56 protein-coding genes and 2 pseudogenes (1 of these 58 cut by a window edge) are annotated in these 56,577 nt (G+C 72.5%); 30 read left to right on the forward strand and 28 right to left on the reverse strand.

From position 1 onward, the window contains the following. Positions 1-159: 159 nt before the first annotated feature. Positions 160-519: a MerR family transcriptional regulator gene (locus FYW99_RS09360; RefSeq protein ID WP_150251615.1), complete on the reverse strand. Its 360-nt coding sequence runs from the start codon at positions 517-519 to the stop codon at positions 160-162. 129 nt (positions 520-648) lie between these two features. Between FYW99_RS09360 and FYW99_RS09365 the strand changes: the two genes are divergently transcribed. Beyond that, positions 649-1,359 carry a nitroreductase gene (locus FYW99_RS09365; RefSeq protein WP_150251616.1) on the forward strand — a complete coding sequence of 237 codons (711 nt, stop codon included), beginning with the start codon at positions 649-651 and terminating at the stop codon, positions 1,357-1,359. A 298-nt stretch (positions 1,360-1,657) separates the two neighbouring features. On the opposite strand, the gene FYW99_RS09370 is transcribed toward FYW99_RS09365, so the two are convergent. Together FYW99_RS09370 and FYW99_RS09375 are read right to left on the reverse strand one after the other, a co-directional pair. Next, the gene (locus FYW99_RS09370; protein ID WP_150251617.1) at positions 1,658-2,374 is read right to left on the reverse strand and encodes an NADPH-dependent F420 reductase; all 717 of its coding nucleotides are present in this window, start codon (positions 2,372-2,374) and stop codon (positions 1,658-1,660) included. A gap of 358 nt (positions 2,375-2,732) precedes the next feature. After that, entirely contained in the window at positions 2,733-3,638 is a 906-nt protein-coding gene (locus FYW99_RS09375) for an aminoglycoside phosphotransferase family protein (RefSeq protein WP_150251618.1), read from the reverse strand. A 414-nt stretch (positions 3,639-4,052) separates the two neighbouring features. Here FYW99_RS09375 and FYW99_RS33065 point away from each other — a divergent pair. Continuing rightward, a pseudogene (locus tag FYW99_RS33065) lies at positions 4,053-4,288 on the forward strand (alpha/beta hydrolase family protein); the annotation flags it as partial. A 139-nt stretch (positions 4,289-4,427) separates the two neighbouring features. On the opposite strand, the gene FYW99_RS09385 reads toward FYW99_RS33065, so the two are convergent. Beyond that, the gene (locus tag FYW99_RS09385) at positions 4,428-5,174 is read right to left on the reverse strand and encodes a helix-turn-helix domain-containing protein (protein ID WP_150251619.1); all 747 of its coding nucleotides are present in this window, start codon (positions 5,172-5,174) and stop codon (positions 4,428-4,430) included. Positions 5,175-5,371: 197 nt separating this feature from the next. Between FYW99_RS09385 and FYW99_RS09390 the strand changes: the two genes are divergently transcribed. Further along, the gene (locus tag FYW99_RS09390) at positions 5,372-6,301 is read left to right on the forward strand and encodes a ribonuclease Z (RefSeq protein ID WP_150251620.1); all 930 of its coding nucleotides are present in this window, start codon (positions 5,372-5,374) and stop codon (positions 6,299-6,301) included. Between the two features lie 151 nt (positions 6,302-6,452). Next, positions 6,453-7,229: a putative protein N(5)-glutamine methyltransferase gene (locus tag FYW99_RS09395; protein WP_150251621.1), complete on the forward strand. Its 777-nt coding sequence runs from the start codon at positions 6,453-6,455 to the stop codon at positions 7,227-7,229. 63 nt (positions 7,230-7,292) lie between these two features. Here FYW99_RS09395 and FYW99_RS09400 read toward each other — a convergent pair whose 3' ends face one another. After that, on the reverse strand, positions 7,293-7,541 hold the full coding sequence (locus tag FYW99_RS09400) for a hypothetical protein (protein ID WP_150251622.1): 249 nt from the start codon (positions 7,539-7,541) through the stop codon (positions 7,293-7,295). Between the two features lie 408 nt (positions 7,542-7,949). Between FYW99_RS09400 and FYW99_RS09405 the strand changes: the two genes are divergently transcribed. Next, positions 7,950-8,660 carry an ArsR/SmtB family transcription factor gene (locus FYW99_RS09405; RefSeq protein WP_150251623.1) on the forward strand — a complete coding sequence of 237 codons (711 nt, stop codon included), beginning with the start codon at positions 7,950-7,952 and terminating at the stop codon, positions 8,658-8,660. A 192-nt stretch (positions 8,661-8,852) separates the two neighbouring features. On the opposite strand, the gene FYW99_RS09410 is transcribed toward FYW99_RS09405, so the two are convergent. Next, positions 8,853-10,304, reverse strand: a complete 1,452-nt coding sequence (locus tag FYW99_RS09410) for an FUSC family protein (RefSeq protein WP_317846986.1) — start codon at positions 10,302-10,304, stop codon at positions 8,853-8,855. Positions 10,305-10,625: 321 nt separating this feature from the next. On the opposite strand from FYW99_RS09410, the gene FYW99_RS09415 reads away from it, so the two are divergent. After that, complete coding sequence (locus tag FYW99_RS09415; RefSeq protein ID WP_150251624.1) at positions 10,626-11,111, forward strand: MarR family winged helix-turn-helix transcriptional regulator; 486 nt, start codon at positions 10,626-10,628, stop codon at positions 11,109-11,111. Positions 11,112-11,437: 326 nt separating this feature from the next. Further along, the gene (locus FYW99_RS09420) at positions 11,438-12,475 is read left to right on the forward strand and encodes an aminotransferase class V-fold PLP-dependent enzyme (protein WP_150251625.1); all 1,038 of its coding nucleotides are present in this window, start codon (positions 11,438-11,440) and stop codon (positions 12,473-12,475) included. 475 nt (positions 12,476-12,950) lie between these two features. Here the strand turns inward: FYW99_RS09420 and FYW99_RS09425 are convergent, their stop codons facing one another. Next, positions 12,951-13,580 carry a TetR/AcrR family transcriptional regulator gene (locus FYW99_RS09425; RefSeq protein ID WP_150251626.1) on the reverse strand — a complete coding sequence of 210 codons (630 nt, stop codon included), beginning with the start codon at positions 13,578-13,580 and terminating at the stop codon, positions 12,951-12,953. Positions 13,581-13,650: 70 nt separating this feature from the next. Here FYW99_RS09425 and FYW99_RS09430 point away from each other — a divergent pair, with 70 nt between their 5' ends. From FYW99_RS09430 to FYW99_RS09460, 7 genes are all read left to right on the forward strand, one after another. After that, on the forward strand, positions 13,651-14,523 hold the full coding sequence (locus FYW99_RS09430) for a ketopantoate reductase family protein (RefSeq protein WP_150251627.1): 873 nt from the start codon (positions 13,651-13,653) through the stop codon (positions 14,521-14,523). A gap of 315 nt (positions 14,524-14,838) precedes the next feature. Continuing rightward, the gene (locus FYW99_RS09435; protein WP_150251628.1) at positions 14,839-15,528 is read left to right on the forward strand and encodes a hypothetical protein; all 690 of its coding nucleotides are present in this window, start codon (positions 14,839-14,841) and stop codon (positions 15,526-15,528) included. Positions 15,529-15,740: 212 nt separating this feature from the next. Then, on the forward strand, positions 15,741-15,890 hold the full coding sequence (locus FYW99_RS09440) for a hypothetical protein (RefSeq protein WP_190394598.1): 150 nt from the start codon (positions 15,741-15,743) through the stop codon (positions 15,888-15,890). A gap of 145 nt (positions 15,891-16,035) precedes the next feature. Then, positions 16,036-16,425: an Hsp20/alpha crystallin family protein gene (locus tag FYW99_RS09445; protein ID WP_150251629.1), complete on the forward strand. Its 390-nt coding sequence runs from the start codon at positions 16,036-16,038 to the stop codon at positions 16,423-16,425. Between the two features lie 182 nt (positions 16,426-16,607). Next, a complete protein-coding gene (locus FYW99_RS09450) occupies positions 16,608-17,180 on the forward strand; it encodes a TetR/AcrR family transcriptional regulator (RefSeq protein WP_150251630.1) in 573 nt (190 codons plus the stop codon). Then, complete coding sequence (locus tag FYW99_RS09455) at positions 17,177-18,358, forward strand: FAD-dependent oxidoreductase (protein WP_150251631.1); 1,182 nt, start codon at positions 17,177-17,179, stop codon at positions 18,356-18,358. Before FYW99_RS09450 ends, FYW99_RS09455 begins: the two co-directional genes overlap by 4 nt. A 308-nt stretch (positions 18,359-18,666) precedes the next feature. Continuing rightward, positions 18,667-18,906 carry a hypothetical protein gene (locus FYW99_RS09460; RefSeq protein WP_150251632.1) on the forward strand — a complete coding sequence of 80 codons (240 nt, stop codon included), beginning with the start codon at positions 18,667-18,669 and terminating at the stop codon, positions 18,904-18,906. A 43-nt stretch (positions 18,907-18,949) separates the two neighbouring features. Here FYW99_RS09460 and FYW99_RS32810 read toward each other — a convergent pair whose 3' ends face one another. The 6 genes from FYW99_RS32810 to FYW99_RS09490 all read right to left on the reverse strand — a co-directional run bounded on the left by FYW99_RS32810 (position 18,950) and on the right by FYW99_RS09490 (position 24,837). Beyond that, positions 18,950-19,852, reverse strand: a complete 903-nt coding sequence (locus tag FYW99_RS32810; RefSeq protein WP_150251633.1) for a transglutaminase-like domain-containing protein — start codon at positions 19,850-19,852, stop codon at positions 18,950-18,952. Further along, positions 19,849-20,700 carry a MerR family transcriptional regulator gene (locus tag FYW99_RS09470; protein ID WP_150251634.1) on the reverse strand — a complete coding sequence of 284 codons (852 nt, stop codon included), beginning with the start codon at positions 20,698-20,700 and terminating at the stop codon, positions 19,849-19,851. The genes FYW99_RS32810 and FYW99_RS09470 overlap by 4 nt, the downstream gene beginning before the upstream one ends. A gap of 64 nt (positions 20,701-20,764) precedes the next feature. Beyond that, positions 20,765-21,487 (reverse strand): CPBP family intramembrane glutamic endopeptidase, encoded by a 723-nt coding sequence (locus FYW99_RS09475; protein ID WP_150251635.1) that lies wholly within the window; start codon positions 21,485-21,487, stop codon positions 20,765-20,767. A gap of 268 nt (positions 21,488-21,755) precedes the next feature. After that, entirely contained in the window at positions 21,756-22,922 is a 1,167-nt protein-coding gene (locus FYW99_RS09480) for an aminotransferase class V-fold PLP-dependent enzyme (protein ID WP_150251636.1), read from the reverse strand. A gap of 59 nt (positions 22,923-22,981) precedes the next feature. Beyond that, entirely contained in the window at positions 22,982-23,635 is a 654-nt protein-coding gene (locus FYW99_RS09485) for a response regulator (RefSeq protein ID WP_150251637.1), read from the reverse strand. Further along, the gene (locus FYW99_RS09490; protein WP_223838889.1) at positions 23,632-24,837 is read right to left on the reverse strand and encodes a sensor histidine kinase; all 1,206 of its coding nucleotides are present in this window, start codon (positions 24,835-24,837) and stop codon (positions 23,632-23,634) included. Before FYW99_RS09490 ends, FYW99_RS09485 begins: the two co-directional genes overlap by 4 nt. A gap of 132 nt (positions 24,838-24,969) precedes the next feature. On the opposite strand from FYW99_RS09490, the gene FYW99_RS09495 reads away from it, so the two are divergent. Continuing rightward, the gene (locus FYW99_RS09495; protein ID WP_150251638.1) at positions 24,970-25,284 is read left to right on the forward strand and encodes an SHOCT domain-containing protein; all 315 of its coding nucleotides are present in this window, start codon (positions 24,970-24,972) and stop codon (positions 25,282-25,284) included. A 151-nt stretch (positions 25,285-25,435) separates the two neighbouring features. Continuing rightward, positions 25,436-26,425 (forward strand): adenosine deaminase, encoded by a 990-nt coding sequence (locus FYW99_RS09500; protein WP_150251639.1) that lies wholly within the window; start codon positions 25,436-25,438, stop codon positions 26,423-26,425. Between the two features lie 50 nt (positions 26,426-26,475). Here FYW99_RS09500 and FYW99_RS09505 read toward each other — a convergent pair whose 3' ends face one another. The 3 genes and pseudogenes from FYW99_RS09505 to FYW99_RS33185 form a co-directional block, all read right to left on the reverse strand. Continuing rightward, the gene (locus FYW99_RS09505; protein WP_150251640.1) at positions 26,476-27,462 is read right to left on the reverse strand and encodes a DUF2332 domain-containing protein; all 987 of its coding nucleotides are present in this window, start codon (positions 27,460-27,462) and stop codon (positions 26,476-26,478) included. A 117-nt stretch (positions 27,463-27,579) separates the two neighbouring features. Continuing rightward, positions 27,580-28,224 carry a DJ-1/PfpI family protein gene (locus tag FYW99_RS09510; protein ID WP_223838897.1) on the reverse strand — a complete coding sequence of 215 codons (645 nt, stop codon included), beginning with the start codon at positions 28,222-28,224 and terminating at the stop codon, positions 27,580-27,582. Positions 28,225-28,272: 48 nt separating this feature from the next. Further along, positions 28,273-29,200, reverse strand: a pseudogene (locus FYW99_RS33185) (GlxA family transcriptional regulator). Between the two features lie 195 nt (positions 29,201-29,395). Here FYW99_RS33185 and FYW99_RS09520 point away from each other — a divergent pair. Beyond that, positions 29,396-30,100 carry an ABC transporter ATP-binding protein gene (locus FYW99_RS09520; RefSeq protein WP_150251641.1) on the forward strand — a complete coding sequence of 235 codons (705 nt, stop codon included), beginning with the start codon at positions 29,396-29,398 and terminating at the stop codon, positions 30,098-30,100. Positions 30,101-30,109: 9 nt separating this feature from the next. Next, positions 30,110-30,577: a redox-sensitive transcriptional activator SoxR gene (gene soxR / locus FYW99_RS09525; protein ID WP_017567403.1), complete on the forward strand. Its 468-nt coding sequence runs from the start codon at positions 30,110-30,112 to the stop codon at positions 30,575-30,577. A gap of 214 nt (positions 30,578-30,791) precedes the next feature. Here the strand turns inward: soxR and rnhA are convergent, their stop codons facing one another. The 3 genes from rnhA to FYW99_RS09540 form a co-directional block, all read right to left on the reverse strand. Then, positions 30,792-31,265 (reverse strand): ribonuclease HI, encoded by a 474-nt coding sequence (gene rnhA, locus FYW99_RS09530; RefSeq protein WP_150251642.1) that lies wholly within the window; start codon positions 31,263-31,265, stop codon positions 30,792-30,794. Between the two features lie 215 nt (positions 31,266-31,480). Then, complete coding sequence (def, locus tag FYW99_RS09535) at positions 31,481-32,140, reverse strand: peptide deformylase (RefSeq protein WP_150251643.1); 660 nt, start codon at positions 32,138-32,140, stop codon at positions 31,481-31,483. Positions 32,141-32,160: 20 nt separating this feature from the next. Further along, positions 32,161-32,604: an SMI1/KNR4 family protein gene (locus FYW99_RS09540; protein ID WP_013152997.1), complete on the reverse strand. Its 444-nt coding sequence runs from the start codon at positions 32,602-32,604 to the stop codon at positions 32,161-32,163. 147 nt (positions 32,605-32,751) lie between these two features. Here FYW99_RS09540 and FYW99_RS09545 point away from each other — a divergent pair, with 147 nt between their 5' ends. The 3 genes from FYW99_RS09545 (at position 32,752) to FYW99_RS09555 (ending at position 35,810) form a co-directional block, all read left to right on the forward strand. Further along, positions 32,752-33,699: a hypothetical protein gene (locus FYW99_RS09545; RefSeq protein ID WP_223838898.1), complete on the forward strand. Its 948-nt coding sequence runs from the start codon at positions 32,752-32,754 to the stop codon at positions 33,697-33,699. Positions 33,700-33,876: 177 nt separating this feature from the next. Continuing rightward, entirely contained in the window at positions 33,877-35,211 is a 1,335-nt protein-coding gene (locus FYW99_RS09550) for a sensor histidine kinase (RefSeq protein WP_150251644.1), read from the forward strand. Next, positions 35,163-35,810: a LuxR C-terminal-related transcriptional regulator gene (locus FYW99_RS09555; protein ID WP_150251645.1), complete on the forward strand. Its 648-nt coding sequence runs from the start codon at positions 35,163-35,165 to the stop codon at positions 35,808-35,810. Before FYW99_RS09550 ends, FYW99_RS09555 begins: the two co-directional genes overlap by 49 nt. 205 nt (positions 35,811-36,015) lie before the next feature. Here the strand turns inward: FYW99_RS09555 and FYW99_RS09560 are convergent, their stop codons facing one another. The 5 genes from FYW99_RS09560 to FYW99_RS09580 all read right to left on the reverse strand — a co-directional run bounded on the left by FYW99_RS09560 (position 36,016) and on the right by FYW99_RS09580 (position 42,165). Continuing rightward, on the reverse strand, positions 36,016-38,145 hold the full coding sequence (locus tag FYW99_RS09560) for an AMP-binding protein (RefSeq protein ID WP_150251706.1): 2,130 nt from the start codon (positions 38,143-38,145) through the stop codon (positions 36,016-36,018). A 278-nt stretch (positions 38,146-38,423) separates the two neighbouring features. Beyond that, positions 38,424-39,749, reverse strand: a complete 1,326-nt coding sequence (locus FYW99_RS09565; protein ID WP_150251646.1) for a multidrug effflux MFS transporter — start codon at positions 39,747-39,749, stop codon at positions 38,424-38,426. A 144-nt stretch (positions 39,750-39,893) separates the two neighbouring features. Beyond that, on the reverse strand, positions 39,894-40,331 hold the full coding sequence (locus FYW99_RS09570) for a DUF3037 domain-containing protein (RefSeq protein WP_013152991.1): 438 nt from the start codon (positions 40,329-40,331) through the stop codon (positions 39,894-39,896). Next, positions 40,328-41,095: a HipA family kinase gene (locus tag FYW99_RS09575; RefSeq protein ID WP_150251707.1), complete on the reverse strand. Its 768-nt coding sequence runs from the start codon at positions 41,093-41,095 to the stop codon at positions 40,328-40,330. The genes FYW99_RS09570 and FYW99_RS09575 overlap by 4 nt, the downstream gene beginning before the upstream one ends. 350 nt (positions 41,096-41,445) lie before the next feature. After that, positions 41,446-42,165, reverse strand: a complete 720-nt coding sequence (locus tag FYW99_RS09580; protein WP_150251647.1) for a protein kinase family protein — start codon at positions 42,163-42,165, stop codon at positions 41,446-41,448. 150 nt (positions 42,166-42,315) lie between these two features. Here FYW99_RS09580 and FYW99_RS09585 point away from each other — a divergent pair, with 150 nt between their 5' ends. From FYW99_RS09585 to FYW99_RS09605, 5 genes are all read left to right on the forward strand, one after another. Then, entirely contained in the window at positions 42,316-43,377 is a 1,062-nt protein-coding gene (locus FYW99_RS09585) for an AAA family ATPase (protein ID WP_061080975.1), read from the forward strand. A 4-nt stretch (positions 43,378-43,381) separates the two neighbouring features. Next, the gene (locus FYW99_RS09590) at positions 43,382-44,350 is read left to right on the forward strand and encodes a DUF58 domain-containing protein (RefSeq protein ID WP_150251648.1); all 969 of its coding nucleotides are present in this window, start codon (positions 43,382-43,384) and stop codon (positions 44,348-44,350) included. Positions 44,351-44,432: 82 nt separating this feature from the next. Beyond that, positions 44,433-45,380 carry a VWA domain-containing protein gene (locus tag FYW99_RS09595; RefSeq protein WP_150251649.1) on the forward strand — a complete coding sequence of 316 codons (948 nt, stop codon included), beginning with the start codon at positions 44,433-44,435 and terminating at the stop codon, positions 45,378-45,380. 141 nt (positions 45,381-45,521) lie between these two features. Then, positions 45,522-46,256, forward strand: a complete 735-nt coding sequence (locus FYW99_RS09600) for an HAD family hydrolase (RefSeq protein ID WP_150251650.1) — start codon at positions 45,522-45,524, stop codon at positions 46,254-46,256. Next, complete coding sequence (locus FYW99_RS09605; RefSeq protein WP_150251651.1) at positions 46,253-47,047, forward strand: NUDIX hydrolase; 795 nt, start codon at positions 46,253-46,255, stop codon at positions 47,045-47,047. Before FYW99_RS09600 ends, FYW99_RS09605 begins: the two co-directional genes overlap by 4 nt. 108 nt (positions 47,048-47,155) lie before the next feature. Here FYW99_RS09605 and FYW99_RS09610 read toward each other — a convergent pair whose 3' ends face one another. Together FYW99_RS09610 and FYW99_RS09615 are read right to left on the reverse strand one after the other, a co-directional pair. Then, entirely contained in the window at positions 47,156-49,183 is a 2,028-nt protein-coding gene (locus tag FYW99_RS09610) for a HelD family protein (RefSeq protein ID WP_190394600.1), read from the reverse strand. 379 nt (positions 49,184-49,562) lie between these two features. Continuing rightward, positions 49,563-50,816, reverse strand: coding sequence for an erythromycin esterase family protein (locus FYW99_RS09615; protein ID WP_150251652.1), 1,254 nt, complete (start codon positions 50,814-50,816; stop codon positions 49,563-49,565). 58 nt (positions 50,817-50,874) lie between these two features. On the opposite strand from FYW99_RS09615, the gene FYW99_RS09620 reads away from it, so the two are divergent. Further along, positions 50,875-51,702, forward strand: coding sequence for a TioE family transcriptional regulator (locus FYW99_RS09620; protein ID WP_150251653.1), 828 nt, complete (start codon positions 50,875-50,877; stop codon positions 51,700-51,702). Here the strand turns inward: FYW99_RS09620 and FYW99_RS09625 are convergent. After that, positions 51,699-52,970 (reverse strand): APC family permease, encoded by a 1,272-nt coding sequence (locus FYW99_RS09625; RefSeq protein WP_150251654.1) that lies wholly within the window; start codon positions 52,968-52,970, stop codon positions 51,699-51,701. The two genes, FYW99_RS09620 and FYW99_RS09625, sit on opposite strands and share 4 nt — an antisense overlap. A 419-nt stretch (positions 52,971-53,389) precedes the next feature. Beyond that, entirely contained in the window at positions 53,390-53,896 is a 507-nt protein-coding gene (locus FYW99_RS09630; RefSeq protein WP_150251655.1) for a dsRBD fold-containing protein, read from the reverse strand. Positions 53,897-54,036: 140 nt separating this feature from the next. On the opposite strand from FYW99_RS09630, the gene FYW99_RS09635 reads away from it, so the two are divergent. The 3 genes from FYW99_RS09635 to FYW99_RS09645 form a co-directional block, all read left to right on the forward strand. Continuing rightward, the gene (locus tag FYW99_RS09635; RefSeq protein ID WP_150251656.1) at positions 54,037-54,693 is read left to right on the forward strand and encodes a class I SAM-dependent methyltransferase; all 657 of its coding nucleotides are present in this window, start codon (positions 54,037-54,039) and stop codon (positions 54,691-54,693) included. 123 nt (positions 54,694-54,816) lie between these two features. Then, complete coding sequence (locus tag FYW99_RS09640) at positions 54,817-55,377, forward strand: TrmH family RNA methyltransferase (protein WP_150251657.1); 561 nt, start codon at positions 54,817-54,819, stop codon at positions 55,375-55,377. Between the two features lie 239 nt (positions 55,378-55,616). Further along, on the forward strand, positions 55,617-56,577 hold the 5' portion of the coding sequence (locus FYW99_RS09645) for a hemolysin family protein (RefSeq protein ID WP_150251658.1). Its footprint extends 422 nt past the window's final position; only the first 961 of its 1,383 coding nucleotides appear in the window; it begins with the start codon at positions 55,617-55,619; its stop codon lies beyond the right edge, outside the window.

Genomic DNA, 56,577 nt, shown 5'->3' on the forward strand with positions numbered 1-56,577 from the left:
CATGGAGGGGGTGTGCGCCGGGCCGGACACCCGCCCGGCGCACACCCCCTCCCCCCGTTCCCGTCCGGGCAAGAAGCTCGGCGCGGTCCGCCGAAGCGTCGACCAGCGCCTCCTTCTCCTTTGCCCCGGTCGACGGGGCAGACCTCGCTCAGATGGAGTTCAATCGCCGCGCATGGCTTCCTGGGTGTCCTTGACCATCCCGTCCAGGGTCTGGCGTGCGCGGGCCAGTTCCTCCGCCTGGGCGTCGATGCGCTCGAGTTCGGAGACGAGCTGGCGCAGGACCTGCGGCGGGCAGCGCTCCCCGTTGGTCTTGATGTACGGCAGGAGCGCGGCGATGGTCTTGCTGTTCATCCCCACAGCGAAGAACTGCCGGATCAACACCACACGACTCACGGCGTCCTCGCCGTAGTGGCGCTGCCCGCTGGCGCTGCGCTCACTGGAGAGCATGCCCTGCTTCTCGTAGTAGCGCAGGGAACGCACGCTGGCCCCGGTCTGCTCGGCCAGTTCCCCGATCCGCACGGGCGGCCTCCGTCCGATTTGCCCCTGACACCGATGTCAGGTCCTAGTGTAGCGGCGCGTCCACCACGAACCACCAGGGTGTGGTCGCGCGGTGTGCGCGCAAGTGGACTCTGCCCGGAAGGAACCGTTGTGCCCGACAGTCCCCGCTTCTTCACCGACATCGTGCGCTCCCGGCGCTCGGTCCGGGGCTTCCTCCCCGATCCGGTACCCGCGGCCGACATCCGTGCGGTGCTGGAGGACGCCCAGAGGGCACCCTCCAACTGCAACACCCAACCCTGGCAGGTACACGTCGTCTCGGGCGCGCACCGCGACGTCCTGAGTGCCGCACTGCTGCAAGCGGACAGGGACGGCCGGTTCTCCTCCGACTTCAGCTTCGACTACGCCGACTTCGGCGACGGCCTCTACCTCCAGCGCGCACAGGAGCAGGGCGCGGCCTACTACCAGTCGCTGGGCGTGGAGCGCTCCGACACACGGGGACGCCGCGAGGCCGCTCTGCGCAACCTGGAGTTCTTCGACGCCCCCCACGTGGCACTGCTGTTCATGCCCCGGTTCGGCGACGGCGTGCGCGTGGCCGGTGACGTGGGCATGTACGCGCAGACCTTCCTGCTCGCGCTGGAGGCACGCGGTCTGGCGGGCATCCCGCAGACCATGCTGGGCTCCTACGCCGACGTCGTGCGTGAGTCCTTGGGCGTCGAGCCGCAGATGAAGCTGCTGTTCGGCATCTCCTTCGGCCTGGCCGACCCCGAGGGGCCCGCGAGCGAGTACCGCATGGGGCGGGCACCGCTGGCCGAGAGCGTCGTGCTGCACGACACTCCCGGAGTCCTGGACGGGGCGCGTTAGAGACCAGCGAGAGCTTCCCACGGACACCCGTCACCGCCCGGGACACCGGCCTGACCGGCTACAGGAGGGCAACCCGCTCCATCGTGAACCCGAAGGGCGCGTGCGGGGGCAGGAAGGATGGTGCGAAACCACAGCCGTTCAGGAGCCGACGGCGATCTCCTTCATGAGACGACCGTAGCCCCGGCGGAGTCGGGCCTTCCTGCACGGCCGCCTCCGGCATCCTTGACAGAGTGCTCCTGGCAGACCCAGATCCGGGGCCTCCGCCGGTTCCGCGGCGAAGGCCCCGGGCCGTGAGCCGTCAGAAGGTGCGCTCGGCCACCTTCACCCGTCGGCTCCCCTCCAGGGCGGCGCGCAGCTCCTCAGCCGACACCGGAGCGGCGGGGGCCTGCATCATCTGCTCGGCCGGCACGTCGGGATCGGCGAGGTAGATCCGGGTGTAGGCATCCGATTCGGGTTCGAAACGCCAGCTCTGGGCCGGGGTTCCGGCGTCGACGGTGTCGAAGCCGAGCCGGTCGATCAGCTCGGCCGCCCGGGCCTTGGCGCCGGGGTCCTCACCGGCGATGGGCAGGGCACTGCGGTCACCGGCCCCTGCGGGGCGGGCGAGCTGGGGGATGTGGTGGGCCATGATGTTGTTGAAGGCCTTGACCAGCAGGGCGCCGGGCAGGAGCCGCTGGGCGAGTTCGGTCATGGTCACCTCCTCGGAGTCCAGTTCGGCGATGCGACCGTCGCGGAAGGGGTAGTAGTTGCCGGTGTCCAGCACCGTCCGCCCCCGCAGCACCCCCTCAGGCAGGGAGCCGTAGGCGGTCAGCGGGATGCTGAGCACCGTCGCCTCCCCGGCACGGGCGGCCTCCTCCACAGTGGCGGCGCTCGCACGGGGCCCCAGCTCCTCGACCAGACCGGCCAGGCTCCGCGGGCCGCGTGAGTTGGCGATCACCACGTCGATGTCCGCCGCGACCGCCAGCCGCGCGACCGCGGTCCCGATGTTCCCGCTTCCGATGACTCCCAGAGTAGGCATCGCCGTTCCCTCTTCCTTGTGGTGGTCGCCCGGCGTCCGTGCGCACGTGGGCGCACGGACTACCGCACGGATTACCCGGCCACGTTAGGACCTGACATCGGTGTCAGGGGCAAATCGCTGCGTGTGAGGCGTGTTCGAGGCCCGTCGGGAGGCCGTGCACGGCACCGCCCCGGTGTGCGGTGAGGCCGTGCGCGCGCAGGCGGCCGAACGCCTGCGCCGAGCGAACGCGTAGCGCTCGTGCGTCGCCACCGCGGCGGCCAGGCACATGGCCCGGGAACCGACCGGGGCGGTGCGGGTCAGGCGGGGGACCTGGACCGCCTTGAAGGCGCGGGGCCTCTCCTCGTCGGGGTTTTCCTGTTCAGGCCCTGGTGAGGCGCCGTAGTGCGGCGCGGGCGGGTGATCCCCAGGTGGCGTGGCCTCCCAGGCGCCCACGAACGCCGGCCTCGCCGACGAGGAGACCGCCCAGGGCGCACAGCACGGCCCATCCGCGGGCCCGGCGCAGGGTCGCGGCGTCCGGAGTCGGCTGGTAGGCGCGGTAGAAGTGCTTGACGGCGCCGTCCGGCAGCAGGATCCAGGCGGCGGCCAGGTCGCAGGCCGGGTCGCCCGCGGACAGGTCGCCGAAGTCGATCACGCCGCACAGGGTGCCGTCCGCGGTCAGGACGTTGGCCGGGTGCAGGTCGCCGTGCAGCCACAGCGCGGGTCCCTGCCATGCGGGTGCGGCGACGGCGTTCTTCCAGATCGCACGGACCGCGTCCGGATCCTCGACCAGCCCCTGTCCGGTGGCCGAGGCGAACTGCTCGCGGAACTGCTCGGCGCAGGCGGTGAGGGGGCCGCCCTTGCGGTTGTCGGGGGCGTTGTCGGGGGCGGGCTGGTGCAGGGCCGTCAGGAAGGCGGCCAGGTCCTCGGCCGCCCGCGTGGCGTTCGTGGCGGGGGCGCGGTCGGCGGGCGTGCCCGGCACCCAGGTGGTGACGATCCAGGGCCTCTCGAACCGTGGGCTGGGCATGCCCAGCCGCAACGGGACCGGGACCGGCAGGGGAAGGCGCGGGGCGAGGGTGGGCATCCAGGGGAGCTCGCCGCGCATCAGCGCGTTGGTGGAGCGCGATGACCAGGGCAGCCGGACGGCGAGGTCGTCGCCCAGCCGCCACATCTGGTTGCCCCAGCCCCGCGCCCCCGAGTGCAGGGGGCGGTCGGCGAGGTCGGGGTGCTGTTCGAGCAGCAGGCTTCGGACCAGCTCCGCGGTGAGGCCGATGGGGGGATGCGCCATGGGAGGCAACAGTAGTCCACAGGCCCGGCCGCTCCCGCTGACGGGGGCGAACGCGCCCTAAGGCGTGACCGGGACGCGCCCATGCGCCCCGGACCCCTGCGTTCGCCCCCGGGCGGACTGTGCTCGGCGCACCCGCCTCGCAGCCCTCCTAATAACGTTTCGTTGGTTACGTTAATAACAAACGTAAAGCAACATCGCACACGTAATGTGGACCCAAGGACCCCCGCATCCTCACCTCCGATAAGTGAACCTTATAAGGTGTTACTACATGTGTTGCTACAAAGAGGACGGGGGAGCCCGGAGTTTCGTTGGCGCTGGCGTCAGGGAGCCCTGATCAGAGCCCGAAAACACGATGGGTACAGCCAGAGCTGTACTGTCTTCGCGCGCTGTTCCGAAGACGCCTTCCCGCCCGGCCGGATCACCGCGCCCTTGATGGTCGTGCAGGGGGCCAACGACGCCCGTGTGGTCAAGGCCGAGTTCGACAACATCGTCGCGTCGCGTCGCTGCGCGAGCGCGGCGTGGACGTGGAGTACCTGCCCAAGGAGGACGAGGGACACGGGTTCGTCAACCCGGAGAACCCGCTCGACCTCCACCGCGCGGCCGAGCGCTTCCTCGCCCGCCACCTCGGCGGACGCCAGCGCCAGGGCTGAGACCGGCGGCCCGGGAGGGGCCGCGGCCGGGCGGGAACCGCGCCCGTGGCCCGCCTCCGGTCCCGAGTACGCGCCCACGTGACCCCTCGCGCGGGAGAGGCGGGAAGCGCGGGCCCGCCGCGCCCGTCCCGACGGACGATCAGGGCTGCTGGTCGGCCTCCAGGTCCGCCATCGCCGCGCGGGAGAGGCGGTTGAGGACGTCGAGCTGGGCGGGGTTGTACAACTCGTTCAGCGCTGTGGCGAACGCCTGCGCGGCCTTGTGCCGGTCGATGGCCGTCGTGGTCTGGGTGATGCGCAGCTCGGGGCGGTCGGACAGGAGGTCGCGGGAGGCGTGCCACAGCCGTTCGGTGAGTTCGCGCCGGGTCCGCTCGTCGGCGTCGGCGGGCAGGTCGTTGAACTCCTCGTCGGAGGCACCGGAGCCGTAGGCCCGCACCAGCTCTGTGAAGGCCCGCTGCGTCTGCGGCGTGAACAGGCGCGTCATGACCGCGGTCAGCGAACGGTCGGCCTCGGTCATGGCGATCCCGGCGGTGGCCAGGGCCACGTCGGGCGGCAGTTCGGTCGGCCCGGACCCGCGCAGGGCCAGGGCCAGCTCCTCGCGCATCCGCCGCAGGCGTTCGATGGCCTGGGCGAGTTCGTCGTCCAGGGCCCTCAGCTCCTGCTCGGGGTAGGCGTCGGCCTCGCCCATCTGGGCGATCTGCACCAGGGAGAACCCCAGGTCCGAGAGCCGTTTGACGCGCATGACCCGCACCAGGTGTTCGACCCTGTAGTGCTTGTAGCCGTTGGCGCCGCGCTCGGGTTCGGCCAGCAGACCGACGTCGTGGTAGTGCCGCACCGTGCGCAGGGTCGTTCCGGCCAACTCGGCCAGTTGACGGGTGCTCCACGCCATGACGGCCCCCTCCTCGACGCTCGTGCTCCGGTGACCGTTGCCCCACCAGGAACGCTAGTGCACGAAACCACGTCTGCGCGGCGCGTTCCGGCCCCGGCCCGAGGGCACGGGTAAGGACGCGCACCACCCCGACGCCTTCGGAGGACCCGCCCCCGCCTCGGAGGGGTCTTGCCCGGTGCTGTGGCAGGATCCCTCCCATGTCCGTACGCGAACTCGTGGTCCTGGGCACCTCCAGCGCGGTGCCCACCCGTCGCCGCAACCACAACGGCTACTTCCTGCGGTGGGACACCCACGGCGTCCTGTTCGACCCCGGCGAGGGAACCCAGCGCCAGATGCGCCTGGCGGGTCTGGCCGCCACCGACATCACCCGCATCTGCGTCACCCACTTCCACGGCGACCACTGCCTGGGCCTGCCCGGCACCATCCAGCGCATCGCCCGCGACCGGGTGCCCCACACCGTGCGCGTGTCCTACCCCGCCGACGGCCAGCACTACTGGCAGCGGTTGCGCCATGCCACCGCCTTCCACGACACCGACGTCGTACTGCCCCAACCGGTCGGCGGCACCGGTTCCTGCCCGCTGGGCGAGCCGGACCTGCGCGTCACCGCGCTGCCGCTGCGCCACTCGACCACCGCCTACGGCTACCGTCTGGCCGAACCGGACGGCTGGCGGATGCTGCCCGACCGGCTGGACGCCCACGGTGTGCGCGGCCCCATGGTCGGCGAACTCCAGCGCCGGGGGTCGGTCACCACCGCCGAGGGGCGCCGCGTGGAGCTGGCCGACTGCGCGCGGCCGCGCCGGGGCCAGGTCATGGCGTTCGTGATGGACACCGCCGAGTGCGAGGAGGCGGTCGAACTCGCGCGCGGAGCCGACATGCTGGTGATCGAGTCGACCTACCTGGACACCGAGGAGCACCTGGCCAGCGCCTACGGCCACCTGACCGCCCGCCAGGCCGGACGGGTCGCCGCGCGGGCCGGGGCGCGCACCCTGGTGCTCACCCACATCTCCGAACGCTACGAGGAGCACGACGACGCCCGCTTCCTCGCCGAGGCCGCCGCCGAGTTCGACGGGCCCCTCACACTGGCCCAGGACCTGCAACGCCTGCCGGTGCCGCCCCGCGACTCCTGAGCCGGGCGCGGTGGGATAGGGTTTCGGGGCACTGAACCGCACAACCGAGGGGGTGAGAACGATCACCGCTGTCGCAGGAGGGGCGTTCCCACCGCGAGGAGACACACTCGCGTCGTAGCCGGAGCGCCCGACAGTTCGTCGAAAGGCTCTCGTGGCATCCCCACTGTCCCCGGTTTCCCCTGCTCTGGTCGCGCGTCTGCGCGGAGCGGGCTGCGTCTTCGCCGAGCAGGAGGCGAGCCTGATCGCCTCCACCGCGCGCACCCCCCAGGAACAGGATCTGATGGTCCGGCGCCGCTGTGCCGGTCTGCCCCTCGAACACGTCCTGGGCTGGGCCCGGTTCTGCGGGCTGCGCGTGCGCGTGGACGAGGGCGTGTTCGTGCCCCGTCCCCGCACCGAGTTCCTGGCCCGCCAAGCCGCCGCCCTGCTCACCCCCGGCGCCCTGGTCGTCGACCTGTGCTGCGGTTCGGGGGCCCTGGGCGCGGCCTTGGTCCACACCCGCGCCGACATCACCCTGCACGCCGCCGACATCGACGCCGCCAGCGTGGCCTGCGCCCGGCGCAACCTGCCCGGGTGCGAGGTGCACCGGGGCGACCTGTACGCCGCCCTGCCCCCGGACCTGTGCGGCCGCGTCCAGGTGCTGGTCGCCAACGTGCCCTACGTCCCCACCGACCGGATCGCGCTGCTGCCCGCGGAGGCGCGCGTGCACGAGGACCGGCGCGCCCTGGACGGGGGCCCGGACGGGCTGGACCTGCTGCGCCGCGTCGCGGCCCGGGCCGGTCGGTGGCTGGCGCCGGGCGGTCGGGTACTGGTGGAGGTGGGTCAGGAGCAGGTTCCCGCGGCGCGGGAGGCCTTCGTCCGGGGCGGTCTGACCTGTGAGGTGGCCTCCTGCCCGGAGTGGGAGGCCACCGTGGTGACGGGCACCCGCTGACCGGGCGGTCGTCGGGCGGGGAGCGGGTCGGGTCGTTCGAGCGGTCCTGTCCGGGCGCGGACCTCAGGCGTCCTGGTCCGGGGGCTGCTCGGACATCCGGTCGCGCACCTGGGTCAGGGTCTCGATCAGCCTGTCCAGGTAGGGGCGGTCCCCGCTGTCGTCATGCAGGTGCAGGGTCACGCCGGGCGCCACGTCGACCAGGGCCAGGGCCAGGAGTTCGGGGTGGTCCCGGCGCCAGAACACCTTGACGTCGTCGGCGTTGGGCTGGCTTATGGAGAGCTGGACGGTGGTGGTGATCGAGGTGGTGCTCACGGAGTTCCTCCTGGAGGCGACGGGATGACTGCGTTCGGGTACGGCGGCGCGCGGCCTCACGGTGCCCGCTCGTGAGGCTTCTTCGGCGGAGCGCGCCCGCAGGCGTCGCGGCGGTGGTTTCTCGCCGCTGGTGCGGGCTGGACGCGCCGTTCCCTCGGACCCGGCGTCCACGGGCGCGGCCTCGTTTCCTACCTACCCGCGGGTGGGGGCGCCGGCCCCTTTTCCGGCGTACCGGTTCTCCTGATCCGACCCGGGGCCCTCGCACTGTGCGCGGAGGACCCCGGGGAGCGCCCGGGCGGCCGATACCTGCCGGGAGTCCTGGCGGCGCCGACCGGTGAGGGCGACACCGCACCGGCCGCGCGCCATGTTTCGGTCGCCACCGCACCGTGCGCGGCCCATCCTGGAGGTATGCACTCTCCCGACGCCGTCCGCCTGGCGGCCCTGGCCTCCCTGCTGGCCGACCCCACCCGCGCCGGGGTGTGCCTGGCGCTTCTGGACGGGCGCGCCTGGACCGCCGGGGAGCTGGCCCGCCACACCGGGGTGGGCGCCTCCACCGTCAGCGAGCACCTGACCCGGCTGGTCGAGGGTGGTCTGCTCGCCCAGGAACGCCAGGGCCGCCATCGCTACGTGCGCCTGGCCGACGAGGCGGTGGCGCACCTGGTGGAGGCCCTGGCCTCTCACGTGGTCCCGGATCCGGCTCTGGCCCAGCGCCCGCGCACCCTGCGCACCGTGCACGCCGACCGGGCCCTGGCCCGGGCGCGCACCTGCTACGACCACCTGGCCGGACGGCTGGGCTGCGCCGTCACCGAGGCCATGACGCAGCGGGGCCTCCTGACCCAGGACACCGGGTTCGCGCTCACCGAGGCAGGAGTGGCCTGGTTCGCCGAGCAGCGGATACCGCTGGCGCGCGGGGGCAGGCGCCCGCTGGTGCGTTCCTGCCTGGACTGGACCGAACGCCTCCCGCACCTGGCCGGAACGGCCGGGGCGGCGCTGTGCCGCCACGCGCTGGAGGCGGGTTGGTGCGCGCGCGTGGGCTCGGGCCGGGCACTGCGGATCACTGAGCTGGGTGAGCGGGCCTGGCGCGAACTCCTGGGTGTGGAGGCCGCGGCACTTTTCTGAGCGCCGCGGCGGCGGGCCCCGAAGGGCTCGGCGCCGGTTCCCGTACTCGACGGTGTTCCCGTCCCAGCCGCGGTCGGGGCCGTGCCCGCCGATGCGGGGCTCAGCGCGCCCCGGCGGGCGCGGCCCCCGCTCCGGTGCGCGACGGCCCCCTGTGGCGAAAGGCCGGACACCGCACCCGGCGGGGTGTCCCGCTCAGCCGGGGAGGGCGGCCCCGTCCAGCAGGGTGCGGGCGCGCCGTTCCACGTCCTGGACCTGCTGTGTGCACGCCCCCGCCGACCACGGCTCCCCCGAGGCCAGGGCGTGGGAGGCGCGCAGCGCCACCAGGCTGCGCGCCAGGCGCTGGCGCGCGGCCGCGTCGGCGCCCGCGCACTCCCGCACCCGGGCGAGCTCGTGCTCGCACGCGGCCAGGGCCTCGCGCAGGTGGTCCCCTGCGCGGTGGTTGGAAACGGCCGCGCACACCAGGAGCCCGACCGCGGCGCCCAGCACGGTGGCCCACAGCCTCTCGGCCGCCAGTCCGTCCGCGCCCGGGTCGGCGTGGGCCAGTCCCGACAGGGCCAGCGTGAGCGGGGTGACGAACACGATGGCGTAGGAGTAGTTGGTGGTCACCACCAGTTCGGCCGCCATCTGGCACGCCACCACCAGCGCGATGACGCCCAGCGGTGAGTAGTCCAGGGAGAAGAGGGCTGCGGCCAGCACCACGCCCACGACCGTGCCCGTGCCGCGTTGCAGGGTGCGGTGCCAGGTGGTGGTGACGTTGACCGCCTGGAGGACCGATCCGGCCGAGACGGCCGCCCAGTAGCCGTGTCCCATACCCAGCGCCCAGGCCAGGGCCCCGGCCAGCAGGCAGGCGAGCACGATGCGCACCACCGACACCGGGGTGGGCGAGGGGGCGCGCAGTGCGGCGCGCAGGAGCTCGCCCGTCCCGGGTGCGGGCGTGTGGTGACGGCGCAGGTGTGCGGCGGTCCGGGCCAGGGCGGCGTGTTCGTCGGCGCCGACCAGGGGTTCGACGGCGCGTTCGGTGCGCAGGCGGCGGGCCAGTTCGCTCATCTCGGCGGCGGCGCGTGCGTCGGTGACTCGCTCGCCGGTGCCGGTGAGCAGGGTTTCGGCGCGGGCGGTGAGGACCTCCAGTCCCTGGCGGGCCGGGGTGTGGCCGGGGCAGGACAGCAGGACGTGCCAGGCGTGTTGGAGGGCGGTCTCGGCCCCGGTCCGGGTCGCTGGCGCGGGGTGGCGCAGGTGGCGGGCGAGCGCGTGCAGGGCGCGGGCGACGGCCAGGCGTTCGGGGGCGGTGGGGTGGACCAGGGCGCCGACCACGGCCAGCGTCCAGCACAGGGCGGCTGCGGTCGCGGTGGTGGCCACCACCACCGGCAGTGAGGACAGGGTCTGGGGGGTGTAGGCGGCCACCCCCGCGGCGAAGACGAACATCAGCCCGGCCGGGGCGCCGAAGTCCAGGGCGTCGGAGAGGTACCTGGCCCCTCCGGCGACCAGGGCCACGACCGTGATGGCGGCCAGGGGGTGGGGGAGCACGGCCGAGGCCAGCGCGCCCAGGGCCACGGCCAGGGTCAGGGTCGCGCCGACCACGGCCAGGAGCCGGGCGCGGCGGGCGTAGGTGTCGTCGCGCGCGTACAGGGCGGTGAAGCAGCCCATGGCGGCGTAGGGGCCAGGTCGATGCGTCCGGTGGCGTGCAGCACCAGCAGGGGCAGGGCCACGCACACTCCGGCGCGCAGTGCGGTGACGGCGATGTTGCCGCGCACGGGCCTGGGCGCGAAGGCCCCGCGGGTGGTGAGGGTGCGGCGTAGCGCACCCCATAGACGATAAAAGTAATTCACAAGTAAACTATCTTAGGATGTTCTGCGGACCGCACGAACCCCGCAAGGGGAGAGACCGCCCACTTCCGCCCGGTACCCCGCCCACGGGCACACCCGCCCGAACCCGGTGACCGGCCCCGCCGCACACGCGAAGGACACCATGAGCGACGCCGTCTCCCGCTTCCTCCACAGCTGGTCGCGCCTGCGCCCCGACCTGGATCTGACCAGCATGGCCGCCATGGGCCGCGTCCTTCGCCTGGCCGCCCTGATGAACAACGTCACCGAGGACGGACTCGCCGACGCCGAGGTCACGCGCCCCGAGTTCGAGGTCCTGGCCGCCCTGCGCCGCTCCCCCCACGGACTGCGCCCCCGCCAGCTCACCCGCGAGACCATCTCCTCGGGCGCCGCCACCACCAAACGCCTCACCCGGCTGGAGGCCGCCGGGCTCATCACCCGCACCCCCCTCGAACGCGACCGCCGCGAGGTCCAGGTCCGCCTCACCGAACGCGGACAGGCCCTGGCCGACACCCTCTTCGCTGGGCAGCTCGACCGCGAGGCCGACCTCCTGCGGCCCCTGACCGGCGATGAACGCGCCCAGCTGGCCGACCTGCTCTCCCGCGTCCTGGCCCCCATCGACCGCGCCTGAGCCCCGCGCCGACAGGAGGCGGTCCCAGCCGGGAACCGCGGGCACACCCCGCCGGGGCCGTGCGGGGACGGCCGCCCACCGCGACCAGCGCACGCGCCAGGGCCGTGAACGCCCCACCGCCACCCCGCACGACCCCGGCCGCGCACGCGGAACCCCGCCGAAAACACCCGCTCGTCCACGGCGAACCCGGCCCCGGCCGCGTCCTGATCGGCATGGAGGGACCGGTGTTCTTCGACATGGAGCGGAAGGCACGTCCTCACGCCCGGCACCGCCGAGCACGGCCTCCACGTCGCCCCGGCCACCACCGCCTGACACACTCGGTGCCCATGGACGACACCATCACCGACCTGTGGAGCACCGACACCGTCTGGCTCAACACCGCCCAGTACGGCATCCCGCCCCGGCCAGCCCACCAGGCCCTGGCCGACGCCGTGCACTCCTGGCACACCGCCACCGGAGACCCCGCGGCCTGGGGGCGCGAACTCGAACAGGCCCGAGTCAACCTCGCCGCCCTGGTGGGCGCGCCCGCCGACGACCTCACCCTGGGCGCCAGCACCGCCCAGATCGCCGGGACCCTCGCCGCCAGCCTGCCCGACGGCGCCCGCGTCCTGGTCCCCGAAGGGGACTTCGCCTCGATCGTCTTCCCCTGGCACGCCCAGGCCGACCGCGGCGTCACCGTGGAGGCCGTCCCCCTGGACCGCCTGGCCCAGGCCGTGGACGCGCGCACGCACCTGGTCGCCTTCAGTCCGGTGCAGTCCGCGGACGGGCGTTTGGCCCCCACCGGCGACATCGTCGCGGCCGCCCGCGCCCACGGCGCCCTGGTCGTGGCCGACGCCACCCAGGCCGCCGGGTGGACGCCCCTGGACGCCACCGTCTTCGACGCCCTGATCGCCTCCGCCTACAAGTGGCTCATGGCCCCGCGCGGCCTGGCCCTGGCCTACCTGTCCCCCGCCCTGCGCGCACGGCTGCGCCCCAACAACGCCGGTCCGGCCGCCGCCCGCGACACGGCCTCGGCCATGTACGCCACCCGGATGGACCTGGCGCCGACCGCGCGCGCCTTCGACACCTCACCCAACTGGTTCGCCGCCGTGGCGGCCGCCGCCTCCAGCCGGGTCCTGCTGGAGGCGGGCCTGGAGAGGGTGCGCGCGCACAACACCGCCCTGACCGACCACTTCCGCGCCGTGCTGGGGCAGGAGCCCGCGCACTCGGCCATCACCAGCGTCGACCTGCCCGGCGCCTCCGAGCGCCTGTCCCGGGCCGGGGTGGTGACCACCGAGCGCGGGGGACGCACCCGCCTGTCCTTCCACCTGTACAACACCCTCGACGACGCCGAGCGCGCCGCCAAGGCCCTGCTCCAGCCCTAGCAGGGCAGGCGCGCCCCGGCGAGTGTGCCTTCGAGCACGCACCCCGCCGTCCCACCGTCGCGGTCCGCCGTTCTCTCTGGCATGGGAGGGCGGGCCGCGGCGCGCACGGCCCTCGCGGCGTCAGAAGCCCGCCACACGGGCGTCCTGGTCGCGGTTCAAGACCCAGGTCACCTACATGGCTGAGGTGGACGAACAGCTGATCGGCATCTATCGCGGTGCGAGGGCGGCGGAGCGGGCCTCGGCCCCGGCCTGCCTGGAGTTCCTGGACGCGCAGCCGCAGCACCTCCAGGGCCCGGGTCGCACCGCACCCGGATCCCAGCGAGATCACCGCGATGGCCGCGGGCGTGATCGTCGGGGGCATCCTGCAACTCATGGCAGTCGCCGACACTCCCTGACCAGCGGGGAGGGGGGCGCACCATACCCCGCCGACCACGACCTGCGCCACCGCCCGCCCGGCCGCGGCCGTCCCGGCCCGTCAGGCCCCCGTCGGCGGTGCGCTCATCGCCGCGGCCAGGAACGTGACCGCCCAGCGCCGGGCGGCCTCGCCCACTTCCGGGGACGGGCAGTCCGGGGTGGGCCGCTGGTGGACCTCGACACGGTCCACGGCCGTCACGGCGAGGACACCCCGCATCCGGAACCACAGCTCCTCCGGGGAGAGGCCGGGCAGTGCGCGCGCGAAGGCGGCCAGGTAGCGCTCGCGGACCGTGTCCTGACCCGCACCGGCCCAGCTGCGCACCTCCTCGGCCGGGTCGCTGAGGATCATCACGATCAGCCGGGAGCGGCGGGCGCCGCCCTCGTCGCCGGCCGGCATCCCGTCGAACAGCGGCCCCGCGAACGCCTCCACCAACTCGGTGACCCCGGGGTCCGCGGTCTCGGCGAGTAGCCGGTCGAGCCCGGCGCACTGCGCGGCGTTGATGGGCTCGACCACCCGGCGGGCGACCGCGGACATGAGTTCCGCCTTCGACCCGAAGTGGTACCCGACGGCGGCCAGGTTCGCTCTGGCGAGGTCGGTGATCGCGCGGACCGAGGTGCCGCGGTAGCCGCGCTCGGCGAAGAGGCGCTCGGCCGCGTCGAGGATCTGGGTGCGGGTGTCAGGTGGTGCCATGCCTGCGTACACTACAGACATCTGATTCAAACGAACGTATGATTTAAACGAACGTACGAAAAAGGTGGTCATGAGGATACTCGTGTACGGTGCCGGGGTCCTCGGCAGCGTGTTCGCAGCCCGCCTGCATGAGGCCGGGCACGACGTCGCCCTCCTCGCCCGGGGCGGGCGCCTGGCCGCCCTGCGCCAACACGGCGTGCAGCTCGCCGAGGAGGACGGCCGGGCCGTCCGGCGGGTGCCGGTTCCGGTGGTCGAACGGCCGGACGGCGGGTACGACCTGACCGCAGTCCTGGTCCGGGCCCACCAGGTGGACGCGGTGCTGGAGTCGCTCGCCGGCCTCGACGGCGACGTGCTGTTCCTGCACAACTGGGCGGGCGGCCCGGAGCCGCTGGGCGCGGTGATCGGGCACGAACGGGTGCTGCTCGGCTTCGGCACGGCCGGCGGCACGATGGACGGCGACGTGGTCCGCTACCGCGCGCCCAGTTTCCTCACCCGCCGGGTCGCGACGCCGATCGGCGAGCCCGACGGCCGTACCACCCCGCGGCTCGAACGCATCGTGCGGACGTTTCGCACCTCCGGGATCAACGCCAGGATCGAGCCGAGGATGGACGCCTGGCTCACGACGCACGCCGCGTTCGGGGTACCGCTCGGGCAGGCGGTGCACACGGCGGGCGGCCCGGTGGCGCTGTCCCAGGACCCGGGCGCGGTCCGCGCCATGCTGCGCCTCATGCGGCGGAGCCTGACCACCCTGCCCGCGTCACCGGTGCCCCGCGGGCTGGCCGCGCTGCACACCCTGCCGGAAGGCCTGCTCGTGGCCGCGCTGCGGCGCTTCCTGCGGAGCCCGACGGCCGTGCACAGCGGACTCAGCAACACCTCGCCCGCAGAGGCGGCCGAACTCGCGCGGCTGGCCGAGCAGCTCGGCGCCCGTACGCGGGCCCGGTAGGCGACAGACGGCCGCGCCCCCGCCGCGCGCCGGGCCGTGTGCGCCGCCCCGGCAACGCTGCCGGGGGCGGCCGGGGGCGGCCGCGGGAGGCCTCCCGACGAAGTCGATGCGGCCTTCCCGGAGGCCGGTCCGCACGTTGGCACCCCGTGCCGCGCTCCACGGGACACCCTGTGACCATGACCGCACGACCCCGACCTCCCGGGCGGACCGGGAGGGGGCGCGGACTGTCGGAGGGACCGGCCAAGGTGGCGGTGGACGCCTCCGCCGCACCCGGGCGGACGCCCCACCACCGACCCCGACACGAGGGAGACCCCCATGCCCGGGCGCCTCACCCCGGCCCGCTTCGTCGACCTCTACGACCTGGGCGCCAGACCGCACATCCTCGCCTACCGCACCTCCGTCGGCGACCGGCGGCGCCGGGAATGGCTGATCGGCGCCGGACTCCTCGCCCCGTGCGATCCCCCCAGCCGCGGCTACGCCTTCCGCGTCACGGAGGCGGGTCTGGCCGCGCTGCGCGAGCACCTGGACTACCTGGAGGAGCGCGAGTCCCAGGGGCTGCCGCACCGCTCCGGGAACGAGTACGGCATCCAGCGCGGGGTCCTGGCCTCCCGTGCCGGGTTGGACGCGGCCCTGGCGCGGCGCGCACGGGGCGAGGCCGCGCCCGCGGAGACGGAGGGCAGGCAGTGGTGGGGCGGGCAGGGGACACCGGCGTGGGAGGGCTCGCCCCCCGAGGTGCTCCGGGCGGTGGCCGTGTTGCAGGCGGCCGGGCACGCACCCATGGACTGGACGGCGGTGGGGGAGCCCAGGGGCTTCTACGTGGAGCCGCGCGGGCGGCTCCTGTACGTGTACCACGGCCGGGCCCGACGCTCACAGCGGGAGGACGGGGGGTGGTTCACCGCTCAGGTCGGCGCCTACGCGGACGCGCTGCGCGCCGCCGGGTGGCAGGTGGACGCGGACACGGGCCGGTGCGCGCACGTGCGGGTGCCCGGCTCCGGCCGAGGGTGAGCCCGGACCGGACCGGAAACGCCCTTCGACTCCCGGGCCTCCACCTGCCCGCTGGCCAGACCATTGCCGCTTTCCGGCGTACCTGGTCCGCCCCCAGGGCGGGCGACCCCGCCTGCTGGGGCTGCCTCCCGCGCGGGTCGGGGCGGGCGAGAAAGCGGTGGTCGCCTCCCAGCACCGCCACCCGCTCCGACTCCTCCGTCCCCTGGCGCACCGTGAGCACCCTGCGCTTCGTGGGGGTCGACCACCTGGACCTGCTGCTGGAGCGGTCCGGACTGCGGGCCGTCGAACGGTTCGGGAACTGGGACCGCTCGCCCCTGACCGCGTCCAGCCCCGAGATCATCACCCTGGCCCGAGCCCGCTGAGCGCGCGTCCCACGCCCCGGCCCCCGACGTACACGGGGTCCGGGGCGTCGGCGTGTGGGGTGCCCCACACCGCCTTGACGCGCCCAAGGCCGTCAATAAACTTGAGTCCATCAGCATCAAGCCGAGGTTTTTCGGGGGTTCTTCCATGCTTCTCACCCGTACCATCCCCTTCGACGTCACCGCCTCCGCCGCTTCCGCCCCGCGCAACGCCGCCATGGACGCGGTGCGCACCCAGGACGCGCTCCTGGTCCGGATCGACCTGCCGGGCGTGCCCGCCGACGGCATCGACCTGGAGGTGGAGGGGTCGGTGCTCACCGTCCGCGCCCAGCGCCCTGAGCGGCCCGAGGAGGGCCGCGTCCTGGTCGGCGAGCGGCCCACCGGGGCCCTCACCCGCCGCCTGCGCCTGGGCCAGGACCTGGACACCGAGCACATCGAGGCCGACCACACCGACGGCGTCCTGACCCTGCGCGTGCCGGTCGCGGCCAAGGCCCAGCCGCGCAAGATCCTCCTGGGCCAGGGCGGCGCCACCGCCTGACCCGGCAGGCCGAACGGGGGGTGTGAGGACCACGGGGGACCTCACACCCCCCGTTTTTCGTGCGCGCCCGCCCCGGGGCTTGTCCTGGGGCGGGCGCTGTGCCATCCTCAGAATTGGGCGAACGACCAATACGTTCGCCCAAGACAGACGCCCAAGGCAACCGACCAAGAAGCGGAACGCACATGGCACCACGCGGCGAGGACGTCAAAGGCCGCCTGATCCGGGCAGCGGCCGAACTCATCGGCGAACGCGGCTGGTCAGCGGTCAGCACCCGCACACTCGCCGAACGCGCGGGCGTGGGCCCCGGCCTGGTCCACTACCACTTCCCCTCCCTCCAGGCCCTGCTCACCCAGGCCGCCACCCAGGCCATCACCGCCATCGTCGAGGAGGCCGCCCACCTGCTGGGCCCCACCACCACACCCGAACAGGGACTCGCGCTGATCCTGCGCGACCTGGACCGCTACCCCGGCGACGACCCCGCCTCCCACCTGGTCACCGAGACCTACCTGGCCGCCACCCGCGACCCCGCTCTACGCGAGGCCATCACCTGCGTCCTGGACCTGATGCGCCGCCACCTGACCGCATGGCTCACCCACGCCGACGTCCCCCAACCCCGCCAGACCGCCACCGTCCTGGCCGCGACCCTGGACGGCATCCTGCTGCACCGCGCACTCGCCCCGGACCTGACCTCCACCGAGGTCGAACCCGTCCTGCGCCGCCTGCTCACCCACCCCACCCCAGGAGCACACCCATGAGAGCGATCGTCTGCGGAGCCGGAATCGCCGGACTGGCCGCGGCCCACCGCCTGCACACCCACGGCTGGCAGGTCACCATCCTCGAACAGGCACCCGGCCCCCGCACCCAGGGCTACATGATCGACTTCTTCGGCCCCGGCTACCAGGCCGCCGAACTCATGGGCCTGCTGCCCCGCCTGCGCGAACTCGGCTACGACATCGACCACGCCACCTTCGTCGACCGCGAGGGCACACCCCGCGCCAGGCTGGGCATCCAACAGTTCTCCCACCTGGGCGTGGTCTCCCTCATGCGCCCCGACCTCGAACGCGCCCTGCGCGAAACCCTGCCCCCCGACGTGCGGGTGCGCTACGACGCGGCCCTGAGCCGCGTCCAGGACCACGGCGACACCGTCGAGGTCACCCTCACCGACGGCCACACCCTGACCGGCGACCTGCTCGTGGGCGCCGACGGCATCCACTCCACCGTGCGCGCCCAGGTCTTCGGCTCCGCAACCGACCACCTGCGCTACCTGGGCTTCCACACCGCCGCCTTCGTCTTCACCGACCCCGACATCCACGCCCGGGTCGACGGCGGCTTCTACCTCACCGACACCATCGGCGCACAGATGGGCCTGTACGGGCTGCGCGACGGCCGCGTGGCCGCCTTCACCGTGCACCGCAGCCCCACCCCCGACCGGCCCGCCGACCCGCGCGCCGAACTGCGCCGCACCCACGCCGACCTGGGCTGGCTGGTCCCCCGCGCCCTCCAGCACTGCCCCGACCCCGAACACGTCTACTACGACCAGGTCTCCCAGAGCGTGGTGCCCCGCTGGAGCCGGGGGCGCACCGTCCTGCTCGGCGACGCCTGCGGCGCGGTCTCCCTGCTCGCGGGCCAGGGCGCCTCCCTGGCGGTGGGCGGCGCGTTCGTCCTGGCCGAACACCTGGCCTCGGCCCCCACCATCGAGGAGGGGCTGGGCCGCTACGAGCAGCAGTGGCGCCCCGAGGTCGAACAGCGCCAGCGCGCCGCCCGCCGCACCGCCCGCTGGTTCCTGCCCCCCACCCGCGCCCAACTGCTCCTGCGCCGCCTCGCCCTGCGCCTGACCGGCCTGCCGGGGGCGAGTCGCCTGCTGGCCGGGGCGCTCACCGGCAAGCCCACCCCCGCCGTCCGCGAACACACCTCCCTGACCACCCGCGGCTGAACCGCACCGGGGACCCGCGATCCCCCTGTCCCCACCGCGACCTCTGACGCGGCGACGGGTCCGCGCCCACCGGGGAGACCACTCCTCCCCCGGGCCGACCGCAGGGGCCCGCCCCCGCACAGGCGTTGATGCGGGACGCGAGCACACAGGCGGCCGGGACCCGTCCCGACACGGCCCCGGTCCTGTCCGAGAGGAGCGTTGGAGCCGTGCCCCACGGCCGACCGAACGCGGCCGCGACCCCGACGCGAGGCCGAGGGGCCGACAACGCGGCCACGCGGCACAGGCCGCCGACGAGAGGAACGAAGCCAGTGAAGCCCAACGATCCCCGCTGTTCCCTGTGCGGACGGCAGTACGACGCCGAGTTCATGACGGGACTGCCCTGCCGCGTGTTCAGCCACGAGGACGTCGTGACTCCGGGGTGCCCGGCCCAGCAGCACATGATCGCGGACATGGAGGCCACAGCGTCCCGAAGAGCCGCCCCGGCGGCGGGGGGATGCCTCATGCTCATCCTGGTGCTGCCGACGCTGCTGGCCACCCTGCTCGTGTGAACCGTGGCGTGCCCGCACTGGGGGGAGAGCGGCCTGCACCCGCTCACCCGGGCTCGACCACCCGCCGCTCCAGGTCCACCCACCCCACGAAACCCGACGGCGACGTGCACAGCACCCGCCCGCCCGGGTTCAACCGACCCTCGCGCGCGTACCAGGCGGCCAACTCCCGCTCGGCGGCCCCGTCCCCGCCGTCCGCCGCCACCAGCAACCGCGCCACCTCGTCGAACACACCGTCATCCTCCGCCTCCATGGCCTCCCAGGTGTCCCACAGCAACACCTCCTCGCCCTGGCGGTGCGCCAACTCCAGCAACACGTAGGCACGCACGAACCCCGCACCCCGCCACGGCAGGTCCGGGTGCACCCCGTAGCGGTCGACGTCCACCCGCCCCTGACGGTGGGCCAGCCACACCTGCGCCGCACTGGCGAAGACCGCGCCCCGCGCCTCAGGCGCACGCGCGATGTCCATGACGTCCACCGGCCACGGCTGCGCCGGATCCAACTGGGTGTCCGCCCACACCCACCGCCCGCCGTCCCAGTACTCGCTCACCACGTGGTCGGTCCAGAACCCGTCGTTCAGGTAGGAGGCGAACCCCACCCGGGTGCGCGCCGCCACCCCCCGCTCCCGCAGCGCCGCCACCGTCACCAGCGCGAAGTCACGACAGCACCCCACCAGCGGTTGCGCCCGGGCCCGCGTCCACGGGCCCGGGCAGCGGGCCTGGTCGGTGGCCAGCATCGCCTCCACCCACCGGTGGTCGATCTCCGCCAGCCGCGCCCCGGTGAAGTCGGGCCTCCCGCCGCTGCGGTAGTGGACCACCACCCCGCGCAGCACCCGCCCCAGCCCGGCCACGTCCCCCGGCAGGTCCGCCAGCGCCCGCGCATACCCGCCCGGATCGCTGTAAGGGGTGTGCGCCACCCACCGCTCCACGCCCGCGCCCGCCGTACTCATCCGCGTCCCGCCTCTCTCATCGGCCGCGCCACCAGCGCGAACACCGCGTCCTCGGCCACCTCGTCCCAGGAGGCCTCATACACCTCACGCAACGGCCCCACCGCGTGCGCACCGCACTGGAGCATCCACCGCTCCACCGCCCGGTAGGCGCCCATGATCCGCGGATAGAAGCAGTCCCCGCGCGCCACCTCGCACACCGCGCGCACGTGGGCGGCCTCCACACGGATCACCGTCTCCCCCTCGGGTTCGGCGTGTCCGGTGAAGGGCACCGCCACCTCGATCGGCGCGGGCCCGTCCGGGGTCACCGCACCGTGGTAGAGCACCCAGAACCCGGGGCCGGGGCGCGCCCCCTGCCCCACCAGGTGGCGGCGCAGCGCCTGCGCACGCGCGTGGAAGGTCGCCACCAGGTTCTGCTGGTCGGTGCGGGCCCTGACCGCCGCCACCTTGACCGCCGCCACGCGTTCGCGGCGCACCCGCCACACCGGCTCCGGCCCCCGCTCGACCACCCCGCCCCAGGACAGGCGCAGCTCGGCCAGGGCCGCGCGCCGCGAACGCAGCGCCTCCTCCTGGGCCCGCCACCACGCCTCGGCCCGCTCCAGGGCCTGCCCGCGCTCCTGCGCCATCACCTCGGCCACCACCGCCAGGGGCATGTCCATCTGGCACAGCAGACGAATGCGCCGGGCCCGCTCCACCTGCGCACCGAGGTAGAGGCGCTGCCCGCCCGCGCCCACCCGGTGGGGCACCAGCAGACCCGAACGCTCGTACAACCGCAGCGCCTTGGGGGAGAGCCCGCTCGCACGGGCGAACTCCCCCCGCGAAAGCCCCTCGGGGGGCTGTGGGGTGCTCATGGGACCCGAGTGTGGCCCCTGCCCCAAGGGCACCGTCAACACCCGGGCGCGGCCGGCCCCCGCCTCAGGCGGCCCCGCGGCGGGGCATGACCAGGACCACCAGCCCGAACAGCCCCATGGCCAGGATCTGCACAAGCAGCTGGACCCCGTAGACGATCCCCTCGGTGGGAAAGAAGCCGTGCGCGAAGTAGAAACCGCTGTGCACGCCCACAGCCATCCACAGGGTGCCCGTCCGGGCCCGGCTCACGGCGCAGACCAACCCCAGCGCCATCGCCCCCACCGCGTACAGGGCCATCTCCCACGCCCCCTGCGCCTGGCTCTGGGAGAAGACGTGCACCGCACCGAAGAGCACCGAGGTCACCGCCACCACCGCACCCGTCGACATCCGCTCCGCGAGCATGTCGTGAAGATTGCCCCGCCACAACAACTCCTCGGGCAAAGCCTGCACGAGGACGATGACCGCGATCGCCACGGGCAGGAAGGCCAGGTCGTCGGGCACCCAGGGCACCCACCGGGCCGCCCCCAGCACGACCGAGACGGCGTTGGCGCCCACCAGCACCGTGACCGTCACACCCACCCCCACAAGAAACAGGGGCAGCGCCGACCACGTCAGCCCCAACCCCAACCCGGCCCAGGGGCGGCGCGCCCAACGGCGCCACAGGTAGACCACGAGCACCACGAGCAGGGCGCCGAAAGGCTGGCCTACCAGGGGCACGGCGAACGTACAGGCGAGCGTGAGCACAAGGGGGAGAACCACCGCGGTCCAGCCGCGTTCGGGGGTCGTCATGCCCCTGATCCTTCAACGTCCCGGCCCCGCCGTCATCGGGGAAGGAACCCGCACCGCCCCGGGGCTTTCCCCGCGCCACACCCCGCCTCCACTAGGGGACGCCGGCCCCTGTCCCTTACAGGCACACCCCCATCGCACCCGGGCTCCAGCCCCGGGAACACCGGTTCCTCCCCCCGCCCCCCTCAGGGACGCGGTGAGGGTCCCCCGCCCCGAGAACACCCACCGCACACCCGGCCACGGCCGCCGCGCACCACACGCGAAAGCGCACCTACAACCCCTTGACCGCGCCCGCCAACGCCTCCACCTCGGCCTCGGTGTTGAAGTAGTGCACCGAGGCCCGCACCGCCTCGTCCACCCCCACACCGTCCTCCCACACCTGGTTCCACAACCGCGACACGCTCACCCGCACCCCGGCCTCCCCCAGCGCCGCACGCACCCCCTCGGCCGCCACACCCTCCACCGCGAAGGTCACGATCCCCGACCGCACCAGCCCCCGGTCCAGCACCCGCACCCCCGCCAGGCGCCCCAACCGGTCCCGGGCCTGCTCGGCCAACGCGCCCACCCGCTCCCGAACGGACTCCATCCCCACCGCCAACGCGTAGTCCACGGCCACACCCAACCCGATCTGACCGGCCACGTTGCGCTCAAAACTCTCAAAACGACGCGCGTCCGCGCGCACCCGGTACCCCTGCCCCTCCCAGTGCGCCGACGTCACGTCCACCACCGGCGGCTCCCCCAGATCCGCCCCCGACCGCGCGTACACGAACCCCGTCCCCCGCGGCCCGCGCAGGAACTTGCGCCCCGTCACCGCCAACACGTCACACCCCAGCCGCTCCACGTCCAGATCCCACTGGCCCGCCGACTGGCACGCGTCCAACACGAACAACACCCCGAACCTGCGGCACAGCGCCCCGATCCGCTCGGCCGGGTTGACCAACCCGTTGTGCGTGGGCATGTGGTTGAGCGCCACCACCCGCACCCCGCCCCGCTCCAACTCGCGCTCCAACGCCGCCACGTCCATCACCCCGTGGGCGTCATCGGGCACCACCTGCACCCGCACGCCCCGCTCACGGGCCGCCTTGACCATCCCCAACGCGTTACTGGGGTACTCGCTGGCCGTGGTCAGCACCCGCTCCCCCTCGGCGAAGACCACCGACCCGAACGCCAACTCCCACGCCCGCGTCGCACTCTCGGTGAACGCGATCTCCTCGGGGCGCGCACCCACCAACCGCGCCGCGGCGGTGTAGAACCCCTCCACCCCCGCCTGCGCCAGCTCGGCCGCCGCATAACCCCCCACCCGCGCCTCCAGACGCAGGTGCTCCACCACCGCCTCCACCACCACCTCCGGCGGCAACGACGACCCCGCGTTGTCCAGATGCGCCGCCTCCTCAGCCCCAGGAGTATCCGCCCTCACCGCAGCCACATCCACGCCCATCCGGCCCACCCCTTCGACGCACCCGACACGGTCGCCGCCGAACCTACCCGGCGCCCCCTTCAGCGCACCAGCCCGGCCCGGAAGGCGAACACCACCAACTGCGCCCGGTCCCGGGCCCCGAGCTTGACCATCGCCCGGCTCACATGCGTGCGCGCCGTCGCCGGGGAGACCACCAAACGGGCCGCGATCTCCTCGTTGCTCAACCCCTCACCCACCAACCCCACCACCTCACGCTCACGCTCGGTCAACACCTCCAGCCGCGGCACCCGACCCCCGCCCGGCTCACGCGAGACGAACGCCGCCACCACCCGCCGCGTCACCGACGGCGACAACAACGCCTCACCCCGCGCCGCCGCCCGCACCGCGGCCAACATCTCCTGCGGGTCGCTGTCCTTGATCAAGAACCCCGACGCCCCCGCGCGCAACGCCTCGAACACGTACTCATCCAGTTCGAACGTCGTCAACACCACCACCCGGGTGTGCGCCAGCGCCTCCTCCCCCGCGATCCGCCGCAGCGCCTCCAACCCGTCCACCACCGGCATCCGCACGTCCATCAACACCACGTCCGGACGCAGCCGGCGCACCAACTCCACCGCCTCCCCACCGTCACAGGCCTCACCCACCAACTCCAGGTCCGACTCCCCCTCCAACAACACCCGCAACCCCATCCGCACCAACGCCTGGTCATCGGCGACCACCACCCGCACGCTCACCGCTCACCCCCCAACGGCAGCGACGCCCCCACCACGAACCCGCCACCCTCACCAGCACCCACCGTCACCGACCCGCCCACCGCACCCGCGCGCTCACGCATCCCCGCGATCCCCGACCCCTCACGCACCGCTCCCACCACACCCACACCCTCATCGACCACCCACACCTGCACCTCCTGGGCCCCGTACACCACCCGCACCCGCGCCGAGGCCCCCTCACCGCCATGGCGCACCACGTTCGTCAACGCCTCCTGCACGATCCGAAACGCCGCGTGGTCCACCGCCGCGGGCACCCGCACCGCCTCCCCCTCCCACACCACCTCCACCTGGCGCCCCGCCCCGCGCAACTCCCCCACCAACGCCTCCACACGCCCCAGCCCCGGCAACGGGCCCCGACCGGCCACCTCGGCCCCGCCCCGAAACACCGCCAGCGTGCCCCGCAACTCCTCCAGAGCCGACCGGCTGCTGTCACGGATGGCCGCCAACGCCACCGACGCCTGCTCGGGCCGGCGGTCCACCACGTGCAGGGCCACCGACGCCTGCATGCTGATCACCGACAGGCTGTGCCCCACCAGATCGTGCACCTCACGGGCGATACGCAACCGCTCCTCGTAGCGGTGCCGCTCCACCTCCTCCTGGCGCTGGCGCCGGCGCGCCTCACGCCGCGCACGCACGAACATCCCGCCGCCCGCGGGAAAGGCCATCGCCCCCACCGCGAACACCACCCCCACCAGAGCACCGCCGTCCGCCAACCCCCACCAGGGCTCACGTACCCGTGAGGCCAGCCCCACCGCCACCACCAGCGGCGCCGTCCACGCCAAGAACACCCCCGCACCCAACCGGATCGCGGCCGAGAACACCACCAGCGCGGGCAGCACCAGCACCGGCCCCAACAGGTGGCCCGCCCCCACGAACACCGCCGCGCCCACCGCAGCCACCACCAACGCCGCCACCGGCCACACACGGCGCACCGCCACCGCGCACACCAACACCCCCACACCCACCCACACCGACCAGGGCACCACCACCGCACCCCAGTCCACGTCCCACCCCGCGGGCGGCCCGCCCCGCCACGGGCCGCGCCCACCCCCGTGCTGCTGCCACACCAACTGGCCGCGCACGAACCCCACCGACACCGCGCCCAGCACCACACCCAGCACCAAGTCCACGACCACCCGGCGCACCCGCCTGTCACCACTCACACCACGACCCTAGGCCGCCCGCCCCCGCCTGTCGTGGCACCACAGGCGTAGGCGCCCTACGCACCCGGGCGCAGCACAGGTGTCGCCTGCGGGGGGACGACCGCGACCCCCCGCCCCGCGGACAGTGAACCCATGAACACCATCACCGCAGCAACCGCCCTGGCCGCCCACCCCCACTGGGGGCAGGGACCGCCCGCCTTCGCCTTTCCTGGAGCCCTGATGTTCTGCCTGCTCACCATCGCCCTCATCGGCGCACTGGTCTTCGTCCTGACCCGCCGCGGCCACCGCCCGCCCTGGGCGCCGCGCCCCGCCTCACCCGAGGAGGAGGCCCGCCGCACCCTGGCCGACCGCTTCGCCCGCGGCGACCTGACCGTCGAGGAGTTCATGGAACGCGCCAGCGCCCTGAACTGGACCCCCGGCCGCGAGGACCGCCCCGGCCGCAAGTAACCTCGCGCGCCCACCCGGCCCGGCCCCGCACCCCGCGCGGCCGGGCCCCCGCCTGTGCTCCACGCCCCACCCCAACCCGGCCAGGGCACCCCCACCCATCAGCCACAATGGCCAACACACAACCCCGACCGCAAAGGCAACGACCACCGCCATGCCCATCCCCAAGGCCGAACTCCACGTCCACATCGAAGGCACCCTGGAACCCGAACTGGCCTTCGCCCTGGCCCGACGCAACGGCCTGACCCTGCCCCACCCCGACGTGGACTCCCTGCGCCGCGCCTACTCCTTCACCGACCTGCAGTCCTTCCTGGACCTGTACTACGCCCTCATGGACGTCCTGCGCACCGAAGCCGACTTCACCGACCTGGCCAGCGCCTACCTCGACCGCGCCGCCACCCAGGGCGTACGCCACGCCGAGATCTTCTTCGACCCCCAGGCCCACACCGGCCGCGGTATCGCCCTGGACACCGTCGTCAACGGCCTGATGGCCGCCCTCAAGAACAGCGAACACACCCACAACATCAGCACCAGCCTGATCCTGTGCTTCCTGCGCGACCGCCCCGCCGCCGAAGCCCTGGACACCCTCCACCAGGCCCGCCCCCACCTGGAACACATCAGCGCCGTCGGCCTGGACTCGGCCGAGGTCGGCCACCCGCCCGAGAAGTTCACCGAGGTCTTCGCCGCCGCCCGCGACCTGGGCCTGCGCCGCGTCGCCCACGCCGGAGAGGAGGGCCCCGCCTCCTACGTCTGGCAGGCCCTCAACCTCCTGGGCGCCGAACGCATCGACCACGGCATCCGCTGCCTGGAGGACACCGACCTGGTCTCCCACCTGGCCGCCACCCAGATCCCACTGACCGTGTGCCCGCTGTCCAACGTGCGCCTGCGCGCCGTACCCGCCCTGGACCAGCACCCGCTGCCCGCCCTGATGGACGCCGGACTGCTCGTGACCGTCAACTCCGACGACCCCTCCTACTTCGGCGGCTACGTCCACGACAACTACCAGGCCCTGCACACCCACCTGGGCCTGGAGGCCGACCAGCTGCGCCAACTGGCCCGCAACTCCTTCACCGCCTCCTTCCTGACCCCCGAACGCAAGGCCCAGCTCATCGCCGAGGTCGACGCCCACCCCCACCCCTGGTAGGCGTGTGGTCCCGCCCCCGGGCGCCCGGGGACGGGACCACACCGGCCGCCTCAGGTCGCCCAGGTCAACCGCTGCCCGTGCTCACCGGCGAAGGCCACCACACGCCCGTCCAACGCCAACGCGAAATCGGTGCCCACCCGAGGACGCGGACCCTCCAGCGCGGGCAGCACCCGCGCACCCTCGTTCGACACCCAGTGCCCGTCCAACCCCCGCACCGCCTCCACGAACGCATCCCGCGAGGCCTCGTCCAGGTAGGCCAGCACCGCGCTGTGCATCACGACCAACCGCGCCCCCGCGGGCACCCGCGCCGCCACCGCGCCCAACTCCTCCACCAGGTCACCGGCCACCAACACGGGCGGCTCGGCCGCCGCCACCCGCGCCGCAGCCCGCAGCCGCTCCCGCCGCTGCTCCTCATAGGGCCCCGGCCAGATCAGCGCCTCCAACCACCGCACGTCCTGCTCGCGGCGCACGTCCAACGGGTTCACATCGATCCCCGCCCGCCACACCACCCGCGGCACCCGCTCGGGCACCGGAACCGCACCCGAGGTCGCGCACTCAAGCAGCACCGGACTCCGCGCCGGGCCGATCGGCGCCCCGCCGTCGAAGGAGTAGCGGTACCGGTCCGGATACAGGCACAACCCCGCCGACGCCCCCACCTCCACCAGCGCCAACGGCCCCTCCAACAAGCACAGGACCGGCAGCAGGGTGGCGCACCGGCGCACCTCGTTGGTCTGGGTGTAGCGCTCCAGCACCACCGCGCGCACCTCCTCCCAGTGCTCCAGGAGCCAGGCGCGAAAGTCCGCCCACTCCCCCACCGGCCCGCCCAGGAACCGCACCGCACCCAGCAACAGGTTGGGCTGGCGCTTGTTGCCCGCGGGCAGGGAGGCCACCAGCTCCAGCACCCGCTCGTCCTCGGCCAGGGCCCGGGCGATACGCGCGTACGCCGGAGCCGCGTCCTGGGCGTAGCCGTCCGCGAAATCCCGGTACTGCCTCACGATGCTGTGCACGTTGGCGTCCACGGCGGCGACATGCTCCACGGCCGCACACTCCTTCATCTGGGGGGAACAGGTGCGGTGTTCCTACCCCGCCCCCGCGCCCGCCGCCCCGTGACCGTGCTCACCCACCACCGCCGCGCAAACACCCGGGGGGAGCGCTCACGCGCCTTCCAGCAGGAACCGCGAGTGCGCACGCGCACGCGCCACCAACCCCGCGGGAGCGGTCCGCAGCGACCCCGCGTCAAAGGGCGGCCGCGGGTCGTACTCAGTGGCCAACTGCACCAGCTGCGCCATCTCCCGACCCGCCATCCGCTCCGCCAGCACCAACCCCATGTCGATACCCGCCGACACCCCGGCGGCGGTGACATACCTGCCGTCCACCACCACCCGCTCCTTCACCGGAAGCGCACCCCAGCGCCCCAACTGCTCCACCGCCAACCAGTGCGAGGTCGCTCGCCTGCCCCGCAACAACCCCGCCGCAGCCAGGATCAGCGACCCGGTGCACACCGACGTCGTCCACCTGCTGGTGGCATCCACCCCCCGCACCCACTCCACCAGGGGACCGCCCCGCATGTGCCGCACCTGCCCCGGGCCACCCGGCACACACACCACATCAGCCTTCCCCACCTCCTCGAACGCGGCGTCGGCCACCAGGGCTCCCCGCCCGCCGCTGTCGCGCACCGGCCCTCGCTCAGCACCCACAAACACCACCTCCACCCCCGGCAACCCCACCCACATCTCGTAGGGACCCACCGCGTCCAACAGGGTCACACCCTCAAACAGCGCGATCGCCGCACGCACCACACACCACACCCTTTCTCCGCCCCACCGTCACCGGCGAGGACACCTCGCTCACACACCCCTAAAACGGGCCCGGTACTCCGCCGGAGAACACCCCAGATTGCGTACGAACGACCGCCGCATCGCCTCAGCCGTGCCGAACCCACACCGCCGCGCCACCGCCACCACCGGCGCCTCCCCCTCCTCCAACCACCGCCGCGCCGCCTCCAACCGCACCCGCTCCACGTACCGGCCCGGCGTGCACCCCACCTCCCGCGCGAACACCCGCGCGAACTGACGCGGAGACAACCCCACCCGCCGCGCCAACGCCTCCACCGACGCCTCACGCTCGGGATGCTCGGCGATCCAGTGCTGTACCTCCCGCACCGCCGGGCGCTGCGCCACCTGCGCCGACAACTGCGCGGAGAACTGCGCCTGACCCCCCGGACGGCGCAGGAACACCACCAGATGACGCGCCACCGCCAACGCCACCTGCCGCCCCAGATCCTCCTCCACCAACGCCAACGCCAGGTCCACCCCCGCCGACACCCCCGCCGACGTCACCACACGCCCCTGACGCACGAAGATCGGCTCGGACTCCACCCGCACCCGCGGAAACTCCCGCGCCAACCGCTCGCAGTGCGCCCAGTGCGTCGTGGCCCGCAACCCGTCCAACACCCCCGCACGCGCCAGCAGGAACGCCCCCGTACACACCGACGCTGTGCACCCGCAACCACTCCACCAAATCCCCGTCCGGGCGCCGGGCCCCCTCACCCCCCGGCACCACCAACGTGTCCACACGCCCCACCCGCTCCAACGCCACCGACGGCACCAACCCCAACCCGCTGGAGGAGGTCACCGCCCCACCGCCCAGCGACGCCGTACGCACCCGGTAACGCGCCCCCGGCGCCTGAGCGGCACCACAGAACACCTCCAACGGCCCCGTCACGTCCATACTCTGCACACCGTCGAAGACGACGATGACCACCTCATGCCCCATGCCACCCATCCCAGCGCCCCCACCCCCACGGCCGCAAGGTCGCCCACCCCACCCTTCCTGCCACCGCCCGGGAACCAACCAGCCGCACCAGCCGTTCCACCCAGCGAGACCAAGGACACGAACAGATCACGAGAACTCTCACCCGCGCAGGACAATCCCAGGCTGGTGACGACCACACCACACGAACGGACACCCGTGAGGATCTCCAACCGAGGCAAGCTCCGCCGCACCACCGACCACAGAACCGCCCCCCGGCCACCCCTGGTGGAGTTCCACGACGTGTCCCTCACCCACGACCGCACCCGCCACCTGGACCACCTCGACCTGACCCTGCACCCCGGCGAACACGTCGCCCTGGTCGGCCTGACCCAGGAGGCCACCACCGCACTGACCCGCCTGCTCACCGGCCAGGCCGCCCCCACCCACGGACGCCTGGCCACCCACACCCGCGCCCACATCCTCACACCCCGCCCCACCCTGGCCCACACCATCACCGGCCAGAGCGCACCCGACACCGACGACCCCCACCTGGCCCACGCCCTGGCCCACACCCGCCTGGACGCACACCTCCTGCCCACACCCCTGGACGCCCTACCCCCCGCCCTGCTCCCCCGCGTCCACCAGGCCCGCGCCCTCTACGCCCAGCACACCAACACCCGCCTGCTCGTGCTCACCGACCCGCCCGCCCACGACCACGCCTGCCCGCCCACCACACCCGACACCGGCCTGCTCACCCTCACCCGCCAACCCACCCTGGCCCGCACCGCCGACCGCATCCTGCTCCTGTACAAGGGACGCGTCACCGAAACCGGCACCCACCACCAACTCCTGGTCCGCGGCGGCGCCTACGCACGCCTGTACGCCCTCACCGGCATCCACCGCACCGCCGCCACGCCCTAGGATGAGGACGTGGCACCCATCGTCAAGGAACTCACCGTCGGCCAGGTCGCCGAACGCGCCGGAGTCGCCGTCTCAGCCCTGCACTTCTACGAACGCCAGGGCCTGATCCACAGCCGCCGCACCGCCGGCAACCAGCGCCGCTACCGCCGCGACACCCTGCGCCGGGTCTCCTTCATCCGCATCTCCCAACGCGTGGGCATGCCCCTGGCGCGCATCCGCCAGGCCCTGGACACCCTGCCCGACAACCGCACCCCCACCCGCGACGACTGGGCCCGCCTGTCCCAGCAGTGGCGCACCGAGCTCGACGCCCGCATAAGCCAACTCATCCGCCTGCGCGACGACCTCACCAACTGCATCGGCTGCGGCTGCCTGTCCCTGGACACCTGCACCCTGTCCAACCCCGACGACACCCTGGCCGCCGCGGGCCCCGGCCCGCGCCGCCTGATGGTCAACGCCCTGGCACGCGAGACGGGCTGAACACGACGAAGGCGGCGAACGCCCGCGTTCGCCGCCCCCGCAAGGCCCCCGGCGGCACAGGAAACCGTTCGAAGAACGGGCCCTAGCTCCGCGCCTGGCCGATCTGCTCCCTGAGCCAGTCAGAGATCGCGTCCTCTGTCCCGGGGGAACTTCCCCAGCTCGAAGACGTAGCTCTCCGGCCACGGGGGAATCGGGTGGACCCCCAACTCCCTCCCTACACCCCGGCGGCCTCGTCGCGTCCGCGCCGTGCCAGCGCGTCAGCGCGCTCGTTGCCCTCGTCCCCGCTGTGCCCGCGCACCCAGCGCCACTCCACCTCATAGCGTGAGGCGACCTCGTCCAGGCGCTGCCACAGGTCCACGTTCTTGACCGGTTTCTTGTCGGCCGTGCGCCATCCCCGCCGCTTCCAGTTGTGCAGCCACGAGGTGATCCCGTTGCGCACGTAGGAGGAGTCGGTGTGCACCAGCACCGGCAGCGGCTGGCGCAGGCTCTCCAGCGCCCGGATCGCCGCCATCAGCTCCATCCGGTTGTTGGTGGTCTGCTCCTCGCCCCCGTACAACTCCTTCTCGTGGCCGCCGTAGCGCAGCCACACCCCCCATCCGCCCGGACCGGGGTTGCCGCTGCACGCCCCGTCGGTGTAGATGACCACACGCTGTGTCGGCTCCTGGCCGACCTCGTCCCCGTTACGCATGCCGGGCAATCTACCGCCCTCCACGGTCACGAAAAGGCCACAACCCCCTCCGAGAGGGCCACAAAAGGAGCCATTTGCCCCCAATGGAGCCCCCACACCCGCCACTTCGGCCCGCCAACCCAGCCAAAGGACCTTCCACACCCACCCAAACCAACCACCCCCGTACAACAAAAAAAGGGGCGTCCCGCACCCGGAACACCCCCACACGACCCCGATCAGCCAGCCAGCTCCCGCGCCAACTCCTCGGCCCGCTCCTCACGACGCGCGAACACGTCCTTCGCCATCTCGTTCATCTTCTTGAGCACCCGCTTGCGCTCGCGCACACCCAACCGGTCCACGTACAACCGCCCCAGCGTGTGATCGGTCTCGTGCTGCAAACACCGGGCGAAGTAACCGCTCCCGCTGACGACCACGGGATTGCCGTCCCGGTCCAGCCCCCGCACCGTGGCGTGCTCAGCCCGCCCCAAATCCGCGTGCGGCCCCGGAACCGACAAACACCCCTCGGACTCCACCACCACCGCGTCGTCCGGATCACGCTCGTCCAACACCGGGTTGACCACGTGCCCCACATGGCGCACACCGTCATCGTCAGGGCAGTCGTAGACGAACACCCGCAGGTCCACACCCACCTGGCTGCCCGCCAACCCCACACCCTCGGCCGCGTACATCGTCACGAACATGTCGTCGATGAGCCCGGCCAGCTCCGCACCGCCCAGCATCTGCGGCGCCACATCCACACCCCGCCGGTGCAGCACCTCCTCACCCGTCACGGTGATCCGCCGCACCCGGCCGCGCGCCGCCTCCGGAGCCCACTCGGGAAAATCCGCGACCTCCCGGCCCTGAACGACGACGCCAACCCCGCCATGCTCCGACATGGTCCTACTCTCACCACACTTCAACGAAACCAGGAGTTGCCCTGGATCAGACACCGCGCCAGGTAGTCGCGCAACGACACCACCACCAGGCGTCGCCGGTCGCTCTCATGATCCCACACCACGATCCCCGGACCGTAGTCGGTGTGCACGTAGGCGAACTGCGGCCCCATGTCGGAGTCACCGAAGAAGATCATCTCGTCGAAGGGCGCGTACAACTCCAGGTAGTCCGGCTCCCGGCGCATCGCCAGGTTGTCCTCCACCAGACGCCGCGCACTCCACACCACCGCGTCCCCGTACTCGTTGGTCACCCCGTCGGTCTCGCGCAGCAACGAGGCCAACTCGAAGGGCAAAGGCAGCATCAGGTGCTTCTCCACCTCGGCCAGGGTCACCTCATCGGCCGGATCGCTCAGATCGGCCTCGGGATACATCTCCAGGATCAGTTCACGCCACACACTCCTGATCATCACAGGTCGTGGCAACCCACGGGAAATCGTCGACGGCGAGTTGCGCCAAAAACCCGAACCCGCGGCCGCCGCACCACCACAAACACCGAACACGCCACCCATATCACTATGCGTGCACAATCGGTCACTCTCCCACACAATGACCCCATGGCTTCCACCGCACGACTGCTCGCCACCACCGCACTCGCCGCCGCCCTGACCGCCCTGGGCACCCCGGCCCACGCCACCACCGCCACCTACCCCGGCCACACCACCAGCCGCTACGTCCCCCTCACCGACGCCACCTCCACCCACGCCCACCAAGCCGGATGCACCGAAGGACGCACCGGCGCCACCGGCCCGCGCATCCTCTTCTTCGGCACCCAGGAAAAGAACGACACCCTACGAGAACCCGGCAGAGCGGGAAACTCCACCACACCCCGCTCCGCCTACACCAAAGCCGCCGCCTACGCCCACCACTGGGCCCAGGGCTTCACCGAGTGCCGCACCGACCAGGCCACCGCCCACCTGGCCCTGGGCGTCAACAACAAGGACGACGGCGGCGTCACCGGCACCCACGCCGGACAGCGCTGGGCCGACCTGGTCACCACCGTCCAGGACGCCTCCACCACCGACGCCGTCACCATCACCGCCGCCCTGGACGCCGAACCCTCCTGGTCCACCCCCACCTGGGCCCGCGACTGGCTCGCCGCCTACACCAAGGCCACCACCACACCGCTCTACGCCGCCAACTCCGCCGACTCCTGCCCCACCACCGGCTCCGGCAACTGCGCCAACGGCTGGAGCCTGGCCGACGTCCACCACATGGCCGGCGGAGGCAACCCCCGCATCCACGTCATCCCCCAGATCTACCGAACCGACGGCATCCAGGCCACCCAATGGGCCAACATCAGCCGCTGGGGCCACACCAACGCCAACGACCCCCTGCGCTTCGCCGGAGCCATGTCCCAGCACACCGCCTGCCAACAGCGCAGCTGCACCAACACCGACAACACCCCCCAGCAGTCCTGGGACCAACTCAAGAAGGCCCTGGACGCCCACACCGCCACCCGCGTCAACGACCTGGGCCCCGCCACCGACATGCGCTGGCCCTGAAAGACCCCCACACACCCGACAGGAGGGCCCCCGCGCACCGCGGGAGCCCTCCTCACCGGTGCGTGCGACCCCGCGCCACCACCGCCCGACAGGGGAGCCCTCACCACCGCGCCCACACCCACGAACAGGACACAATAGACACCAGCACCCGCACACGCAGGAACGGAAGAACCACCCATGGCCACCGCACCCCACCACCGCGCAGGCCGCCTCACCACCCTGGCCTACCTCTTCCTCCTGCTCTCCCAAAACATCGCCGCCCTCCTCCTGCTCCCCCTCGTCCTGATCTCGGCCGTGCTCACCCTGACCTGGATCGGCCTACCCTTCGTCATCCTCACCGGCACCCTCCTGCGCACCCTCGCCGACAGCCAACGCCGCACCCTCAGCCACCTGCTCATCAAAAACAGCAAAACCCCCCGAGACCGCACCGCCACCCCCGGCCTACCCCACCCCGCCCCCCGCCCCCTCCACCGCCCCATCGCCTCCGCCTACCGCCCCATCCCCCCCACCGGCATCACCCGCCGCGGCACCGCCATCATCACCGACCCCGCCACCTGGAGAGACCTACTCTGGCTCATCTCCGGAGCCGCCAGCTTCCTCCTCGTCGCCATCCCCCTCACCCTCATCGCCCACGGCATCGAACAACTCCTCTTCGCCCTCAACCTCACCGGCCCCACCCTCTACGACGCCTACACCCCCACCACCACCCTCAACCAACTCATCATCCTCATCCCCGCCCTCTCCCTCATCACCCTGGGCTGGCTCCTCATCCCCCTGGCCGCCGACACCTACCTACGCTTCAACCGCCTCCTGCTCGCCCCTTCCGAAAAAGCCCGCCTCACCGCCCGCGTCGCCCACCTGGCCACCAGCCGCGCCCACACCATCGACACCCAGGCCTCCGAGATCCGCCGCATCGAACGCGACCTCCACGACGGCGCCCAAGCCCGCCTCGTCGCCCTGGGCATGAACCTCGGCATGGCCGAACAAATCGTCGACAAAGACCCCGAAACCGCCCGCGCCATGCTCACCGAAGCCCGCGAAACCACCCGCCACGCCCTCACCGAACTCCGCGACCTCGTCCGCGGCATCCACCCGCCCGTCCTCGTCGAACGCGGCCTCCACGGCGCCGTCCACGCCCTCGCCCTCACCCACCACCTGCCCATCACCGTCACCATCGGCCTCCACGGCCGCCCCGCCGACCCCGTGGAATCCGCCGCCTACTTCGCCATCGCCGAACTCCTCACCAACACCGCCAAACACGCCCACGCCACCCACGCCTGGATCCACATCAACCACGGCCGCAACCGCCTCGTCATCACCGTCACCGACAACGGCACCGGCGGAGCCAACCCCGCCCCCGGCAGCGGCCTGGCCGGTATCCGCAGGCGCCTGGACGCCTTCGATGGCACGATGAACATCACCAGCCCCCCGGGCGGCCCCACCATCGTGACCCTGGAGATCCCGTGCGCGTTGTCATCGCCGAAGACCTTGCCCTCCTCCGAGAGGGACTGATCCGACTCCTCCAAGCACACGACTTCACCGTCGTCGCCGCAGTCGACAACGGCCCCGACCTACACACCGCCCTCACCGACCACAAACCCGACGTCGCCGTCGTCGACGTGCGCCTACCCCCCACCTTCACCGACGAAGGCCTCCAAGCCGCCATCGCCGCCCGCACCCAGATCCCCGGCCTGCCCATCCTCGTGCTCTCCCAGCACGTCGAACAGCTCTACGCCCGCGAACTGCTCTCCGACGACACCGGCGGCGTCGGCTACCTGCTCAAGGACCGCGTCTTCGACATCGGCCAGTTCATCGAAGCCGTCCGCCGCGTCGCCGACGGCGGCACCGCCATGGACCCCGCCGTCATCTCCCAACTCCTCGCCCGCCAGGACCAGAGCGGCCCCCTCGCCCAACTCACCCCCCGAGAACGCGAGGTCCTCTCCGAAATGGCCGAAGGACGCTCCAACTCCGCCATCGCCGGACGCCTCTACATCACCGAAAAAGCCGTCAGCAAACACATCAACAACATCTTCACCAAACTCGACCTGCCGCCCTCCTCCGACGACAGCCGCCGCGTCCTGGCCGTCCTGGCCTTCCTCAACGGCCAGTAACCCCCGGCGGCCACCGGGCGCTCAGGACCCGCCAGACAGATACACCGTCACCGCCCCCAACCACGGACGGTGCACCACCCAGCGCGCGGGACCGGCCAAGGCGTGCACGGTACTGGTGCGGGCCGCGCGCACAACACACACCAAAGGCCGTGGCCCAGACCACCCGGTCCAGGCCACGGCCCCCGACACCGCCCGCTACTACCCCCTACTGCTGCTCACGACGCACCCGGTACAACCCGTCGATCTCCTCCGAGAACGCCCGCAGCACCGCCTCACGCCGCAACTCCCCCGACGCGTGCACCAACCCCGACTGCACCGTGAACTCCTCCGCCAACACATGGAACGACCGCACCGCCAGATGACGCGGCACACTCCGGTTGGCCTCATACACCAACCCCTGCACCTCACGCAGCAGCTCACGGTCCCCCGCGATCTCCTCCGGCGCCATCGCCAACGGCCGACCGTTCACCAACCGCCAGTACTCCAACTGGTCACGCACCAACGTCACCAACGCACTCGCGAACGGCCGCCCCTCCACGATCACCAACACCTGACTGATCAACGGATGAGCACGCAACCGCGCCTCGAACTCCGCCACCAGCTCCGCGTCCCCCCGCCCCACACGCTGCTCCTGCGGCTCCACCACAGGCGGTTCCCCGTCCCCCAGCGGATCCACCGCCGCGAACGCGGCCGTCGCCGCCAACATCTCCCCCGAACCCCCACCCGGGACCGCACCGGGCTCCTGCTCCACCGGAGCCTCCAACGCACGACCCTCCACAGCACGCGCATCCGCCCCACGCCGCGACACGCCCTCCGCAGCCCCGCGCCCCTCAGAGCCACGCTGCTCCTGCGCCGGCCGACCCTCCAGGGCACGCCCCCGCCCCTCAGGCCCCTCCAGCACACGGCCCTCCAACGCGCGCACATCATCCACCCCACGCGCCACGAACCGCCCAGCCAACTCCTCCCTCGCCGCCTGCACCCGCAACCGGCCCACCACACTCACGACCCCGTCCGCGTCCACCTCACCCGCGTACCCCGTCGCCAACCACCCCTCACGGAACGCACTCCGCGAGGCCTCACCCTCACCCCAGTACCCCGAGAACACCGCACCGCCGCGCACATGGATCTCGCCCTCACCCGACACCCACACCTCACGACCCTCCAGAGCACGCCCCACCGTCCCCGGAACCCGATCCCCCACAGCACCGGCCACGAACACACCCGCCGCCTCAGCCGTACCGAACGCCTGCACCACCGGAATCCCCACACCACCGAAGAAGGAATCCAACCGGTCCGACAACCCACCGCCCCAGCACACCGCCAGATGCACCCGGCCACCGAACAACTCCCGCACCCGCGAGAACTGCCAGTCATACATCGACCGCGACAACCGCTGCCACGCACTCCTACGCGGCGACCGGTCGAACTGCACCGCCGACTCCACCGCGGCGTTGAACGTGCCCAACGAGTCCCACCCCGTCGAACGCGCACTCCCCCGCTCAACAGCGAAGACCTCCTGCAACACCCCGGCCGAACACACCAGCACCGTCGGCTTGAACGCCTCCACCTGCCGCATCAACCCGGTCGCACCGGCCAACCCCACACGCACACGCCCCACCATGCACGCCACCAACGAAGCCAACCCCGAAATCTGCGACAACGGCAGATCCAACAACGTGCTCGCCCGACCCTCAGGCAACTCCGACAACCGCGGCCACATCCGGTCCACCACATCCGCCGCCGCCGACAACAACGCCCCGTGCGACAACACCACACCCCGCGTCGCCCGCGACACCGTACTCACCGGATACAGCACCACCGCCACGTCCTCGGCCACCGCCCCGTCCCGACGAAACCGCACCGACGACGCATCCATGTACGCACCCAGCGTCACCACATCCGCCAGACCCGCATCCATTCGCCACACCCGACCCAGGTCCGGCAACTCACGCTGCAAACCCGACACCGTGCGCAACAACCGATCACCCTGCACCACCGCAGCCACCGGACGCGTCTGCCGCACCACATGCACCAAACGCTCCGCCGACACCGACTCCGGCAACGGCACCAACACCGCACGCACCGACCACACGGCGAACGCCAACCGCACCCACTCCTGGTGCGACCCCGACACCACCAGAACCCGGTCGCCCTCACCCACACCAGCCGCCACCAAACCCTTGGCGACCGCCGTCACCTCCGTGGCGAACCCACCGGCCTTCACCCGCTCCCACCGGCCGCGCTCGCCACGCACGGAGAACACCTCGGCATGGGCCTCCTCCGTGGCCACCCCGTACACCAGGTCGCTCAACCCGGAAAGACCCCGGGCCCGCATACCAGGAGTGACACTCGGATCGCCCATACCCACTCATCCTCTTGCCGCATCGGAAGACAGGCCGGACCGGCCCACCTCAATCGGGGGATTGCGACCTACTGTGCCCATTTCCCCACCACACGGCAACCCGGAACGCAGACCCACAACGCCCCAGCACACCCACCGGCCACACCGACCTGGCCCAGCACCACCCGACCGCGACCACCCCGCCGCGCACCACACCCCCAGGGCCCCAGGCACCCCACCCACGGAACCCGGGCCCACACCACCGACAACGGTCACCGCACCTTCGTACGCACCGACCACACATACGCCATCAGCGACAGCACCGCCACCGACACCATCACCACCGCCATACTCACCAACGACGGCTCACCCGTCTCCGTCAGCCCCGCCAGCGACGCCACACCACCGCCCAGCGCGAACTGCAACGCACCCATCAACGCCGAGGCCGTACCCGCCACCGCCGCCGGCTGCCCGTCCAGAGCCGTCACCGTCGCGTTCGGCATGATGAACCCGACACTGAGCATCATCAGAGCGAGCAACGCCACGACCATCCACAACTGGGCCACACCCAGCACAGCCAGTACAGCCAGCACACCCACCGAGGCAAGAGCCAGCACCAGCCCCATCCCCAGCCGCCGCAGCGTCTCCACACGACCCACCAGGAAACCGTTCAGCTGCGTACCCGCCATCATCCCCAGCGCGTTCACCGCGAACAGCCCCGCGTACAACTGCGGCGAGACACCGAACTCCGTCTGCGACACGAACGAGAACGCCGACACGTACGTGAACAGCATCCCGAAACTGAGCCCCATCGTCAGCACCGGCCCCACGAAACGCGGCTGACGCAGCAGAGCACCCACCGTCGCCACCAACTGACGCGGCCCCTGCCGACGACGGTCCTCCACCGGCAGGCTCTCCGGCAACCACACCAACACCAACACGAAGCTCAGCGCCGACATCACCGCCAGCACCCAAAAACTCAACTGCCACGGACCCACCAGCAGCAACTGCGCACCCGCCAACGGAGCCAACAGCGGAGCCAGCATCATCACCAGCGCCAGACGCGAGAAGAACCGCACCGCGTCATCACCCGCGAACAGGTCACGCACCACCGCACGACCGATCACCGCACCCGCGGCACCGGCCACACCCTGCACGAACCGCAGAACGATGAACAACGTCACGTCCGGCACGAACACGCACAGCACCGACGTCACCGTGAACAGGGCCACGCCCACCAGCAGCGGACCGCGACGCCCCACAGCGTCACTCAGCGGCCCGATCACCAACTGACCCACCGCCAGGCCCAGCATCATCGCCGTCAGCGTCAGCTGGATCTGCGCCTCACTCGTCCCCAGGTCCCGGGTGATCTGGGGGAAGGCCGGAAGGTACATGTCGGTCGCCAACGGCCCGGTCGCCGTCAGCACACCCAGCACCAGCACCAGCAGCGCCACCGACTTGCGCGAGGGCGTCCAGCGCCCGCCAGCCTCCGGTGCCGGTGCGGAGGCCGAAGCCGGGGAGGAATCCGGGACGGAGGACGTGGACCGCCCCACCGCCCCCTGGTCAGGGGTCGCGGAAGGGGAGTTCGGGGACTGCACAGGCACTCCAGTTCAGGAATGGGAAAAGCGCCGGGAGGAAGAGCCCCGCCGACGACGGACACATCCATCCCAACATCCCGACCCCGCGGATCGCCTCCTCTTTATCCCCCAGAACGCCTGTGATGTCTGTTACGACCCGGACGGTTACCTTACGAGCCGGTCCAGCAACCGCACGACCTCACCCTCCGGATCCTCCGTCAGACCACCGTGGATCGGCCCCGGCTGCACGATCGTGCTCCGCGGAGCCGTCAACCACCGGAACCGCTGACCGGGGCGCTCACGACCGGCCGCACCCGCCCCAGCGCCACCGCGGCACATCACCTCCACCGCCTCCAGCGCACGCCGCACACCCGCCACGTCCGCCTCAGCGTCCACCGCCAGCAAACGCCGCTCGTCCAACGCCGAACGAGCCCCCAGGAACCCCCGCTCCTGGCAGTACACGATCACCCCGGCGTTCACGCACTCACCGCGCTCCAACCGCGGCACCACCCGCAACAGCGCGTACTCGAACACCGCACGTTCACGCCGCTCACCCACACGACCGGTCGTCACCGCGTCGCTGTAACGCCTCGGGGCGCTCATCCCGTCACCTCCGGCAGCCAGGAACGCTCGGCCACCCGGGCCAGCAGGTACCGCACGTACGCCGCACGCACATCCCCGGGCCCGTCGAACCCGGGCTCGTCCACCAGCCACTCGTCCGGCACCAGCTCCACCACACGGCGCAGCAGGCCCTCGTCCACCAAGGGCGCCAGGTCCGCGTCCGCGGCGGCCAGGTCCGGCGAGGCACCCGACAGCACGTGGTCGGAGGCGTCGTAGGCGCGGTGGACGAACCGCTCGGCGTTGGCCCAGTTGTGGTGGAAGATCAGCGTCGCACCGTGGTCGATCAGGTAGGGGCGCCCGTGCCACAGCAGCATGTTCGGGTTGCGCCAGGACCGGTCCACGTTGCCGGTCAGGGCGTCGAACCACAGCACCCGCCCGGCGAACCCCCGGTCCACCTCGAAGGTCAGCGGATCGAAGCCCAGCGAACCGGGGAGGAAGTCCATCCCCAGGTTGAGCCCGCCGCTGGCCTTGAGCAGCTCCTGCACCTCGGGGTCGGGCTCACTGCGGCCGATCACCGCGTCGAACTCCGCCGTGACCAGCTCCGGAACGGGCAGCCCCAGGGCACGGCCCAGCTCCCCCGCGACGACCTCGGCCACGAGCGTCTTGCGCCCCTGACCCGCCCCGAGGAACTTGACCACGTACATTCCCAGGTCGTCGGCCTCGACCAACCCCGGGAGCGAACCTCCTTCGCGCAGCGGCAGCACGTACCGCGTCGCGACCACCTTTCTCAGCACGCGGACCAGCATAGGCAGTGCACGGAGCGCGCGCACCGCCGCCGCGACGAGCCCGCCGCTGAGCCGGACGCAGAAGGTAGCGGCCCTCCGTCCCTTGGCCGCACCGCAACCACCTCCCGCAGTCGCCACTAAACGACGCTGAACACGTTCCAGGCAGCGTTCCCGTCCGCCGCGACACGCCGGAGCACTCCCGGGAGGGAGAGTTGGTAGGACTGTGCGGCGTAGCCGCACGATCTCTCTTTTTTCTCTTTTTAGAAAGAGAACCGCCACCTGTACGACGTAGATTTATAACGAGTACAAGGAAGGAGCCCGGTACCGAAACCGGACCCCTCGCGCGCTTCTCCCGGCCGCGCACTCCCCCGCTAGAGGTTGTCCTCGGGGTTGTCGCCCCACTCGCCGTCCCCCTCCCCCGGCGTGGGCATGACCGGCGTCGGCTCCGCTCCCCCGTCCCCGCCGTCCCCCTCACCCGGGACCGTCACCGGCCCCGACGGGCTCTCCGGACTCTCCTGCGCCTCGGGGGGCTGGGCCGGGCTGGGCATCTCCGGCGGCGGGAACTGGAGCATCCACCAGTACAGCAGCGACACCAGCAGCAGGATGAGCACCAGCACCAGGCCCAGCCCGCCGATCAGCCACCAGTTGTTCTCCCCCGCCGCCACGGCGCTGTCCCTGCGCCCCGCCCAGGGCGCCCACCGCACCGAGGCGGGTCCGCGCGAGCCCGCCCAGTGCGGCATCACCACCGGGCCGCGCGCGGCCGCCCGGCCCGAGCGCGCCGCCACCTTGAGGAAGTCCTCCGCCGCGGCGCCCGACCCGTCGTGGGCGAGGGCCACCCACAGCACCGAGCGCCCGTGCGTGCGGGCCGCGACCACGTCGGGGCTGCGGCGCACCGCCTGGGCGAACCGCTCGCGCGCGCCGCTGTCACCCGCGGCCCCGGGGTCGAGCACGGCGACGCTCACCTGGTTCCCGGAGCCGTCCCTGCCCAGGTAGACCACGCCGAGGGAGGAGTCGCGCACCCGCCCCAGCAGGCGGTAGCCGCCCAGTTGACGCGGATCACCCTCGTTCAGCCCCATCGTGGGAACCGCCATGTCATCCCCCTTGCCCTCCACACCGGCCGTCCGCTTCGCCGCGTTGTGTACCGGACTGGTGCCCGCGAAACGGGTAGTGTCACCACAGGTGAGTGATCCACAACCTATCCGGTGCCCCCGCGTCGGGGCTCCCTGCTAGGAAGGCGGCACATGGCAGAGAGCGGAAACGGCTCAGCGCCCTCCGCGGGCCCGGACAGCACTCCGGGTGAACCGACCCGGTTGCTGCGCGCCGCGCTGCACGAGGTGTCCCGGGTGATCGTGGGCCAGGAGCGCATGGTGGAGCGCTCCCTCATCGCCCTGGTCGCGGGAGGGCACTGCCTGATCGAGGGCGTGCCCGGCATCGCCAAGACCCTGGCGGTGTCCACGCTGGCCAAGGTCACGGGGGGCTCGTTCGCCCGCGTGCAGTTCACCCCGGACCTGGTGCCCTCCGACATCGTCGGCACGCGCATCTACCATCCCTCCACCGAGCAGTTCGATGTGGAGCTGGGGCCGGTCTTCGCCAACTTCGTGCTCGCCGACGAGATCAACCGGGCCCCGGCCAAGGTGCAGTCGGCCCTGCTGGAGGTCATGGCCGAGCGGCAGGTGTCCCTCGGGGGGACCACCCACCCCCTCCCCTCCCCGTTCATCGTCATCGCCACACAGAACCCGGTCGAGTCCGAGGGCGTGTACCCGCTGCCCGAGGCCCAGCGCGACCGGTTCCTGATGAAGGTCAACGTCCGCCACCCGCGCGCGCACGAGGAGATGGAGATCCTGCGCCGGATGTCGACCACCCCGCCCACCGCGCACCAGGTGCTCGACCCCGTCACGCTGAGCGAGTTGCAGTCCGACGCCCAGCGCGTCCACGTCCACCAGCTCATCGCCGACTACGTGGTGCGGCTGGTCATGGCCACGCGCGAGCCGGAGAACCACCAGATGCCGGACCTGCGCCAGGTGCTGGAGATGGGGGCCAGCCCCCGTGCCACCCTGGGCCTGGTCTCGGCCGCGCGGGCCCTGGCCCTGCTGCGCGGGCGCGACTACGTGCTCCCCGACGACGTGCGGGTGCTCGCCCACGACGTCATCGCCCACCGCCTGGTGCTGACCTTCGACGCCCTGGCCGACGGGATCACCGCCGAGCAGGTGGTGGACCGCATCCTGTCGACCGTGCTGGCGCCGCGGGTGATCTGGGACGAGCCGCCCAGCGGGGAGACCGCCTCCTTCGCCTCCGCGAGGTGAGCCGGTGAACGCACCCGCCATCGGTACCGACCCCAGGCTGCGCGCCGCGCTGCGCCGCCTGGACCTGCGCATCGTGCACCGCCTGGAGGGGCTGCTGCACGGTGAGCACCTCGGTCTGCGCCTGGGTCCCGGTTCGGAGGCGGCCGAGGCGCGCCTCTACCAGCCGGGCGAGGACGACGTGCGGCTCATGGACTGGTCGGTGACCGCGCGCACCGACACCCCGCACGTGCGCGACCTGGTGGCCGACCGCGAGCTGGAGAGCTGGACCCTGCTGGACCTGTCCCCGAGCATGGACTTCGGCACGGGCCTGCGCTCCAAGCGCGAGGTGGCGGTCGGGGCGATGGTCGCGGCCAACCTCCTCACCCAGCGGGTGGGGGACCGCTTCGGCGCCCACTTCCTGCACCAGGGCACGATCCGGCGCTGGCCCGCGCGTTCGGGCAAGGAGGCGCTGCTGGCGCTGCTGGCCACGGTGGCCGCGGCACCGACCGGTGACGAGCGCGAGCCCTCTCCGCACCGGGCTACCCTGGCCGACGCGATCGGCGACCTGGTGCGGGTGCGCCGCCGGCGCGGCCTGCGCGTGGTGGTCTCCGACTTCCTGGACACCCCCGCCTTCGGCGGCGAGGTCACCTGGGAGCGCCCCCTGCGCCAGCTGGCCTCGCGCCACCAGGTGCTGGTGGTGGAGGTGGTCGATCCGCGCGAGCTGGACGTGCCCGAGGTGGGCGACGTGACGCTGCGCGACCCCCGCACGGGCATGGTGCGCGACGTGCGGCTGACGCGGGCGGTGCGCGAGCGCTACCGCCAGGCGGCCGAGGGGCAGCGCCGTGCGGTGCGCGACACGCTGCGTCGGTGCGGGGTGCACCACCTGGTGCTAAGGACGGACCGGGACTGGGTACTGGATACGGCACGGTTCGTCCGCCACCAGAGGCGGACCGCGCACCACCTGGCCCGCCACACTCCGGGGACGCCCCGGTGAGCGCGGCGGGCCCCACCGAGGAACCGAACGAGGGCGCGGGCGCGGGCCCGCGGGACAGAGCCGAGGCACGGGGGACTGAGTCATGACCTTCCTGGAGCCCCAGCGGTTGTGGTGGCTGCTCCTCGTCGTCGTACTGGTCGCCGCGTACGTGTTCGCGCAGACCCGGCGGCGCGAGTACACGATGCGCTTCACCAACCTGGCGCTGCTGGACCAGGTGGCGCCGCACCGACCGGACGTGCGCAGGCACGTGCCGGCGGTGCTGTTCACGATGGCGATCGGGGTGCTGATCGCCTCGATGGCGCTGCCCGCGATGCCGGTGCAGCAACCGCGCGAGCGGGCGACGATCATGGTGGCGGTGGACGTGTCGCTGTCGATGGCGGCCAACGACATCGACCCCAACCGGCTGGAGGCGGCCAAGAAATCGGCTCAGGGGTTCGTGGAGACGCTGCCGGACCGGTTCAACGTGGGTCTGGTGGCCTTCTCCTCGACGGCGACGGTGGTCTCCTCCCCCACCCACGACCACCAGGCGGTGATCGGGTCGATCCAGAACCTCCAGCTGGGTCCGGGCACGGCGATCGGCGAGGGGGTGTTCGCCTCGCTGGAGTCGATCAGCAGTTTCGACGAGGACGCCGACGTGGACCCGCCGCCGTCGGCGATCGTGCTGCTCTCGGACGGGGAGAACACGAGCGGCCGCGACATCTCGCAGGCCGTGGCGGTGGCGGCCGAGCAGGAGGTGCCGGTGTCCACGATCGCGTTCGGCACGGGCGCGGCGATGATCGAGATCGACGGCTACCAGGTGCCCGCCGACATCGACAAGGAGGCGCTGCGCGGTCTGGCCTCGGACACCGGGGGGCACTTCTACGAGGCGGAGAGCGAGACGGAGCTGGACGACGTCTACGAGGACATCGGTTCGTCGCTGGGCACCGAGCTGGTGCACGAGGAAATCGTCACACGTTTCGTGCTGGTGGCGATCGTGTTGGCGATGGCCACCGCGGTGACGTCACTCCTGTGGTTCCAGCGTCTTCCGTGAGTCGTGAGGAGGGGTTCGCGGGCCCCTCCGAACAGGCTCGGGTGACGTGGGACACATACCTTTAGGTGGGGTTTACACCGTTCCTGTTATGTCCACGGGTTAGCGTTGGCATGTTTTGTCCTGCCCATCACTTGAGGAACGATGCCGAACACACCCGCAGTGCCGACGGCGATCTGCTTTGACCTGGACGACACCCTGATCGACGATCTCGCCGCGTCGTCCACGGGACTCCGCGCGGTCATGGAACGGCTCGGCCACCCGGACTTCGGGGCCGCCCGCAGTCTGTGGGACGTGCAGACCGAGATCTCCTTCGGTTCCTACCTGCGCGGACGCCTGAGCCTGGAGCAGCAGCGCCGCGAGCGCATCCGGGCCCTGGCCGTCCAGGCCGGTCACACCGACATCGCCGACCAGCACTGCGACGAGCTGTACCGGCTCTACCTGGAGGCCCACCGCTCCGCGTGGCAGGTCTTCCCCGACGCGATCCCGGCGCTGAACGCGCTGGCCTCGGCCGGATACCGCCTGGCCGTGGTCACCAACGGCATCGAGTCCCTCCAGCACGCCAAGCTCCAGTCCATGGAGCTGGCCCCCTACTTCCACGCCGTGGTGTGCACCGACACGGTCGGAACGGGCAAGCCGGATCCGCGCATCTTCCACACCGCCGCCCAGCGCCTGGGCGTGGACCCCACCGCGTGCTGGCACGTGGGGGACCAGATCCAGGCCGACGGCGTGGGCGCCGCCGCCGCGAGCATGCGCCCGATCATGATCGACCGCCGGGGCCACCAGCGCTTCGAGTCGGTGACCACCATCGCCAACCTGGACGAACTGCTGCGCCTGGTGGGCCTGCCCAGCGCGGCCCCCGCAGCCGGATCGCTGTGACCGCCGCCTCCCGGGGCCTTCCGGGGCGGCGCGTCACCGCGCACCTGGTCACCGCCGGTGCGCCCGCGGTGCTCGGGGCGCGCGTGCTGTTCGGCCAGGACCCCGCGGAGGTGGTCCGCGGTCTGGGCGGTCTGGCACCGGACGCTCCCCTGCGCGCGCTGGACGTACTCACCGAGTTGGCGTCCGCGCCCGACGGCGGCCCGCTGCACATCGACCGGGTGGTGTTCGCCGAGGCCGGGGCGGAGGTGTTCTGGCCCTCCGCCGGAGGCACCGGTCTGCGGCCCTCCCCCGCCGAACTGGCCGAGGAGGAGGCCCCGCCCGGGAACGGGCTGACGCCGCTGCGCCGGTTCGCCTCCTACGGGATCGTCACCGACCCCGGCGGGAACGTGCTGCTGAGCCTGATCGCCGAGGGGTTCCCCGGCGCCGGGACCTGGCACCTGCCGGGCGGCGGCGTGGACGCGGGCGAGGATGTGCGGTCCGCGCTGCGCCGCGAGGTGACCGAGGAGACCGGCCAGGACGGCCTGGTCGGGGAACTGGTCACCGTGTCCAGCCACCGCCGTGAGGGCTCCGGCGGCCACGACATCTACGCGGTGTGGGCCTTCTTCCGCGTCCTGGTGTCCGACCCGTGCCCGGCCCGGGTGCTGGAGGAGGACGGCTCGACCGCCGACGCGCGCTGGTTCGCCCCCGGTGAGGTCGCCGGGCTGCGGCTGTCCACCACGGCCCGGCGCGGCCTGGCGTACCTGGGCCGGGGCCGACACCGGGCCCCCGAGGCGGCCGAGGACGAGGGCTGACGGGCCCACACGCGCCTTGCCCGTTCGTCGTTCCCCGGGCGCGGGCGGGACGGTGTCCGTACCGCGCCCGGTGCGTCCCCCGGCGACGACGCGGGCGCCGAAGTCCCGTCAGGCGGGCTGGACGGTGATGGTGCAGAGGCGCTTGGTGGCCCGGGTCAGGGCTACGTACAAGTCCCTCTCCCCACCGGGGCGGGCCGTGATGATCTCCTCGGGGTTCATGACGACGACCCCGTCGAATTCCAGGCCGCGTGCTTCGGACGCCGGCACGATGCGCGCGTGGTGAGCGATGCCCTGGGCCGTCAGCTCGCTCACCCTGGTGTCCGCGCAGACCACTCCCAGAAGCTCGCCCGGGTGCGCGCTGCTCTGGGCGCGCAGCTCCTGACGGAGGGCGGTGACCAGCCCGTCCGGAGCGGCGGTCACGGTGCGGGGGCTCTCACCGCTTCGCAGTGACCGTGTGGGCTTCTGGTCCGGGGCGATCCGCATGAGCAGGTCCCGGACGCTCTCCAGGATCTCCTGGGTGGTGCGGTAGCTGACGGTCAGGTCGTGCAGTGCGAACCGTGGTCCGACGTGGGGGCTCAGCGCCTCCTTCCAGTCGCGTGCTGCCGCGGCCGGGCCCGCCTGGGCGAAGTCGCCCACCAGCGTCATCGCCCTCGCCGGGCAGCGGCGGACGATCATCCGCCACTGCATGGCGGTCAGTTCCTGCGCCTCGTCGACGACGACGTGCCCGTACGTCCGCCCAGGAGGTCCGTCGACCAGGCTCGCCGCCTCGTCCAGCAGCGGCGCATCGGCGTCGGTCCACGGGTCGTCCGGACCGCGCAGCAGAAGGGACCGCTCCTGCGCGGTCAGGCGGGGCAGGTGCTCGGCGAGAGCGTCGGCGTTCGTCAGGAGCGCCTTCACGAGGTCACCGGGTACCAGCCGCGGCCACAACGCCTCGACCGCTCGGTCGACGCCGGCGTCGTCGAGGAGGTCGGCTCGGATGGCGTCCAGGTCCAGCTCGTGGGCCGGACCCGAGTCGGCCGCGCCTTCGGCACGGCGCTGGGTGGCTCCCGTGAACCGGTCGAGGTCCATGCCCGTCATCCTGGTGGCGTCGGCGTCGATCCGCTCCAGGATGTCGCCCATGTCCTGTCGCATCGCGTCGGTGACGGCGTCGACCAAGAGCTCCCTGAACACCTGGCGCGCGGGGTTGTGCCCCGGTGCGGCTGCCAGGGCGGCGTCGCGTGCCGTGGCGACCTGTTCGCCGGACAGGCGAACCAGTTCCTGTCCGACCCGCACGGCGAAGTCGCCGGCGGGGGCTTGGCGGACGCGCAGCAGGCCGGCCAGGGCGTCGGCGAGGTCGGAGCCGCCCTTGAGGCGCGCCGTACCGAACGGGTCCACCGCGTCCGTGGGCACTCCGGCCAGTTCCCGGCAGGTCGTCAGAACGACGTCGTTCTCTCCGAGCGAGGGAAGGACCTGGGAGATGTAGTCGAGGAACCGGGCGTTCGGGCCCACCACCAGGACGCCCTCCTCCGCGGCACGCGGGAACGCGTACAGGACGTAGGCCGCCCGGTGCAGGGCGACCACCGTCTTGCCGGTGCCGGGACCGCCCTGCACCACGGTCACCCCGCGGTGGGCGGAGCGGACGATCTCGTCCTGCTCGGCCTGGAGCGTCGCGACGGCCGCGTGCATCCTGCCCGTACGCCGTGCCGACAGGGCCTCGGTCAACGGGCCGTCCCCCACGACGTCCTCGTCGGTCGGGTCGGTCCCGTCCAGCAGTTCGTCGCTCACCGAGATGACCGTGCGCTCCTTGAGGCGCAGGTGCCGGCGTCGCCGCAGGTCCATCGGGTGGGCCGGTGTCGCCTCGTAGAAGGGCCGCGCCGCGTTCGCGCGCCAGTCCACGAGCGGAGGCATGTCATCCTCCTCCGTGCGCAGTCCGATCCGCCCGATGTGCAGGGCCGTGCCGTCCGTCCGGTCGACGCGCCCGAAGACCAGCCCCTTTTCGGCGCCCTCCAGCCGGTCGGCCTTCTTGGCCAGACGCTCGGCAGCGATTTCTCTCTCATATGCCTCACCGGCGCTTTCCGCCGGGGCCTTCAGAATATCCTCCCGGTGTGCTCGCGCCTCGGCAATCCGTTCGGTGAGCAACTCATACAAGGAGGACACATAATGCCGCTCCGATTCAACCGCGCGCACGGCGGGATCATCCATCCTCGACAACAGGGAGCTCCTTCGATTCGAGCCACACCATACAGCCGAAGACCCTTGAGGATAAGTCTTGACTTGCCTGGTGAAACCATGCCCCTACGACTGGGTCCGTGACGGCTGACCGTACGGCGTGTCATTCGTTCCGCCGTTCCGCATGTCGCTGATCGCGCTCCCGATGTCCGACTTCCTTATGGGCGAGCCCGCCCTTGGACGCCGGCGATGTTTTGTCGTGCTCGGGAAAAGGGTGAATACCCCGGCGGGGCGACCGGCGCCACCGAACTCACTGCCGGGGGCATCTGGTCGCTTCGCCCGGCGGCCCGTACGCGCAGTGTCGGCGTCAGCTCGGCGGGAGGTCCCTGACGAACACGATCCCGTCGCTGTCGGCCAGGCGGGCCGGGTCGAGCGGGGCGTAGCCGAACCAGGGGGACACGCGGGGGGCGGGGCGCGTGCCGCCGAGGGCGGCGGCCAGCCGGGGCGCGTCGACCACGCAGCGCTCCTCCCCGAGCGCGTACAGGACGCCCTCGACGGTGTCCGGGGGCGGGGTGTCCACGCCCCGGTGCCGGATCGTGCCCAGGGCCGTGGCCAGGAAGGCGTACTCCTCCCCCAGGCGGGCGCCCACGATCGCCCCGGCGCCCCACCAGTCCAACGGCGGTCCGCCCATGCGCATCGTGCTCGTGCCGCGCTGGAGGTGGGCGTTGTGGGCGTGGACCAGCACCGGCCCCCGCTCGGCGAGGGCGAAGAGGTTGTCGGCCATCATCTGGTCACGCAGGCCCAGCAGCCGCGTCATGCGGCTCGGCGAGGTGTCGACCGTCATCCCCACCTCCTCCAGCCGCGTCATGCGACGCGAGGAGGTGTCGGCCATCCAGAAGTGGTAGCGCAGCAGGCCGGTGGCGGTGCGCGCGTACAGGCGCGCCCGGTCCCAGTCCTCGCGCGAGGTCGCCGAGACCAGGCGCGGCGTGTGCGCGTCGAGCAGCGCCGCCAGGTCGTCGGCGAGCATGCGCAGCTCCCGGACCTCGTCCGAACGCCCCACGGACTCGGCCGGGTCCAGCATCGCGTCGGGGTTGGTCCACCGCTCGTCGTCGCCGAGCAGGCGCTCCAGCGTCCGGGAGTCGCACGGGAGCTGGTCCGCCTCCACCCAGCGCGCGAGGTAGTCGTGGAGCGCGCTCAGGGCCCGCCGGGGGCTCTGGGCGCCGGTCATCTCCAGCGGGCCGTCGAAACCGGCGAAGCGCACCTGTTCGGCGGCGGGCCTGCCGTCGTTGTGGGCGCGCATCCAGCGAACGAGTTCGCGGTTGGCCGCCGACGCGCCGAACCCGTGGCTGAACCCGTGCTCCATGGCCTCGTCGAGGGTGCCCGTGCCCGAGGTGACGTACTCGTCCACGACCAGGCCCGCCAGGCAGTCGCTCTCGACGGCGATCGTCCGGTAGCCCTCCCGCTCCACGAGCCGGCGGAAGAGTTCGTTGCGCAGGTCGAGCAGGGCGTCCTCGCCGTGGGTGGGCTCGCCCAGGGCGAGCAGACGCGGGCGGGCCGGGAGCAGCCCCATGACGGCGGCGGCCTCGAAGGTGTGTGCGGTGTCCTTGGTGCCAGTAACCATGCCCTCAACGGTATCGTTGAAGTAACGGTTGAGACTTTTTCGGTACAGCGGCGGGGATATGGCTAAGAACCTTCAAAGCGGTGGTCGTCTCAGGCCGATCGACCTGGCACGCGGGCACGGCCTGTCCACGCAGGCGGTCAGGAACTACGAGGAGGAAGGCATCCTTCCGGCGGCCGAGCGCACGCGCCACGGCTACCGCACCTACACCCCGCTGCACGCGCAGGCCCTGCGCGCGTTCCTGGCCCTGGTGCCCGGACACGGCCACCGGGCGGCGTCCTCGATCATGCGGGCGGTGAACGGGGACGGGGCCGAGGAGGCGTTCCGGCTCATCGACGAGGGCCACGCCCAGCTCCTGGACGACCGGCGGACCCTGCGGGCCGTGGAGGTCGCCCTGCGGGGACTGGAGTCGGGCGCGCCGCCCGAACCCGGTGGGCGGGCCGGATCCGGTGGGCGGGCCGGATCCGGTGGGCGGGCCGGGGCGGCGCCGCCCACCCGGACCGGCGGCGAGGCCGGGGCGGCCGCGGCGGCGGAGCCCGGCGGTACGTTCATCGGGCCGCTGGCGGGCAGGCTCGGCATCCGGCCCGCGACGCTGCGCTCCTGGGAGCGCGCCGGGCTGGTGCGCCCGCGCCGTGACCCGCGGACCGGGTACCGCGTCTACGGCGGGGCCGACGTGCGCGACGCCCTTCTGGTCCACCAGCTCAGGCGGGGCGGTTACCCGCTGGAGCAGATCGCTCCGCTGATCGTCCAGGTGCGCTCGGCCGGCGGACTGGAGCCGTTGGAGGGCGCGCTGCGCGACTGGCGCGCCCGGCTGTCCGCGCGCGGGCGGGCGATGCTGGCCGGGGCCGCCGAGCTGGAGGCGTACCTGCGCGAACGCGGAACCGGCTAGAAGCGCAGGTCGAAGCGCTCGCGCAGCCACCACAGCCCGGCTCCCGCCGCCAGGACCGCCATGCCGGTGATGACCGTGGGCAGCGGCAGGCTGCACGCCAGCACGACGCAGCCGCCCAGCCCGGTCAGCGGGACCAGCAGCGGCGGGCGGGGCTCGTCGGGGCCCAGCCGCAGCGCCGAGGCGTTGGTGATGGCGTAGTACACCAGCACGCCGAAGGCGGAGAAGGCGATCGCGCCGCGCAGGTCGGTGACCAGGACCAGGGCGATGACGACGGCGCCGACCAGCAGCTCGGCGCGGTGGGGTACCCCGTGGCGCTCGTGGACCGAGGCCAGGGAGCGGGGCAGGTGCCCGTCGGCGGCCATCGCGGCGGTGGTGCGCGAGACCCCGAGGATGAGGGAGAGCAGGGCGCCCAGGCTGGCCACGGCCGCGCCCACGACCACCACGGGGGCCAGCCAGTCGAACCCGGCCACCCGGACGGCGTCGACCATCGGGGTGTCGGTGGTGGACAGGCGCTCGCGGCCCAGCACGATCAGCAGCCCGGTACCGATGACCAGGTAGAGCACCAGTACGCCGCCCAGGGAGATGTTGACGGCGCGGGGGATGGTGGTCTGGGGGTCGCGGACCTCGCCGCCCAGGGTGGCCACCCTGGCGTATCCGGCGAAGGCGAAGAAGATCATCCCGGAGGCGCCGAGCACGCCGAAGGAGCCGGGCCAGGGCCCCAGGCCCTCCACCTGGGCGACGGCGGCCAGGCGTCCGCTGAGGAGCATGGCCACGCACACGGCGGCCAGGACCGCCAGGACCGCGGCCAGCAGGATCTTGATCACCAGCGTGGAGCGCTGGATCCCGCGGTAGTTGAGCGCGGTGAGCGCGACGACGGTGGCCACCGCCAGGGCCTTCTCCCAGCCGGGGAGGAGGTAGGCGCCGAAGGTCAGCGCCATGGCCGCGCAGGAGGCGGTCTTGCCGACCACGAAGGACCAGCCCGCCAGGTAGCCCCACAGCTCGCCCAGGCGCTCGCGGCCGTAGACGTAGGCGCCGCCGGACTCGGGGTGGCGGGCGGCGAGCCTGGCCGAGGAGACGGCGTTGCAGTAGGCGACGATCCCCGCGATGAGGATGGCCACGGGCAGCCAGGCGCCCGCGCCGAGCGCGGCCGGGGCGAAGACGGTGAACACCCCGGCGCCGAGCATCGCGCCCGCGCCGATGGCGACGGCGTCGACGGTGCCCAGGACGCGGGCGGGTCTGGCCTGGGGGCCGGAGGAGGAGGTGGTCAACGGGGTCTCCCTTGCGTGAGTACTCCCGGCTCGCGCCGGGCGGCAACGCTCCCTTCCCCGGACGCCTCCGGTAAAAGCACAGCGGTACCTCGGGACGTGACGGCGGACCTCGTGTGCCCGGCTGGCGCACCCTTCCCCGTCGCGGCCTGACCGGACACGACGGAGGTCCCGACCCTTCGGGGGCCGGGGCGTCCCCACACCGCCGGGGCGGTGGTCGTGTCCGACTTCCGAGTGTGCCCGATCCCGGTGACCACCGGGAGCAGTCCCGCCATGACGAAGGTGGCCGGTACCGGTCCGTACGGTGTCCACGCGGTGGCGCGGGCCGCCCCGGCGCAGCGCTGCGGGCCCGGACCGGCTGTCCGGTCCGGGCCCGCGCCCGCTCCTGGTCCCCCGCGGTCGGCCGCGGGGCCGCCACCGGATCAGGTGGGGCGCCAGGGCGTTCCGGTGTTGTCGGTGATGTCCTCGGCCGCGACCTGGCGGAGCTGGCGCGAGAGGTCGGACAGGGCGCGCGAGACCGCGAGCTCCTCGCCGATCTCGGGGATGTCCAGGTCCGTGGGGTGCTTGCGGGCCATCCCGTGTCCCCGCAGCGCCGTCCCGTCGTCGGCGACCAGGCCGACCTCTGCCCAGGTGCGTGCGCTGTCGCCCTCGCTCTCCTCGGCGACGACGACGTCGACGTTCCAGCGCTTCGTCGTCTGCATGGCATCGGCCCCCTCTGCGTTCGCGCCCGTGCCGCCGGGCGGGTGTTCGATGTGCGCGTCCGGCCCCGGGTAGACCAGGTCGTCGTGGCCCTGTTCGGAGTGGGCCCAGTGCACCCGGTACGGAGGCGCCCCGCCGGACCCCCCGACCCCGGTGACGACGCCCGTCCTGCGGTGGGCTTCGGCGCACGGGCTCTCGACCACCAACCGGTCCCCTACGTGTGCTCGCATGGATTCCCCCGCAAACGTCGGATACCTCCATCTTCGGCACTGCGGCGCCTGGGGGCGCCGGGGTTGGTCCTTTGTTGGCGTGGGGCTGGGAGGTTTTTGCCGTGTGCCGTGGTCGGGGCCGCCCCTGGTAGCGTCACGGCGTGGCTCAGCACTACTTCGACTCCGATCCGGGCGCCGCCAGCCGCCCCTCCACCGCCGACCTGGTCCTGCCGGACCTGCACCTGCGGCTGCGCACCGACCGGGGCGTGTTCTCCCCCGACAAGGTCGACCTCGGCACGCGGGTGCTGCTGGAGTCGGTCCCGGCGCCGCCCGAGGGCGGGCGCCTGCTCGACCTGGGGTGCGGCTACGGTCCCATCGCCCTGACGATGGCCTCGCGGGCGCCGGGGGCACGGGTGCTGGGCGTGGACGTCAACGCGCGGGCCGTGGGGCTGGCGCGGCGCAACGCCGCCGAGCACGGGCTGGGCAACGCGCGGTTCGCGGTGGTGGGAGCCGAGGGCGGGCTGTCTGTGGAACAGGACCCGGCCGAGGAGGGCACGGCCGCCGCCGAGGACCTGCTGGGACCCTTCGACGCGGTGTGGTCCAACCCGCCCATCCGGGTCGGCAAGGGCGTGCTGCACTCCATGCTGCGCACGTGGCTGGGGCGGCTCACACCCGAGGGCGTAGCCCATCTCGTGGTCCATCGCCACCTGGGTTCGGACTCGTTGCAGAAGTGGCTGGAGGAGCAGGGGCTGCCCGCCGAGCGGGTGTCCTCCCGGGCGGGTTTCCGGGTGCTCGCGGTGCGGCGTTCCGTGGCTTGACGCGGCTTTTGCCGCGATGTGTCACGGGTCATGCGTGCGCCCACGCACGGTGACCTGTACTCTGTGGCGAACAGATGGCCTCCGGGACCAGCCCGGGAACACCCGCCGAGGAAAACACCGCAGTTGAGCACGCAGTTGCGTCCCACGGACGTCAAACGCCTGAACCGCCAGTGGCGCAGGCGCACCGAGGGGCGACTCGCCCTTCTCGTCGAATCGGTCACCCAGCCCTACAACCTGGGCTCGATCCTGCGCACGGCTGCGACCTTCGGTGTCGACCGGCTCTGGTTGACCGGAAACAGCGCCGACCCGGACGATCCCAAGGTCGGCAAGACCGCCCTGGGCACCGCCGCCAAGGTCGAGCACACCCGGATGGCCTCCACCGCCGACGCTCTGGCCGCCGCACGCGCGGACGGGTACCGGGTGGTCGCGGTCGAGCTGGCCTCCGGCGCGCTCCCGCTGCACGCGGCTCCCCTGGAGCCCGACGTGTGCCTGGCCGTGGGCGCCGAGGACCACGGCTGCTCCCCCGCCCTGCTGGCGGGCGCGGACGCCGTCACCTACGTGCCGCAGATCGGACGGGTGGGATCGCTCAACGTGGCCGTGGCCACCGCGATCGCGCTCGCCGAGGCCCGCCGCCGGGAGTGGGCCGGGCTCGGTGGGGAGGCCGACGCCCCCGCCGGGAGCTGATCGTCCCGCAAACACCGGCCTCCGGGGAACAATCGCCCCAGGCCGATCGTCTTTAACCCCAGTAGTTCCATATCACCACAACGCGCAAAAGGCGCAGAGAGAGGAACAGTGGACCCGTCCCGAAGTACCGGCAGCATCCTGAACGGATGCTGTGACACAGACGACGAGCCCCCTTCTATGAAGGGTGCGCACCCTCGTAGGAGTCCGAGCCCGAAGCGGAACCAGGCGGTGCGTGCCCGATGATGAGCACCATCCTCAGTATCGCCTTCGGGGTCGTGGTGGTCTTCCTGATCACCGTGGCGACGGGTTACTTCGTCGCCCAGGAGTTCGGCTACATGGCCGTGGACCGCTCGCGACTGCGAGCGAAGGCCGCGGCCGGCGACGCCGGGGCCGAGAGGGCCCTGGGCATCACCAACCGAACGTCCTTCATGCTCTCCGGTGCCCAGCTGGGCATCACCGTGACCGCCCTGCTGGTGGGTTACGTGGCCGAGCCCATGATCGGCGAGGGCGTCGGCGAGCTGCTCGGCCTCGCCGGGGTCCCCACCGGGGTGGGCGTGGCCGTCGGCATCGCCCTGGCCCTGTTGTTCTCCACCGTCGTGCAGATGGTCTTCGGAGAGCTCTTCCCCAAGAACCTGGCCATCGCCCGGCCCGAGCCGGTGGCGCGCTGGCTGGCGCTGTCCACGGGGATCTACCTGAAGATCTTCGGCCCGGTCATCTGGCTGTTCGACCAGGCGGCGATCCTGCTGCTCAAGGCGGTACGGATCGAACCGGTGGAAGACGTCCAGCACGCGGCGACCGCGCGCGACCTGGAGAGCATCATCGCCGAGTCCAAGGCCAGCGGTGACCTGCCCCCGGAGCTGTCCACCCTGCTGGACCGCACCCTGGACTTCCACGAGCGCACCGCGGGGCACGCCATGATCCCCCGCCCCGAGGTGACCACGGTGGAGGAGGGCGACCCGGTCAGCCGGGTCGTGGAGCTGATGGCCTCCGACCACTCGCGCTTCCCCGTGCTGGGTGACGGCGTGGACGACATCGTCGGCGTCATCTGCCTGCGCGACGTGCTCGCGCTGGGCGACCACGACCTGGCCCAGACCAAGGTCAGCGAGGTGGCCAGGCGGACCGTGATGCTTCCCGCGTCGCTGCCGCTGCCCTCCGCGCTGGACCAGCTGCGCGAGGCGGGCGAGGAGTTCGCCTGCGTGG

Origin of the sequence: Nocardiopsis deserti, from assembly GCF_008638355.1 — a bacterium.
Classification (GTDB): Bacteria; Actinomycetota; Actinomycetes; order Streptosporangiales; family Streptosporangiaceae; genus Nocardiopsis; species Nocardiopsis alborubida.

What these genes read in the sequence shown, in the direction of transcription:
- FYW99_RS09370 (WP_150251617.1), bottom strand. Translation starts at nt 2,374, where the DNA reads ATGCCTACTCTGGGAGTCATCGGAAGCGGGAACATCGGGACCGCGGTC.
- FYW99_RS09375 (WP_150251618.1), bottom strand. Translation starts at nt 3,638, where the DNA reads ATGGCGCATCCCCCCATCGGCCTCACCGCGGAGCTGGTCCGAAGCCTG.
- FYW99_RS09385 (WP_150251619.1), bottom strand. Translation starts at nt 5,174, where the DNA reads ATGGCGTGGAGCACCCGTCAACTGGCCGAGTTGGCCGGAACGACCCTG.
- FYW99_RS09390 (WP_150251620.1), top strand. Translation starts at nt 5,372, where the DNA reads ATGTCCGTACGCGAACTCGTGGTCCTGGGCACCTCCAGCGCGGTGCCC.
- FYW99_RS09405 (WP_150251623.1), top strand. Translation starts at nt 7,950, where the DNA reads ATGCACTCTCCCGACGCCGTCCGCCTGGCGGCCCTGGCCTCCCTGCTG.
- FYW99_RS09410 (WP_317846986.1), bottom strand. Translation starts at nt 10,304, where the DNA reads ATGGGCTGCTTCACCGCCCTGTACGCGCGCGACGACACCTACGCCCGC.
- FYW99_RS09415 (WP_150251624.1), top strand. Translation starts at nt 10,626, where the DNA reads ATGAGCGACGCCGTCTCCCGCTTCCTCCACAGCTGGTCGCGCCTGCGC.
- FYW99_RS09420 (WP_150251625.1), top strand. Translation starts at nt 11,438, where the DNA reads ATGGACGACACCATCACCGACCTGTGGAGCACCGACACCGTCTGGCTC.
- FYW99_RS09425 (WP_150251626.1), bottom strand. Translation starts at nt 13,580, where the DNA reads ATGGCACCACCTGACACCCGCACCCAGATCCTCGACGCGGCCGAGCGC.
- FYW99_RS09430 (WP_150251627.1), top strand. Translation starts at nt 13,651, where the DNA reads ATGAGGATACTCGTGTACGGTGCCGGGGTCCTCGGCAGCGTGTTCGCA.
- FYW99_RS09435 (WP_150251628.1), top strand. Translation starts at nt 14,839, where the DNA reads ATGCCCGGGCGCCTCACCCCGGCCCGCTTCGTCGACCTCTACGACCTG.
- FYW99_RS09445 (WP_150251629.1), top strand. Translation starts at nt 16,036, where the DNA reads ATGCTTCTCACCCGTACCATCCCCTTCGACGTCACCGCCTCCGCCGCT.
- FYW99_RS09450 (WP_150251630.1), top strand. Translation starts at nt 16,608, where the DNA reads ATGGCACCACGCGGCGAGGACGTCAAAGGCCGCCTGATCCGGGCAGCG.
- FYW99_RS09455 (WP_150251631.1), top strand. Translation starts at nt 17,177, where the DNA reads ATGAGAGCGATCGTCTGCGGAGCCGGAATCGCCGGACTGGCCGCGGCC.
- FYW99_RS32810 (WP_150251633.1), bottom strand. Translation starts at nt 19,852, where the DNA reads ATGAGTACGGCGGGCGCGGGCGTGGAGCGGTGGGTGGCGCACACCCCT.
- FYW99_RS09470 (WP_150251634.1), bottom strand. Translation starts at nt 20,700, where the DNA reads ATGAGCACCCCACAGCCCCCCGAGGGGCTTTCGCGGGGGGAGTTCGCC.
- FYW99_RS09475 (WP_150251635.1), bottom strand. Translation starts at nt 21,487, where the DNA reads ATGACGACCCCCGAACGCGGCTGGACCGCGGTGGTTCTCCCCCTTGTG.
- FYW99_RS09480 (WP_150251636.1), bottom strand. Translation starts at nt 22,922, where the DNA reads ATGGGCGTGGATGTGGCTGCGGTGAGGGCGGATACTCCTGGGGCTGAG.
- FYW99_RS09495 (WP_150251638.1), top strand. Translation starts at nt 24,970, where the DNA reads ATGAACACCATCACCGCAGCAACCGCCCTGGCCGCCCACCCCCACTGG.
- FYW99_RS09500 (WP_150251639.1), top strand. Translation starts at nt 25,436, where the DNA reads ATGCCCATCCCCAAGGCCGAACTCCACGTCCACATCGAAGGCACCCTG.
- rnhA (WP_150251642.1), bottom strand. Translation starts at nt 31,265, where the DNA reads ATGCGTAACGGGGACGAGGTCGGCCAGGAGCCGACACAGCGTGTGGTC.
- def (WP_150251643.1), bottom strand. Translation starts at nt 32,140, where the DNA reads ATGTCGGAGCATGGCGGGGTTGGCGTCGTCGTTCAGGGCCGGGAGGTC.
- FYW99_RS09540 (WP_013152997.1), bottom strand. Translation starts at nt 32,604, where the DNA reads ATGATCAGGAGTGTGTGGCGTGAACTGATCCTGGAGATGTATCCCGAG.
- FYW99_RS09545 (WP_223838898.1), top strand. Translation starts at nt 32,752, where the DNA reads ATGGCTTCCACCGCACGACTGCTCGCCACCACCGCACTCGCCGCCGCC.
- FYW99_RS09550 (WP_150251644.1), top strand. Translation starts at nt 33,877, where the DNA reads ATGGCCACCGCACCCCACCACCGCGCAGGCCGCCTCACCACCCTGGCC.
- FYW99_RS09560 (WP_150251706.1), bottom strand. Translation starts at nt 38,145, where the DNA reads ATGCGGGCCCGGGGTCTTTCCGGGTTGAGCGACCTGGTGTACGGGGTG.
- FYW99_RS09570 (WP_013152991.1), bottom strand. Translation starts at nt 40,331, where the DNA reads ATGAGCGCCCCGAGGCGTTACAGCGACGCGGTGACGACCGGTCGTGTG.
- FYW99_RS09575 (WP_150251707.1), bottom strand. Translation starts at nt 41,095, where the DNA reads ATGCTGGTCCGCGTGCTGAGAAAGGTGGTCGCGACGCGGTACGTGCTG.
- FYW99_RS09580 (WP_150251647.1), bottom strand. Translation starts at nt 42,165, where the DNA reads ATGGCGGTTCCCACGATGGGGCTGAACGAGGGTGATCCGCGTCAACTG.
- FYW99_RS09585 (WP_061080975.1), top strand. Translation starts at nt 42,316, where the DNA reads ATGGCAGAGAGCGGAAACGGCTCAGCGCCCTCCGCGGGCCCGGACAGC.
- FYW99_RS09595 (WP_150251649.1), top strand. Translation starts at nt 44,433, where the DNA reads ATGACCTTCCTGGAGCCCCAGCGGTTGTGGTGGCTGCTCCTCGTCGTC.
- FYW99_RS09600 (WP_150251650.1), top strand. Translation starts at nt 45,522, where the DNA reads ATGCCGAACACACCCGCAGTGCCGACGGCGATCTGCTTTGACCTGGAC.
- FYW99_RS09615 (WP_150251652.1), bottom strand. Translation starts at nt 50,816, where the DNA reads ATGGTTACTGGCACCAAGGACACCGCACACACCTTCGAGGCCGCCGCC.
- FYW99_RS09620 (WP_150251653.1), top strand. Translation starts at nt 50,875, where the DNA reads ATGGCTAAGAACCTTCAAAGCGGTGGTCGTCTCAGGCCGATCGACCTG.
- FYW99_RS09630 (WP_150251655.1), bottom strand. Translation starts at nt 53,896, where the DNA reads ATGCGAGCACACGTAGGGGACCGGTTGGTGGTCGAGAGCCCGTGCGCC.